A 54,676-nucleotide genomic window follows, 5' to 3' on the forward strand; every position below is an offset into this window, starting at 1 on the left:
CATTGTCAGCCTGCCAGCTCTGGCTGCCTGACCCGAACCCGATCCCGATCCTGCCGTGGATTGACGGTTCCTACACCACCTCCTGGGACACGACCGCCACGAAGCGACCATCTCCCGTCCTTGCGAGCGCAGCGAAGCAATGACGATGTCGGACCTTGACGACTGACGACCAACTGCGGCGGTAAAATCCTCCCCTGCAAGGGGAGGGGGACCACGAAGTGGTGGAGGGGTGTCGCCCTATCGAGAGGGGGGGACACCCCTCCGTCTGGCCTTCGGCCAGCCACCTCCCCTTACAGGGGAGGATGGCCTAGAACGACCAGAAATTGCCCATTACCCCAGCAATTGATTTGCCAAAAAGCGGACCTTGCATGGCCTTTCGAACGTCGGCATTTAATTGGCAATGCAAAAGGTCTCATTTCAAGCCACACCAGAAGACTTGCTCGGAGCCTATAGGCTCAATTTCCGAGTGACACTCAAGTCAAAACGGGTGATCCGAGCCTATGTTGGTGGGGGTGCAACACTTGCCGCGATGGCGATGGCAGCTGCTTGGCAATGGGATATTGTTTCCGTTCCAATTGCCGCCGCAATTGGTCTTGGATACTGGATTGCGTTCCTTTCATTGATATTTTTTTCGGCCTATCTGCGGCTTCCTTGCCAAGTCAGACGCATCTTCGATCAACAGAAGTCCTTGCACGACAATACTACTGTAGAATGGTCGGAAAGTGGCGTCTCGTTTACTTCATCCCGTGGCCATTCTCAGTTCTCATGGTCAGATTTCGTGAAAATCGTGAAGGGGCAGGACACCATTATCCTTCGTCAAAGCGATGCCCTCATGAATTTTATCCCCAGCCGGGCGCTGTCACAGGAGCAATTAGATTCGTTTCCGGTGACGGTGTGAACCGCCTACTGCTCAGATAGCATCCAAGCTCAGGTCCGCTTTCTTGTATTGGTTGCCTGAAAGCAGACGATCCGCAATCCACCCAACTCCGTCATCCCAGCGAAATCGAAGCAAGGCACTTGCCTTGCTTCGAGGATCTCACTTCATTCTGGGCTCTGAAAAGAACAGAGAGATGTCGGCAAAAAAAGCGGGCCTGCGCTTACTATCCTAATCCCCTGCCAACGCATCCCTGACGGCAGCGTCGTAGAGATCGCGATTGTCTTCGTCGAAGCAGACGAAGAGGATATGGTCGAAGGCGTCGGGGTCGCGGCGCAGCGCTTCCGCCACGGCGCGGGCGGCGACCTTGGCGGCTTGCCCCTTGGGATAGCCATAGACGCCGGTCGAGATCGCCGGGAAGGCGATCGCGCGCAGGCAGTGGTGGCGGGCGAGCGACAGGCTGTGGCTGTAGCAGCTGGCGAGCAGGCCGCGCTCGCCTTGATTGCCGCCCTGCCAGATCGGGCCGACGGTGTGGATGACGTAGCGGGCCGGCAGCCGATAGCCGCGCGTGATCCGCGCCTCCCCGGTCGGGCAGCCGCCGATGCCCCGGCATTCCGCCAGCAGGTCCGGCCCGGCGGCGCGATGGATCGCGCCATCGACCCCGCCGCCGCCGAGCAGGCTGTTATTGGCGGCGATGACGATCGCGTCGACCGCGCAACGGGTGATGTCGCCCGTCACCACGTCCCAGCGCGTCGTCCCGACCATCATCGCATCAGTTCTTCGGCGGACCGCTGATCGACCAGACATGGCCGAAGGGGTCGATCAGTTGGCCATAGCGACTGCCCCAGAACTGATTGGCGATCGGAACGCGTATCTCGGCCCCGGCCGCGACGGCGCGCGCCCACCACGAATCGGCATCATCGGTTTCCAGATGCAGCGTCACCGATGCCGGCTTTTCCACCGGGGCGCCGCCGCACATTTCGGGGAAATGATCGTTCAGCATCAGCCCGCCATCATTGACCGTCAGATGGGCGTGCATGATCCGCGTGCCATCTTCGCCCAGATGACGGCTCTGCTCGGTCGCACCGAAAGCAGTCGTGTAGAAGGCGATGGCGTCGGCGGCCTTGCCATCGGCAATGGTCAGATGGGGCGTGACCCCCGGCAGGACGAACGGCGTGTCGCTCATGATCCTCTCCTTCGCGCCGACCCCCTGATCGAGTCGGCAGAGCCGCAGGATAGGCCCGGCGCACGCCGTTCAGAAGATGCCGAGGAACTTCTTGTCCTGCGTCTTCTTCTCGGCCTTGTTGCCCTTGCCCGCTTCATCCTTTGCGGTGGTGCCGCGGCCGACATCGTCGCGCGGCTTCCCGCCACGGGTGCGTTGGGCGACGGCATCGGCACCGGCCAGCACCGGGCCACAGGCGGCTGCCTTCGCATCGCCGACATCGACAAAGGCCAGTGTCGCGGCGATCGGCGTCGCGACGATGCCCAGCGCCACCGCCGCGCCGCCGCGCGCGATCAGGTCCGGGCTGATGACATTGATCGACGGCCGGGCGAAATAGCCGCCGATGCCGACCGGGGACTGGCCGGAAAACAGGCTGATCTTCTTGCCATCGGCGCGGAAGGCCAGGTCGAGGCTCTCATTCCTGAACGAGAATCCACCCCGCCCGGTCATGACATTCTTGCGCGTGTCGATGAGGATCGGGTCGGCCGCGGCCACGCCATTGCGCACGGTGAAGGCAATGAGGCCGCAATTGATCTGCACCGGATCCTTCAGCTTCTTCTCGAACATCTTGGTGACGAAGGTGCCGACATCGATTTCGGAGAGTTGGACATTGCGCGCCCACATGCTGCCCGCCGGCAGGATGACGGCAATGCGGCCATTGGCGGTGGCAAGCGAGTTATGGACGGTATCACCGAGGCCCGTCATCTGCATTCGCCCCTTCACCATGCCGGTCGTGCCCGATTGCTCGACGCCCCAGCGGGCAAGCAGCGTGCCCATCGGCGTGGGTGCCAGGCGGACGTCATACGTCGTGCGCACCGGCTGGTTGCGGGCGTCGATCTCAATGTCCGAGGCGACATGGCCGCCCGCCATGTCGAAGGTCAGTGGCGAGAGGGCCAGCAGGCTATGGTCGAGCTTCAGCGTCACCGCCGCATTGGCAATCGGCACATTGGGTGCGCGGATGGTCTTCACGCTGTAGCGGACATTGGCGTCGAAATTGCGGATCGCCTCGATCCGCAGCGGCGCGTCGGGCAGCAGCCGGGGCGTTCCCTGCACGGTCGTGATGGCGCCCGCCCCACCCTGTGCGTCCAGCCTTTGCGGATCATAGCCGATGAAGGGGCCGACATCGATGATGTCGAGCCGCTGCGTCGCCAGATCCGCGTCGAGCAACAGACGGTTGTTCGGCAACGACACGGTAAAGCGCCCGGCAAGATCGGAATCGCCGAAACGGCCCTTGAGATGCGTGAAGCGCCATTCCTCGCCCGCCTTGGTCAGCGCGGCGGTGAAGCGATACTGGCGGGTGCCGGGAATGGCGACGCCCAGGAAATCGAACAAATGGCCAAGATTAGGCCCTTGCGCGACCATGCGAAGGTCGCTGCCTTCCAACTCGGTCGCGCCCGGCAGCGTGCCCGTCACCTCCAGCACCGTCGCGCCGGCCTGCGCGCGCAGGGCCAGGCTGTTCTTGCCGCCCGTGACGGTGGCGTTGGGCGACAGCAGCCCGCCCTTCAGGGAGAAGGGCTTGCCGCGCATCGTCCCCGTGCCGGACAGGCGCACGTCGCTGGCGAAGCGGGTATCCTGCGCCTGCACGGTCTCGAAGCCGATATCGGTCGACAGCATCAGCACCGGATCGCGATAGCGCATCGTCGTGCCGGCGAGCAGCGCACGGCGGATGAGCGGCAGGGTGATCGGCTCGCCCTTCCGGTCGGGGTCGCCCAGCGTCCATGTATTATGCTGCCGGTCGCGCGACCATTCCAGGTCGGCGGCGGCACCCCGCAGTTCCAGCCAGGGGACGCGATATTGCTTGCCGAAGATCAGGCTCAGTGGTGCGATCCGCGCGTCGATCAGGTCGGCGCGGAACAGGTCGGGCCGGCTGGCCCAGGGCAGGTTGGCGATGCGCAGCCCCTCCGCCCGGAACTTGATCGCGATCGGCGCGAAATAAAGCTGGAAGTCTCCGCCGACCTCCACCTGCCGCTCCAGCCGGGCGGACAGGATGCGCTCGAAAGAGCCTTTGAGGAAGCGTCCCTTGGTGACGAAGAGGATCAGCCACAGGGCAAGGATGATGCCGACGATCCACAGCAGGATGCGTGCCGGCAGCGGCAGGCGGCGCCAGCGGTCGCGCGCGCGGCGCAAATGCACAGCCGCACCGCCGGGTTGAGCGGTCAAGGGGGCGCCATGCGGCTTGGGTTCGACATCGGCCATGGCGGGGTCAACGCGGGCGCGTCGCCTTTGGGTCCGAATCGCTTGCTTTTGCGGGCGCGGCCGACTATGGGCCGCCCTTCGCGATATTCAGTGAGACCGCCCGGCTAACTAGGGCTGCCGTGGCTGTCTGTAATCGTCGCGCCAAACAAGGAGACGAAAATGCCCAAGCTCAAGACCAAGAGCGGTGTGAAGAAGCGCTTCAAGTTCACCGCTTCCGGCAAGGTCAAGCACGGCGTCGCTGGCAAGCGTCACCGCCTGATCTCGCACAACGCCAAGTATATTCGCCAGAACCGTGGCACTTCCGTGCTGTCCGACGCCGACGTGGCTCACGTCCGCCTCTGGGCACCCTACGGCCTGAAGTAAGGAGTAGAGGACAATGGCACGCGTAAAACGTGGTGTAACCACCAAGGCGAAGCATAAGAGGATTTTGGATCAGGCGAAGGGCTATTATGGCCGTCGCAAGAACACGATCCGCGTCGCTCGCCAGGCTGTCGAAAAGGCCGGCCAGTACGCTTATCGCGACCGCAAGGTCAAGAAGCGCACCTTCCGTGGCCTGTGGATCCAGCGCATCAACGCGGGTGTCCGCGCTGAAGGCCTGACCTATTCGCAGTTCATGCACGGTCTGAAGCTGGCCGGCGTCGAGCTGGACCGCAAGGTCCTGGCCGACATCGCGATGCACGAAGGCGAGGCGTTCAGCGCCATCATCGCCCAGGCCAAGGCTGCGCTGCCCGCAGCCTGAAGCTGATCGATCGCAAGATCGTAAAAAGGGGCGCCGGGGCAGATGCCTTCGGCGCCCTTTTTGTTTTTCCGGTTTTATCCCGTTCGTCCTGAGCGAAGTCGAAGTGCCTTCGCTGCGCTCTGGCGGGGGCTTCGACAGGCTCAGCCCGAACGGATTTCAGGGGGCAGCCTGACATTTGAGGAACCATCCCATGTCGCTGCATCTCTGGTGGTTATATGTCACGGCGGTCTTCCTGATCTCGGCCACGCCCGGCCCCAACATGCTGCATGTGATGACGCAGAGCATCGCCCATGGGCCACGCAAGGCGCTGGTGACGATGGCGGGGCTGATGAGCGCCGTGCTGCTGTGCCTGATCGCGTCGGCACTGGGTCTTGGCGCGCTGCTCAAGGCGTCGCCGCGCCTGTTCGATGTGCTGCGCTATGCCGGCGTCGCCTATCTCATCTGGCTGGGGATCAAGGGCTGGCGCGCGCCGGTCGGCAATGCGGACGGCGGCGATGGCGGCCCGGTCCGCTCCGCCCGTGCGCTTTATGCGACCGGCCTGCTGACGGGCCTGTCGAACCCCAAGCTCATCATCTTCGCCGCCGCGCTCTTCCCCCAGTTCATTGACCTTGCCCGCCCCTTCTGGCTGCAGCTGGCGATCCTGATCGTCAGCTTCGTGGTGATCGAAAGCTTCTGGTACTCGGTCTATGCGCTGGGCGGCCTGCGCCTGGCCCGCTGGCTGGCGCCGGCCAACCGGCAGAAGCTGTTCAACCGCGGCACCGGCCTGATGTTCATCGGCTTTGGCGGCGCGTTGCTGGGGGCGCGCGCCTAACCCCACCTTCGTCATTCCCGCGAAAGCGGGAACCCACCACCCGAGGCATCGATGACGCGCGAGATAAGCCCGACGGTCTACATGCTCGCCAGCCGCCGCAACGGCACATTATATGTCGGCGTAACTTCTGATCTCATAAAGCGCCTCTACGAGCATCGAAACGGCTTGATCGAAGGCTTCACGAAAGACTACGGCGTCAAGCGCCTGGTCTGGTTCGAACCGCATGACAGCATGGACAGCGCCATCCTGCGGGAAAAGCGGATCAAGAAATGGAACAGGCAGTGGAAGATTGAGCTGATCGAAGCCGGCAATCCCGATTGGGACGATCTGGCGCTGGGGTTTGGCTTTGCGCCGTTACCCCGCGACTGATCGAAAGGTCGGGAGATGGGTTCCCGCTTTCGCGGGAATGACGATGAGATTGATGGATAGAGATTCATGACCGAAATTAGCGCACTGAAAGCCGGCCTGATTGCCGACATCGAGGCTGCCGACACGCTGGACGCGCTGGAAGGGCTGCGCGTGGGCGCGCTGGGCAAGAATGGGGTCGTCACCGGCCTGCTCAAGACGCTGGGCGGCATGTCGCCCGAGGAGCGTCTGGAAAAAGGCCCGCCGATCCAGGATTTGCGCGAAAGCGTGACCGCCGCGATCGCCGAGCGGAAGGCCGCGCTGGAACAGGCCGCGCTCGACGCCCGCCTCGCCTCGGAAAAGGTCGACATGACCCTGCCCGCCGATCTGGGTCCGCAAGGGTCGGTCCATGCCGTCAGCCAGGTGATGGACGAACTGGCGGAAATCTTCGCCGACCTGGGCTTTTCGGTCGCGACCGGTCCGGAGATCGAGGACGACTGGCATAATTTCACCGCGCTCAACATTCCCGAGACGCACCCGGCGCGCGCGATGCACGACACCTTCTACTTCCCCGACGAAGAGGGACAGAAGAAGATGCTGCTGCGCACCCATACCTCGCCAGTGCAGATCCGCACCATGGAGTCTTTTGTTGCGTCTGGGCAGGAGCCGCCGATCCGCATCATCGCGCCCGGCCGCGTCTATCGCAGCGACTCAGATGCGACCCACACGCCGATGTTCCACCAGATCGAGGGTCTGGTGATCGACAAGGGCATCACGCTCGGGCACCTCAAATGGACGCTGGAAACCTTCCTCAAGGCCTTCTTCGAGCGTGAGGACATCGTCCTGCGCCTGCGCCCGAGCTATTTCCCCTTCACCGAACCCTCGGTCGAGGTCGATGTCGGCTACACGCTGACCAATGGCCAGCGCGTCATCGGCGGCGACGGCGATGCGCCGGGCGGCGGCTGGCTGGAAGTGCTGGGCAGCGGCATGGTCAACCGCCGCGTGATCGAGGCCTGCGGGCTTGATCCCGACGAATGGCAGGGCTTTGCCTTCGGCACCGGCGTCGACCGTCTCGCCATGCTGAAATATGGCATGAACGACCTGCGCGCCTTCTTCGACGGCGATCTGCGCTGGCTGAAACATTATGGATTCTCGGCACTCGACGTGCCCACGCTGTCGGGAGGAGTCGGCGCATGAAGTTCACCCTGAGCTGGCTCAAGACGCACCTCAAGACCGACGCGGACCTGGCCACCATCCTCAAGACGCTGAACGCCATCGGGCTGGAAGTCGAGGATGTGGAAAACCCGGCGGAGAAGCTGGGCGCGTTCAAGATCGCCAAGGTGCTGACCGCCGAGCGTCACCCGCAGGCCGACAAGCTGCAGGTGCTGAGCGTCGACCATGGCGACGGCACGCCTTTGCAGGTCGTGTGCGGCGCGCCCAATGCCCGCGCCGGCCTGATCGGCGTGTTCGGGGTCGAGGGCGCAGTCGTGCCGGTCAACGGCATGGTGCTCAAGAAGACCGCCATTCGCGGCGTCGAATCCAACGGCATGATGTGCTCCACCCGCGAACTGGAACTGGGCGACGATCATGACGGCATCATCGAACTGGCCGCCGACGCGCCGGTGGGTGAGGTCTATGCGAACTGGGCCGGCCTCAACGATCCGGTCATCGACGTGTCGATCACGCCGAACCGCCAGGATTGCATGGGCGTGCGCGGCATCGCCCGCGATCTGGCGGCGGCGGGCCTTGGCACGCTCAACGCCATCATCGTGCCGGAGATTGCCGGCGTGGGTCCGGGTCCGGACGTGCGCACCGACGATGTCGACGGCTGCCCCGCCTTCTTCGCCCGTTCGGTCAAGGGCGTGACCAACGGCGCCTCGCCCGAATGGATGGCGCGCAGGCTCAAGGCAATCGGCCAGAAGCCGATCAGCGCGCTGGTGGACATCACCAACTACATCATGATCGACCTGGGCCGGCCGCTGCATGTCTATGACATGGCGACGCTCAAGGGCGGGCTGGTCGCGAGGCTGGGCAAGGCCGGCGAACAGGTGCTGGCGCTCAATGGCAAGACCTATGCCATCGACGAGACGATGACCGTCATCGCCGACGACGAAGCCGTGCATGACATTGGCGGCATCATGGGCGGCGAACATTCGGGCGCGCAGGACGGCACGACCGATGTGCTGATCGAATGCGCCTATTTCACGCCCGAGCGGATCGCGGTGACCGGCCAGAAGCTGGCCCTGACCAGCGACGCGCGCGGCCGGTTCGAGCGTGGCGTCGATCCCGCCTTCCTGGACGATGGCCTGTCGATCGCGACCAGCCTGGTCATGACCCTGTGCGGCGGCACCGCGTCGGAAGCGACCCGCGCCGGCACCCCGCCCGCCACGCCCAGGACGGTTTCCTATGCGCCCGACCAGTGCCTGGCGCTGGCCGGCGTCGATGTGCCGCAGGATGTGCAGAAGCGCATCCTGGAAAGCCTGGGCTTCGGCGTCAGCGGCGACGCCGGCGGCATCGAATATCAGGATGGCGTGCCGGTAAGCGTGCCGGGCCACTGGACGATCAGCGTGCCGACCTGGCGCCGCGACGTCGATGGCTGGCCCGATATTGTCGAGGAAGTGGTGCGCATCGTCGGCCTGGACCATGTGCCGTCCACCCCGCTGCCGCGTGTGCCGGGCGTCGCCCGCCCGACCGCCACGGCCGAGCAGCTGGTCGAGCGCCGCGTGCGCCGCACCGCCGCCGCGCGGGGCCTCGCTGAAGCGATCAACTGGTCCTTCATTTCCGAGAAGGAAGCCGCGAGCGTTGGCGGTGGCGACTGGACGCTGGCCAATCCGATCTCCGAAGACCTCAAGGTCATGCGGCCTTCACTGCTGCCCGGCCTGCTGTCGGCGACCAAGCGCAATGTCGATCGCAGCGCGACGTCGATCCGGCTGTTTGAACTCGGCCGGCGCTATTTCAAGCAGGGCGAGCGGGCCACCGTCGGCTTCGTGCTGGCCGGCGAGAAGACTCCGCGCGGCTGGCAGAGCGGCAAGGCCCAGCCCTTCGACGCGTTCGACGCCAAGGGCGAAGTGATCGCGCTGCTGGCGGCGGCCGGCGCGCCGGTCGGCAATCTGCAAAGCATGGGCGAAGCATCGGCTGCCTATCATCCGGGCCAGTCGGGCACGCTGCGCCTCGGCCCCAAGGTGGTGCTGGCCGAATATGGCGTGCTGCATCCCAGCCTTGCCAAGCAGTTCGGCCTGTCCGGCACGGTGGTTGCGGGCGAGATCTTCCTCGATGCGATTCCGGCCAAGCGCAAGAGCGGCTTCATGCGCGCGCCTTATGCGCCGCCGGCCTTGCAGGCGGTGAAGCGCGACTTCGCCTTCCTGGTGCCCGAAGCGGTCGAGGCCGATGCGCTGGTGCGCGCGGTCAAGGGCGCGGACAAGAAGGCGATCGTCGACGCGCGCCTGTTCGACGTCTTCACCGGCCCCGGCGTCGATGAAGGGCACAAGTCGCTGGCGGTAGAGATCACGCTGCAGCCGGGCGAAAAGAGCTTCGCCCAGGAAGAGCTGGACGCGATCAGCGCCGCCGTGGTCAAGGCCGCCCAGAAGCTGGGCGCGAGCCTGCGCGGCTAAAGCAGGAAAGGCCGGCGATGGACGGGAAGGCTGAACGATTTCAGGCCCGCCTCGCCGGCCTCTTCTACATCGGCACCATTGGCTGCGGCATGTTTGCCGAGGCGGTGGTGCGCGCGGCCCTGATCGTGCCGGGCAACGGGCGCGAGACGATGCGCAACATCGCCGACTATCCCTGGCTCTATCGGGCCGGTGGGGTCAGCGATGTCGCCATGCTCTGCTGCTATCTGGCGGTCACGGCCCTGCTCTATGGCCTGTTCGCGCCGACCGGGCGGGTGCTGGCGCGCACCGCCGCCCTGTTCAGCCTGACCGGCATTGCCGTGCTGGCAGGCAACAGCCTGCTCCATCTGCTGCCGCTTGCGCTGATCGATGGTGCGCCGCATCCCGGCATCCCGATGGCGGAGGTGCAGTCGCTGGTGCGGATCAGCCTCAGCCTCCACAATGACCTCTATGGCATCAGCCTCATCTTCTTCGGCATCTATTGCCTGCTGACCGGCTGGCTGGCGATCCGATCGCGCCGATTGCCGGTGGCGGTCGGCGCGCTGCTGATGGCGGGGGGCGCGGTCCATCTGGTCGCGCGCAGCCTGGCACTGCTGTCGCCGGCGATCGGCGAGGCAATCCCCGGCCAGCTCGATTTCGTGCCGCTGCTGGGCGAAGGCGCCTTCGCCATCTGGCTGCTGCTGTTTGGGGCGCCGCGCCCGGCGCCGCCGGAGATCAGCCCGTAATCTTGCAGCCCTTGGCCGATGCCATGCCGCGCAGATAGCCGCGCCGGGCAAGACCAGCGGCGATGGCGGCGCGCAGGCGACGTTCGGCCGGGGCGGCGCCGCTGATTTCCCGCACCACGCCGCGGAACGGGATCAGCGAATTGACCAGCGACTTGCCCACACCCTCGGCGATCTTGCTGGTGCGATCCTCATTGGCTTCGCGGCCGATGGTGAAATCGGGGCCAAGCACCTTGTTGAGCGCCGCCATGTCGCCGTTCAGCGCCTTGCAGGTCTTGCCCGATGGCGCGGCATAGGGATTTTCCTCCGCCGCAACGAGGATCGGCGGCACCTGCGTCTTTTCGATGCCGACATCGCGGGCCGGCTGGGATGCGATTTCGCCCGCCTTGTCGAGCGTGTCGTCCCTCTTCTTGCCCTGTTCCTGGGCGAGCGCCGACGTGCCGAGCAGCAGCAGGATCGTGGCGGTCGATACGGCAATTTTCATCATTGGTCCTCCCGCTGGCTCAACCCGCCAGCCCCCATGTCGGTTCCGCAACGTAACGATTGCGCGGCGGGCGAGACAGTCGCGATTTGCCGCACCGGACCTTGGAATAGAGCCTGTTTCACGTCATCTGTGGAAGCCCAAGGCGCTTCCACAGATGACGATCCGGCTCTATGGCGCTGGTCAAACAGGAGTGTTTCGCCATGAACGACCGCATCGCCATCGCCTCCGACAATCTGTCCGCCAGCATATCGCCGCTGGGCGCCGAACTCTGGTCGCTGACCGATGCGCGAGGGCGCGAACTGATGACGGATGCCGACCCGCAATGGTGGACCGGCCATGCGCCCCTGCTCTTCCCGTTCGTCGGCCGATCGCGCGGCGATATCTATCGGCTGAACGATGTCGACTATCCGATCGGCCAGCATGGCTTTGCCCGGACCAGCCCCTTCACCCTGGTCCATCGCAACGAGGAAGCCGCCCTGTTCCGGCTGGAGGCGGATCGGGAGACGCGCACCGTCTATCCGTTCGACTTCCGGCTCGACATGGGCTTCGTGCTGGAGGGGCCGAGCCTGCGCATGACCGCCACCGTCATGAACCGGGGCGAGACGGCGATGCCCTTCTGCTTTGGCTATCACCCCGCCTTCGCCTGGCCTTTGCCCTATGGCGGCAGCGTCGAGGACCATCGCATCCGCTTCGAGCAGGCCGAACCCGCGCCGATCCGCAAGGTCGGCAGTGAGCCGGGGCTGATCGCGCTGGACAGCGTGCCCTCCCCGGTCGAGGGGAAGGAACTGGCGCCGACCCATGCCATGTTCGCCGGCGATGCGCTGATCTGGGACGATCTCAACAGCCGATCGCTGAGCTGGGGCGTGCCCGGCAAGCCGCACCTGAAGATCGATTTCCCCGATACGCCCTGGCTCGGCCTGTGGCAGAAGCCGGGCGCCCATTATCTGTGCGTCGAACCCTGGGCCGGCATGGCCGACCCGGTCGGCTTCACCGGCGATGTCTGGGACAAGCAGGGTGTCATGACCCTGCTGCCGGGCGATGCGCGCAGCTTCCGCATGGACGTGACGCTGGTGGACGTGTAACGGGCGTTCCCAAGTTCCGTTCAGCCCTTCGACAAGCTCAGGAGAGCGAAGTCGAAGCCCTCCACTGAGCGCAGCGAAGTGTCTCGCCTCCGCTCGGCAAGGCCCTTCGACTTCGCTCAGGGCGAACGGGTTATTTTACTCGGACCCCAGAAAACAGCATCATGAGCATCCCATCCCGCCGCACCTTCGCGATCATTTCCCACCCGGACGCCGGTAAGACCACGCTGACCGAAAAGCTGCTGCTGGAAGGCGGCGCGATTCACCTGGCCGGCGAGGTCAAGGCGCGCGGCGCGAACCGGCGCGCGCGGTCGGACTGGATGAAGATCGAACAGCAGCGCGGCATCTCCGTCACGTCCTCGGTCATGACGTTCGAGCGGACGCGCGATGGCGAGACCATCACCTTCAACCTGCTCGACACGCCGGGCCACGAGGATTTCAGCGAAGATACCTATCGCACCCTGACCGCGGTGGACTCGGCGGTGATGGTGATCGACGCGGCCAAGGGCATCGAGCCGCAGACACGCAAGCTGTTCGAGGTCTGCCGCCTACGCAACGTGCCGATCATCACCTTCGTCAACAAGGTCGACCGCGAGGGCCGCGAACTGTTCGGCCTGCTGGACGAGGTGGCGGACCAGTTGCAGCTCGACGTCTGCCCGATGAGCTGGCCGGTCGGCATGGGCGGCGAGTTCGAGGGTATCTACGACTTCGCCACCAACCGGCTGATGCAGCCCACTGGCCCGTCCAAGGAATTTGACGGCACCCGCCACCAGTTCAGCGGCCTGGATGATCCCAAGCTGGCCGATTATCTGTCCGAGCGGGGCCTGGCAAAGCTGCGCGAGGAGGCCGAGCTGGCCCAGGGCGGCTATGCCGAGTTCGACCTGGAACGCTATCGCCATGGCGACCTGACCCCGGTCTATTTCGGGTCGGCGCTCAAGCTGTTCGGCGTGACCGAGCTGATCGACGCGCTGTCGGCGCATGCGCCGCCGCCGCGCGCCCAGCCGGCCGAGCCGGCCCCGGTCGAGCCCGAGGGCAGCGAAGTCACCGGCTTCATCTTCAAGGTGCAGGCCAACATGGACCCGATGCACCGCGACCGCATCGCCTTCATGCGGCTGGTGTCTGGCAAGTTCCGCCGCGGCATGAAGCTGACTCCGTCGGGCAGCGGCAAGGCGCTGGCCGTCCACTCGCCGATCCTGTTCTTCGCGCAGGACCGCGAACTGGCGGACGAGGCCTTCCCCGGCGACATCATCGGCATTCCCAATCATGGCGCGCTGCGCGTGGGCGACACGCTGAGCGAGAAGCCGGGCCTGCGCTTCACCGGCCTGCCCAATTTCGCGCCGGAAATCCTGCGCCGCGTTGCGCTGAAAGACCCGACCAAGACAAAGCAGCTGCGCAAGGCGCTGGACGACCTGTCCGAAGAAGGCGTCATCCAGGTCTTCTATCCCGAGATCGGCAGCAACTGGATCGTCGGCGTGGTCGGCCAGCTGCAGCTGGAAGTGCTGATCAGCCGGCTGGAGGCGGAATATAAGGTCGCGGCGGGGCTGGAGCAGTCGCCGTTCGACACCGCCCGCTGGATCAGCGGCGACGATCAGGCGATCAAGGATCTGGTCGCCTATAATGGCGCCAACATGGCCAAGGACCGCGACGGCAATCTGGTGTTCATGGCGCGCAGCGCCTGGGACATCGGCTATCAGCAGGAACGCCATCCCAAGGTGAAGTTCAGCGCCACCAAGGAGCGCTAAGCCGACAGCGAAGGTGACAGGGCAACGCCCTGTCACTTCAAGCGTCAGGCCGTCACCCAATCCTTGCGCAGCGCCTTGCCGGCGAGTGCCATGAACAGGCCGGCGAGCAGGTAGAAGCCGAGCGCAGCGACGATGGCGTAGCGTAGCGCCTCATTGCCATAGGTCGGCGTCAGCGCGTCGGACAAAGCGCCGACGCTCCAGCTGCCAAGGCCCAAGCCGACAAGATTGTTGATCAGCAGGAAGGTCGCCGAGGCGCTGGCGCGCATATGCGGCGGCACCAGATGCTGCACGGCGGTCAGCACCGGCCCCAGCCAGACATAGACCAAAGCCTGCGGGATCAGGAACAAAGCGAAGGCAAAGCCGACGCTGGACGAGAGCACCCCGACCACGAACAAAGGCATGCCGATCACATAGCTGATCGCCGGCACCCAGGCGAACCAGGCCTTGTCGCGATTGCCCATGGCGTCGCCCAGGAAGCCGCCCAGCAACACGCCCGCGACCCCGCCCAGCAACAGCAGACCACCGAGGAACTGGCCGGCGCCCAGCAGGTCGAGGCCGAAGCTGCGCATCAACAGGCTGGGCAGCCAGAAGGCGACACCATAGCCGCACATCGAGCTGCTCGCGGCGCCCAGCGCCAGGAACCAGAAGCTGCGCTTGGCCGCGAGGATGCCGAACACCGCGCTGACCGGCACGGGCGTGCCCGACTGGACCGGTCCGGCGGGTTCGCGCACCACCAGGCGGAAGAGCGGCGCGATGAGGATGCCCATGATGCCGACCGCGATGAAGGCGGTGCGCCACTCGACGGTCTGGGCGATATAGCCGCCCAGCAGCACACCGCCGGCCGAGCCGAGCGGAATGCCGAGCGAATAGATGGAGAGTGCGCGCGCGCGCTGATGCGCCGGGAAATAGTCGGAGATGACGGCATAGGAGGGGGCGACGCCGCCCGCCTCCCCCACGCCGACGCCGATGCGGAACAGGAACATCTGCATGAAATTGCCGGCCATGCCGCAGAGCGCAGTGAAGCCGCTCCACACCGCCAGACTGACGGTGATGACCCAGGTACGGCTGGTCCGGTCAGCCAGCAGCGCCAGCGGGATCGCCAGGGTCGAATATAGCAGCGCGAAGGCGATGCCGCCGAGCGCGCCGAGCTGGGTATCGGTCAGCCCCAGCTCCGCCTTGATCGGCCCGGCGAGGATGCCCAGGATCTGCCGGTCGAGGAAGTTGAAGGTATAGACCAGCAGCAGCATCGCCAGCACGACACCGCGATAGGCGGGAGAGGTTTCCGTTTTCATAGGCACGTCCTAACCGTCCGTTCGTTTCGAGCGAAGTCGAGAAACGCTTCTCGACACGCTCGAAGCGAACGGGCCTTGGGCGCTATAGGGATCAGAACTTGACCGAACCGGTCACGAACACCTGGCGCGGATTGCCGTAGAAGGCGGTCAGCGTGCCTTCCTTGCCCAGCGAGGGGGTGGGATAGCCGGCCGCATTGTTGATGATCGCGCCGGTCACCGGATTGGCCGCGACGAAGGTGTAGCCCGAGGTCTTATATTCCTTGTCGAGCAGGTTCTTGCCATGAACGCCGATGCTCCAGCGATCGCTGGGCGCGGTATAGACCAGGCTCGCATCCCACAGCGCATAGCCCTTCTGGTCGATATAGGGGTTGGGGATTTCGAACTGATAGGTCTTGGAGCGCCAGGAGACGGTGCTGCCGAAGTAGAGGCTGCCATCCCCCACCGGGACATTATAGCTGAGCGTGCCGCTGGCGGTCCATTTCGGCGTGTTCTGCACCCGGCGATAATCGGCGACATCGGTCGGCACGCTGGCGATATTGGCGATATATTCGCGATAATCGGCATCGATGAAGCCGATCGCGGTCTGCAGGTTCAGACGATCCCCGCCGCTGAAGATATCGCGGCCGAGACGGGCATTGCTTTCGAACTCCAGCCCCTTGAAGCGGGCCTTGCCGGCGTTCGACACGACGCCGCAGAAGGAGGGCGTCGCCACGCCACCGACATTGACGGTGCAGGCAACCGAGCCGGGGATCTGCACATCCTTATAGTCGGCATAGAAGCCGGCGACCGCGACATAGAGGGCGCCATCCATCAGATTGCCCTTGTAGCCGACTTCATAGCTGTCGACCTGTTCGGGCGCGAAGCTGAGGAAGGAGGCGATCTCGCTGTCCTGGCGGATGCCGTCGCCATTGAGATCGGGCGCATTGGTGCCGACCCCGCGCGGGTCAAAGCCGCCGCCCTTGAAGCCCTTGGAATAGCTGGCGTAGATATTGTGATCGACGGTCGGCTTGTAGCTGATCGAGAAGCGCGGCGTGAATTTCTTGAACTCGCGCTCGCCGCGGAAATTGGTGCTGGGCGCACCGAAGGGAATGCCCGCCCCGTCGAACACCGGCGATCCCCCGCCCAGATAGCTTTGCCGCAATATGGTGGCCCGCCGCGTGTCCCAGGTGTAGCGGCCACCGGCCGACAGGCTGAGCTGGTCGGTCAGGTCGAAGCTCATGTCGCCGAAGACTGCATAGGTCTCAGTATCGACATTGGCCTGGGTGAAGGCGGTCAGCCCTGCCACGGTGGTGAAGATGCGGGTGTCGAACTGGGTGTCGGCGCTGGCATCGAGATAATAGAAGCCGACCATGCCGTGCAGACGACCCTGGTCGTAGAGCAGTTGGAATTCCTGGCTGAGCTGTTCATTCTTGTAATAGGCCGGCACGTCGACATCGACGGCGGGCAGCGCGTCGAAATCGATCGGCGAGGCGCTGTCATCCTTGCGCCAGGCGCTGATCGAGCGCAGCGTCACCGCGTCGCTCAGCTCCGCCGTCAGGTTCATCGACAGGCCGTAGGACTTCACGGATTGCTTGGGATCGACCAGCCCGCCGCGGGTGTCGAACACATCGTCCAGCACCGGCGCGCCCGATGCCTGACCCGGAATCAGGCGATGGCCGCCACGTGGGTTGCTCTTGTCCTTGGTATAGTCGCCGGTGATGCGCATCAGCACCGGGGCGCCATAGCCGCCCATTTCGAAGGTGGCGCGGCCGGCCCAGATGTCCTTGTTGTAATTGTCCTGCCCGGTGGTCAGATTCTTGCCGAAGCCGCCGCGCGACAGGCGGGCAAAGGCACCACCGACCCGCATCAGGTCGCCGATCGGCGCCGATACGCTGATGATGCCATCGGCCTGGTCATAGCTGCCATAGCTGCCCTTGAGCTTCAGCGAGAAGTCCTGCGGCAGCATCCTGGTCACATATTTGACCGCGCCGCCGATCGTGTTGCGGCCATAGAGCGTGCCCTGTGGCCCGCGCAGCACCTCGATCCGTTCGACGTCGTAGATGTCGAGCAGCGCGCCCTGCGGCCGGTTGAGATAGACATCGTCGAGATAGATGCCGACGCCCTGTTCGAAGCCGGAGACCGGATCCTGCTGGCCGACGCCGCGGATGAAGGCGGTCAGCGTCGAATTGGTGCCGCGCGATGCCTCCAGCGTGGTGTTGGGGGTCACATTGGCGAGATCGCTGATATCGATCGCCCCGCCCCGTTCCAGCGCCTCGCCGGAGAAGGCGCTGACCGCAATCGGCACCGACACCAGCGTTTCCTCGCGCCGGCGGGCAGTGACGATGATGCCCGCCTCTTCGGTGTCGGCAACGGGTGCCGACGTCTCCTGCGCGAAGGTGGGGAATGCCATCGCGCCGGTCCAGGCGGCGGATGCGAGGGCAAGGGCACGAATGCTGTGATGGGCCTTCATCGGCGTTTCCTCTCCTGAAGCGGCCCCCGGTCATCCGGGTAGCCAATCTGCTTGCCCTTTGAATAATGAAAGTTGAACCAGCTTTCAACTTCAAATATGAGGGACGGCGAACAAGGCCGCCAGACGTCCACAAAGCGTTGAAAAGGCGCATATTGGCAGGCAGAGGGAGAGAGCATGACCGATCCGGCATCCCCACGGGAGGATAAAGTGCCGCGTACCGCGCGCGGTGAGCGCACGCTTCGCGCGCTGCTGTCGGCGGCGGCCGAGGAATTTGGCGAAAAGGGCTTTCACGACGGATCGATCAGCGGCATCACCCGCCGGGCGGGTTGTGCGCTGGGCAGTTTCTACACCTATTTCGACAGCAAGGACGACATTTTCCGCGCGCTGGTCAACGACATGTCGGGTCAGGTGCGCGACTATGTTTCCCCGCGGATTGCGCAGGCGGGCAACGGGATCGAGGCGGAACGGATCGGCCTGTTGAGCTTCCTGGAGTTCGCCCGCGCCCACAAGGAAATCTATCGCATCATCGACGAGGCCGAATTCGTCGACCAGGCCGCCTATCGCGCCCATTATGAGAACACCGCCACCCGCATGGCCGCGCGCCTGAAGAAAGCCGCGCAGCAGGGCGACGTGCGCGCGGATGTGGAAGAGGTTCATGCCTGGGCGATCATGGGGATGAATGTGTTCCTGGGGCTGCGCTATGGCGTGTGGGACGACAGCCGCCCGGCGCAGGAGATTGCCGACATCGCCAACGCGTTGATCGAGAAGGGGATCGGCAAGCCCGCTTGAGGGACAAGCCGCCGCCACCTATCGGGAGAAGCACCGATGGTCGCGCCCTGCCCCTGCTGATAGGGCCGGGCGTCAGGCCCCAAAGCAAAAGGCGGACAGGCGATGCGCACACTCCATAAACAGACGGTCCTTCTGGCATCGATCCTGCTGGTCAGCGGCTGTGCGACCACCGCCACGCCGCCGTCAGCCAGTGCCCCGGTGCCGCCGACCACGATCGAGGCGGTCGGACAGCTGACCAAGGCCATCCCCTTCCCGCGCGGCTATCTCGATCCCGCCACCCTGCCCAACAGCCTGACCCTGCTGCCGCCCCCGCCCGCCCCCGGCACCGCCGCCAAGGCCGCCGACGAGGAAGCCTATCGCGCGGCGCTGGTGGCGCCGGCCGATCGCCAGGCGCTGGCGGCATCGGACGCGGACCTGGGCTGGCCGCACATGGTCCAGTCGTTCGAGCCGATCGCCGGGCTGTCGCTGTCGGACGGCAGCCACCCGCACCTCACCATGCTGTTGCGCCGCGCCGCGGCCGACGCCGCATTCTCCACCTCGCGTGCCAAGGGCCATTATCAGCGAGTCCGCCCGTTCGTGGAGCATGACGGCAATACCTGCCGCCCGCAGGACGAACCGATGCTGCGCAAGGATGGCTCCTATCCGTCGGGCCATACCGCGATCGGCTGGATGCTGGCGCTGGTCCTGACTGACCTGATCCCTGACAAGCAGGATGGCCTGCTCAAGCGCGGCTATGAATTTGGCGAGAGCCGGGTCATCTGTCGCGCCCATTGGCTGAGCGACACGCTGGCCGGCCGGGTCGTGGCATCGGCCACCTATGCGCGGTTGCAGTCCGATCCGGTGTTCCGCGCCCAGCGCGAACTGGCGCGGCAGGAATTGGCGGCGTCCCGCTGATCCAGCCGCTTTGCCTTTGGCGCGGAAGCCGCTAAAGCCGCGCTCCATGAGCGACGCTGCAGCAAAACCCGCCCCCAAGGACTGGATTCTCGGCATTCATGCCTATGTGCCGGGCAAGTCCGCCGCCGATGACGGCCGCCCGCTGATCAAGCTGTCCGCCAACGAGAACCCGCTCGGCACCGGTGCGGCCGCCCGCGCGGCGCTTGTGGCGGCGACGGCGGACCTGGCCACCTATCCCGATCCGGGCGCGGCCAAGCTGCGCGAGGCGATCGGCGCGGTCCATGGTCTTGACCCGGCGCGCATCATCTATGGCACCGGGTCGGACGAATTGCTGCATATCGCCGCCAGCGCCTATGCCGGGCCGGGCGACGAGGTGCTTTATGTGCGCTACGGCTTTTCGGTCTATGACATCGCCGCCCGCCGCGTCGGCGCGACGCCGATCGAGGCGCCCGACGCCGATTATGCCACCGATGTCGATGCGCTGCTGGCCTGCGTGACGGAGAAGACCAAGGTCGTCTTCCTCGCCAATCCCAACAATCCCACCGGCACCATGACCAGCCGGGAAGAGATTGCCCGCCTGCACGCCGGGCTGCGTCCCGATATCCTGTTCGTGCTCGACCAGGCCTATGCCGAATATCTGGACGCGGACGAGGATGATGGCGGGCTGGAACTGGCCAGGAACGCCCCCAACGTACTCGTCACCCGGACCTTTTCCAAAATCTATGGCCTGGCCGCCGAACGAATCGGCTGGGGCTATGCCAGCCAGGATGTCATCGACATCCTCCATCGCATCCGCGCGCCGTTCAACGTGACCACCGCCGGCCAAGCCGCCGCCGTCGCCGCGATCAACGACAGCGCGTGGGTCGAATCGAGCCGGACGCACAATGCCCGCTGGCGCGACTGGCTGGCCGGCGAGATCAACGCCCTGTCCAACCATGGACTGCGCGTGGTGCCCAGCAAGACCAATTTCCTGCTGATCCTGTTCGACGGCAAGCTGACCGCCGAAGCGGCGATGAAGGGATTGTGGGACGAAGGCTATGCCACCCGCTGGCTGCCGGGCCAGGGCCTGCCCAACGGCCTGCGCATCACCATCGGCACCAAGGCACAGACCCGCGCCGTCGCGAACAAGCTGCGCGCCATGGCGGAATCGGTCTGACGCCATGCTGCCCTTTTCGCGTGTTACCATCATCGGCCTTGGCCTGATCGGATCCTCGCTGGCGCGGGCGATCCGGGAATATATGCCCACCGTCCGCGTCACCGGCCATGATGCCGACCCGGCGGTGCGCGAGACCGCCCGCCGCATCGACCTGTGCGACGACATCACCGATACGGCGGGAGCCTCCGTCACCGATGCCGAACTGGTGATATTGTGCGTGCCGGTGCGTGCGATGGGCGCGGCGGCGGCGGAGGTTGCCGACGAACTGCCGGTCGACGCGATCATCAGCGATGTGGGATCGTGCAAGGCGGACGTGCTGGCACAACTCAATGCCGCCCTGCCCGGTCGTATCATCATCCCGGCGCATCCGGTGGCCGGCACCGAAAATAGCGGGCCGGAAGCGGGCTTCGCGACCCTGTTCAAGGGTCGCTGGTCGATCGTTACGCCGCCCGCCGATGCCGATCCGGCCGCGGTCGAGCGCGTGTCGGAACTGTGGCGCCGGGTCGGCGCCGATGTCGAGACGATGGACCCGGCGCATCATGACCTGGTGCTGGCGGTGACCAGCCATTTGCCGCATCTGATCGCCTATACCATCGTCGGCACCGCCAGCGACCTGGAGAATGTCACCCAGAGCGAGGTGATCAAATATTCGGCCGGCGGCTTCCGCGACTTTACCCGCATCGCGGCGTCGGACCCGACCATGTGGCGCGACGTGTTCCTGGCCAACAAGGACGCGGTGCTGGAAATGCTCCAGCGTTTCTCGGAAGATCTATCCGCGTTGCAGCGGGCGATCCGCTGGAATGACGGTGACGCCCTGTTCAACCTGTTCACCCGCACCCGCGCGATCCGCCGGTCTATCATCGAACAGGGACAGGACGACGCCAAGCCCGACTTCGGCCGGTCTCACTGACCGAACAGGGCTGAAGCCGGGTTAAGCGCGTTGATCGCGGCGTGGACGCGCACCTCGGCTTCCTTGCGGTCGAGGCCGGTCGGGACGATTTCGCCCACCTTGTAGGTGATGGTGCCGGGGTGCTTGAGGAACTTGCCGCGCGGCGAGACAACGCCGCTGTCGATCGCGATCGGCACCACCGGCAGGCCGAGCAGGCTGTAGAGGCCGGCAAAGCCCGACTTGAGCGGCGGTGCTTCGCCATGGGGCACGCGCGTCCCTTCCGGAAACAGGCAGACCGCCCGACCCTGTGCCACGGCTTCCTTGGCTGAAGCGCGCAGGGTTCGCAGCGCGCTGGCACCGGCGGTCCGCTCGATCGGGATCAGGCCATAGCGCCGGGCGATGCCGCCCCAGAAAGGAATATCGAGCAGCTCGCGCTTCGCCCCGATCGCAGGCCTGTCGAACAGGCAAAGCAGGTCGATCGTCTCGAACATCGATTCATGTTTGACGATATAGAGATAGGGACCGTGGGGCAGATCGCCTTCCACCACCACCTTCTGCCCCAGCAACCAGCGCGCACTGACGCGGTGAAAGCGGCTCCAGCCGGTCGCCACCGTTTGCACATGGGCCGGCTTGAACAGGCCACCGATCACGGCGCCCAGCACGAAAAGGGCCGTGCCGAAATAGAAGACCAGCATGAAGGCGAGCGAACGGAGGGCAGTAAACAGGATCATGGATCAGATACCAAAAAGCGCGGCAACACGGCGCGCGAGATATTTATTATATTCCCGCACCAAGATGGTGAGGCTGGGGCGACTGGGCACCGCGTCGTAGACCAAAGTGACGCGGCCCGGTAGCGCCTGACGCAGTTCCAGCGCGGAGCGCCGCATATGCCAGTCGGTGGTAATCAGGCGGACGCTCTTATAATCGCGCCGTTCCAGCCAGCGCGCCGTCTCGATCGCGTTGGAACGGGTATCGATCGCCTCACGCCCCAGGGTGATGCAGCAGGTGAAGAGCGACAGGCGGGTCTTATATTCGGCCGCCAACTCGACCGGACGGACCGAACGGTCGACGCCCGAAATCAGCATCCGCTTGGCCGCGCCTTCCTCCAGCAGGGCCAGCCCCCGATCGATCCGGCCAGCACCGCCGGTCAGCACGACGATCGCATCGGTCCGTCGCCCATCGAGCGGCTGCGGCAGGAACATCGCGAACCAGGCAAAGCCCAGCATCCAGCCGAGCAACGTCACGGCCACCAGACGGACGATCATAGCGAGCGCCTCAATGCACGCAGCACGGTCCAGCGACCGGTGAGCGTCGAAAGAAGGATGCCAGCGATCGGCAAGGCCGCAAGCAGCACCCAACTGGCCCAGGGCAAGGCAACCGCGCCCATCAACTGCGATCCGGTCGCCGACAGACGCACGCCGATCACCAGGATCACCAGCGTCGCGAAGGAAAAGCCCAAAGCGCCGCCCATGGTCGCGTCAAGTGCAATGCGACGCTGGAACAAGCGAGCGATCTGGACATCGGTCGCTCCCATCAGGTGCAGCACCTCGATCGTGACGCGATGGCTGTCGTGCGCGCCGCGGGCGGCCAGCACGACGACGGCCCCGGTGGCGAGGCCCATCAGCAGCACCAATCCGCCCGATAGCCAGCCCATTGCGGTCAGCAGGCCGGCGAGCGGCGCGAGGAAGGCGGCATGGGGTTCGACCCGCAGGCTGGGCGACAGGCCGGCAAGGGCACGGCGCAACCGGTCCACCTTGGCCTTCGCATCGCCCGGCGTCAGGCTGACATCGATCAGTGCCGGAATCGGCAGGTCGCCACTGGCGACATCCTGCCCCAGCCAGGGGCGCAGTTGTTCGGCGAGGGTTGCAGCGGGAACCGGCGTCACCTGGCGCACGTCGCGATTGCCGCGCAGCGCCTGTTGCACCCGGACGACGAGACGGTCGCGTTGCTGCGTATCGGCCTCCACCACCTGAACCGTGGCACGGCCGGCGAGGTCCGCGCTCATCGCGCGAACGGCGGTGCCCAGGCCCAGGCCCGCGGCGGCGGCCAGCACGGTCAGGAACATCATGATCGCGATGATCCAGGGCATCGGTCCAGCGACCCGGCCGGCCGGCAGCAGGCGATGGCGCGCGGCGGCGGCGGTGCGACGATTACCCCTGGCCATCAGGCACCGCCCTGCGGTCGGGGCGGATAACGCAGCGCGCCGGTCGGATCGGCCAGACGCCCCTTGTCCAGCCGCATCATCTGCGCGCTCGCCACCTGTGCCATCAACGGCAGGTCGTGGGTCGCGACGACGATGGTGGTGCCGAGGCGATTGAGCGCTTCGAACAGGGTCATCAGGCGGCGGGCCATATCCGCATCGACGTTACCGGTCGGTTCGTCGGCCACCAGGATTTCCGGCCGGCCGATCACCGCGCGGGCGATGGCAACGCGCTGCTGCTCCCCGCCCGACAGGGTCGCGGGTCGCGCCTGGCCGCGATCGCCCAGCCCCACCCAGTTCAGCATTTCGCTGACCGGCGCGTCGATTTCGCCTTCATCCATGCCGGCGACCCGCAGCGGCAGGGCGATATTGTCATAGGCGGAGAGATGCGGAACGAGGCGAAAATCCTGGAACACGACGCCGATGCGACGGCGGAAGCCGGGCAGGCGCTTGCGGGGGAGCGTCACCACATCCTCACCGAACATGCGGATGACGCCGCGACTGGGCCGCTGGGCCAGATAGAGCAATTTCAGCAGTGAGGTCTTGCCCGCACCCGAACTGCCGGTGAGGAAGTAAAAGTCGCCGCTGTTGAGCGAGAAGCTGACGTCGGACAGGGTCTCGCTATCCAGACCATAGCGCAGACCGACATTTTCGAACTGGACGATGGCCGACATGATGATGGTGTGGCGCCAATGCGCTCCCTGCTTCCCCGAAGCCCTGCCATGGCACAGGCGGCGGGGACGCGTAAAGGGCGGGCCGACAAACTATCCCGCACAATGCCGCGAGTCGCTGCGATCCGTCGCGCAGCATTTCAGACTCTTGCCCTAGAGTCCCTGCCATGCCTATGAAGCAGAATGATCCTGGTGTGCCCCAATTGCGCGACGCGCTACATCGTGCCCGACACCGCCGTCGGCCCGGACGGACGCCAGGTCAGGTGTGCAGCCTGCAAGCATAGCTGGTTCCAGGAAGGCCCCGCCCCCGCGCCGCGCGAAGAGACGCCGCAGCCGGTGTATGCGGCGCCAGTGGCACCGCCCCCGCCCGCTCCGCCGCCGCCGCCGCCGCCGCCGCCGGTGGAAGAGATACCTGTAGAAGCGCCGATGCGATTTACACCCGAGCCGGAACCGGTCGCGCCGGCGCAGCCCGAAGTCGCGCCGCCGCCGCCCGAACCCGCCGCCGAGCCGGTGTCGGCGATTCCGGCCGATTACCGTTTCGACGATATCTATGCCGGCGTGTCGCAGCCCGCCGAAGAGGTGCCACCGCCGCCGTCGCTGCCGGCCAAGCGTCGGCGCAATGGCGCCAAGCTGCTGACCTGGGCGGCCGTCTTCTTCTTCCTGCTGGTCGCCGCTGCCGGGGCTGCGCTCCATTATTTCGGGCCACCGGCCTGGGCGGTGAATATGGGACTGGTCGCCGAAGAGGGCGATCCGGACCTGCTCTTCTATCTGTCCAAGCCCGCCGAGCGGCGCAAGCTGCCGACCGGCGAGGAATATTTCGCCTTTGGCGCGCGGATCGTGAACAGCGGCAAGCAGGCGCTGCCGGTGCCGCCGGTGCTGGTGCAACTGCGCGACCGGCAGAACCGGCTGGTGTTCAGCTGGACCACCAAGGCGGACAAGGCCCGGCTGAAGCCCGGCGAGGAAGCGTCGATCAACGAAAGCCGGATCGACATTCCCAAAAATGCCGAAAATCTGTCGCTGACCTTCGTGGAATAAACCTGACCGTCAGGGGTAGCTGACGGTCTTGGGCCGGCCCTGCGGAATCGGGATAAACTCCTGATCGTCGCCCGGAATGAGCGGGAAGCGCATCGCGTCCCAATCCTCGCGCGCCTGCGTCAACCGATCGGGGCGCGAGGACACGAAATTCCACCAGACATGCCGCGGGGTCGCGAACGCCTCACCACCGCACAGCACGAGATTGGCGCCCTGATCGCTGTGCAGCGTCGCCGGCACGCCGGGGCGCAGCACATAGAGAGTCTGGGGCAGCAGTTCGACGCCGTCGAGCGTGGCCGATCCCTGCCACAGATAGAGCGCCCGTTCCTCCGCGACGGTATCGACGGGGATGGAACCGCCGGGACGGAGCTGGATATCGGCATAGATGGTGTCGGCATAGGTCGAGACCTGCGCCGTCTCGCCCCAGAGCGTGCCCATGATGACCCGCGCCCAGGAGGCATGATCCTCCAGCACCGGCAGGCCGCCGCCCTCGACATGCTCGAAGGCCGGATCGCGCTCTTCATCGCGTTCGGGGAGCGCCAGCCAGGTCTGGATCGCCAGCAATTTCTTGTCATGGCCGCGATCGGCTATCGGCGTGCGTTCCGAATGCACGATGCCCTTGCCCGCGGTCATCAGATTGACCGCGCCGGGGCCGATCAACTGCTCGGTGCCCAGCGAATCGCGATGAAGGAACGTCCCCTCCAGCATATAGGTGACGGTAGCGAGATTGATGTGCGGATGGGGGCGAACGTCCACCCCCTGCCCGGCCGGCAGCGCGGCAGGGCCAGCCTGGTCGAAGAAGATGAAGGGGCCGACCATGGTCCGCTCCTTCGCCGGGAGCGCACGATGCACCTTGAAATCGCCCAGATCATGGGTGGTGGGCGTGATCGTTTGCAACAGCATAGTATCGCTCGACATGGGACGGCTCCTGTCGTTGGGGTCAGGCTTCTCCGGGCGCGCGCGCCTTGATGGCGAGGGCGTGGACCTTGTCACGCAGCAACTCGGCGAGCGCGGCGTTGACGAGGCGCTGGCGGGCGACGCGGTTCTGGCCGGTGAAGCGGTCGGCCACGACCTCCACCGTGAAATGGCTTTCGCCCGAGCCATCATGGCCGGCATGGCCGCGATGCTTTTCGCTGTCGTCGATGACGGCAAGATGCACGGGCGTCAGGGCGGCGCGCAGACGCGCCTCGATCTCGGTGGCGACAGGGCCTTTTGAAACATCGGTCATGGCGACTATATAGCCCCTTTGCCCGGCATTTCATCAGGACAATCTTGAGTAGCGATCCCTTCTCGACCCGTCGTTTCAACCGTTTCCACGGCCGCGTGGAAAGCGAACGCCCGTGCGCGGTGCCGGGCTGTCCGGAGCCGGGCGAATTCCGCGCGCCATCGCAGGATGGCAGCCGGTCACACCAGGAAGGGCCGCGCTGGCGCTGGCTGTGCCTGGACCATGTCCGCGCCTTCAACCAGGGCTATAATTTCTTCACCGGCATGAGCCCGGAGGAGATTGCTGCGGCCCAGCGCCCCTATGCCGGCTGGGAGCGGGAGACCCGCGCCTTTTCCAGCAATGCCGCGAGCCCGCCGCCCAAATGGTCGGACTTCCAGGATCCGCTCGATGCGATCGGCGCCAGGTTCAAGGAACGGGTCGCCAAGGCACGGGCCGATGCGCAGATGCGGCAGGACGGCCAGTATCTGTCGGCCGAGGACCGCAAGGCGCTGTCGGTTATGGGCCTGCCGATCGATGCCGACCGCAAGGCGCTGCGCACCCGCTACACTGAATTGCTGCGCCGCTATCATCCCGACCATAATGGCGGCGACCGCACCAAGGAAGGGCAGTTGCAGGACGTGATCGAGGCCTATGGCCATCTGCGCAAGGCACCGGTGTTCACGTAGGCAAGCCCAGCGCTAGAACAGGAACCAGCCGATCAGGGCGCCGACCTGAACTACGGCGATGACCATCAACTGGGTGGAGAAGGGTTCCTTGCGCGTCTTGTGACGGAACAGATGGCGGGCAGCAAAGGCGCCGGGCGTGCCGCCAATGAAGGCCAGCATCAGAAGGTTAGCCTCCGGCACGCGCCGTTCGCCGGCGATCGCCTGCATCTTGTCCAGCTTGAACATCAGCATGGTCCATCCGTTGATCGCCAGGAAGAGGATGGTGAGGATGACAATAAGCATCGAGCATCCATGGCCCGGTCGATTTAACAAGCGGTTTCCACCCAATTGCCGATGCAAAACATAGGAACCAATTTCGCTTAACTTCGCACATTTCCCGCACATTTTGACATTTAAATTCCTAGGTCTGTAATTTCATTACAAGAAATACGCGCAGATCGACGATGGGAAAGAGCCGTTTGCAACATAGCATCCTAGCCCGCCTGTAGGACAGTAACTGGCCCCACATCGGCCGCAGCCGCGACAAGGAAGCATTTTGCTCGCTATTGCAGCAAGGCTATAGCCCTGCCATAGGCGCCGCCCCCTTCCCCCGGAGACATATATGCACACCCCGCCCCGCGCCCTGGGCCTTGATTTCGGCACGACCAACAGCGTCGCCGCCATCGCCGATGCCGGCCAGTCGGAGCTGGTCGAATTTGCCGGCGCGCAGGCGACCGGCGCGGTGTTCCGATCGGCGCTATGCTTCTGGCATGACAGCCATGTGAAGGGCGGCATGGCGCATGAGGCCGGCCCCTGGGCGATCAGTGAATATCTGGAATTTCCCGAAGACAGCCGGTTCCTGCAATCGTTCAAGTCGGTGGCGGCCAGCCCGATCTTCGAAAGCGCCAGCATCTTTGAGAAACGCTATCGCTTCGAGGAACTGGGGCAGATGTTCCTGGGGCGCATGATCGGCCATGCCAGCGGCACGCTGGACAAAAGACCCGAGCGGATCGTGGTCGGCCGGCCGGTCGAATATGCCGGCGCGCGGCCCGACGAGGCGCTGGCGCGGCAGCGCTATGATGCGATGTTCGCCGGCTTCGGCAGCGAGATCCATTATGTCTATGAACCGCTGGGCGCGGCATTCAGCTATGCCAGCCGGCTCGACAGCGCGGCGACCATCCTGGTCGCGGATTTCGGCGGCGGCACCAGCGATTTTTCGCTGGTGCGGGTCGAGGCGCCGGGCGCGGCGCGGCGCTGCGTGCCGCTGGGATCGGCGGGCATTGGCCTGGCCGGCGACCGGTTCGATTATCGCATCATGGACCAGTTGGTGCTGCCGATGCTGGGCAAGGGCAGCGCCTACACCTCCTTCGGCAAGGAGCTGGAGATACCGCGCAGCTATTTCGCCGATTTCGCCGACTGGTCGCGCCTCGCCCTGATGCGCAACCGGCGGACGATGGACGAACTGGGTAAATTGCAGAAGGCGGCGCGCGACCCGGCCGCGATCGGCCGGATGATCACGGTGATCGAGAAGGAACTGGGCTATCCGCTCAATGATGCGGTCGGCGCGCTGAAACGAGCCTTGTCGGACGCGGACAGCGCGACCTTTCGCTTCGCGGGTGGCGGCATCGAAATCGAGACCGAGGTCGCGCGCGCCGATTTCGAGCGCTGGATCGCGGCCGACATCGCCGCGATCGAGGCGACCGTCGACAAGGCGCTGGCCAAGGCCAATGTGACCCCGGAAAGCATCGACCGGGTGTTCCTGACCGGCGGATCGTCGCTGATCCCGGCGATCCGCGATATCTTCTTCCGCCGTTTCGGCCATGACCGGATCGCCACCGGCGGCGAGCTGACATCGATCGCCCATGGGCTGGCGCTGGTCGGACAGGAGGCCAATCTGACCGAATGGGCCGCTTGATCCCGCGCGATCCAGCCTCCACTGTCTCGACACACCCTTGCCCGATCGTTTAGGGCGAGAGTGACTCGCAGGAAGATGATGACGACATGACCGACATTTCCAACATCCAGCCCGATGCCCGTACCGAGACGCTGATGGAGGCGCCCGACCGGGAGGTCGATGTGCGCGAGATGTTCGGCATCGACATCGACATGAAGGTTCCGGCCTTTTCCCAGGCCGACGAGCGCGTGCCCGACCTTGACCCCGCCTATGTGTTCGATCCGGACACCACGCTGGCGATCCTGGCCGGTTTTGCCTTCAACCGTCGCGTCATGGTGCAGGGCTATCATGGCACCGGCAAGTCGAGCCATATCGAGCAGATCGCCGCGCGCCTGAAATGGCCGTGCATCCGCATCAACCTGGACGCGCATATCAGCCGCATCGACCTGGTCGGGCGCGACGCGATCGTGCTGAAGGACGGCCAGCAGGTCACCGAGTTCAAGGAAGGCCTGTTGCCCTGGTCGCTACAGCGCCCGGTCGCCCTGGTGTTCGACGAATATGATGCCGGCCGCCCGGACGTGATGTTCGTGATCCAGCGCGTGCTGGAAACCGACGGCAAGATGACCCTGCTCGACCAGAATCGCGTGATCCGGCCGAACCCGCATTTCCGCCTGTTCGCGACCGCCAACACGGTCGGCCTGGGCGACACGACCGGCCTCTATCATGGCACGCAGCAGATCAACCAGGGCCAGATGGACCGCTGGAACCTGGTGGTGGCATTGAACTACCTGCCCGCCGCGACCGAGGCGCAGGTGGTGCTGGCCAAGTCCGGCGAGTACGACCATGAGGGTGGCCGCAAGGAGGTCGAGAGCATGATCAAGGTGGCGGAACTGACCCGCCAGGGCTTCATCAACGGTGATATCTCGACCGTGATGTCGCCCCGTACCGTGATCAGCTGGGCGCAGAATGCGCTGATCTTCAAGGATGTCGGCTTCGCCTTCCGCCTCTCCTTCCTCAACAAGTGCGATGAGGCGGAACGGCCGCTGGTGGCCGAATATTATCAGCGCGTCTTTGGCAAGGATCTGCCCGAGAGCGTGGCGCGCCGCGCGAACTGACCGTTCGCTCGGCCCCTTGAACGAAAGGGCAGACCCATGATCGTCGTCGAACGGATCGACCCCAATGGCGGCAGTGCGCACCGGATCAGCATCCGGGGCCATGAGATCGTCGCCGACATGTCGGCACCCGACGGCGATGACGCCGGGCCGGACCCGCATGACCTGTATGATTCGGCGCTGGGTGCGTGCAAGGCGATGACCATGCTGTGGTATGCGCAGCGCAACGGCATTCCGGTGGAGAATATCCATGTCGGCGTGGTGCGTGATGCGAGCCAGGAACGGGCCGGCATCTACAAGCTGACCACCCGCATCGCCGTGACCGGGCCGATGAGCGACGAGCAGCATGAAAAGCTGATCGCGGTCGCGGCCAAATGCCCTGTCCACAAGCTGATGAGCGAGGTCGAGACCCAGATCGAGACCATTGCCGTGCCGCGCGTGAGCGATCCGGAGGGCCGGTGAGCGAACGGTCCCCTCTCGACGCCTTCAAGGATGTGCTGGCCGGCACCGCGCGGGCGATGACGCGCGACGCGGAGGTGGAGGTGAGCTTCACCGCCGACACGCCGCACATGGTGGGCAAGGCGATCAAGGTGCCGACGCCCAGCCGCGCTTTGCCCGCCGATCAGGTGGCGCTGGCGCGTGGCTTTGCCGACGCCAATGCGCTGAAGCTGCGCCACCATAATGCCAGGCTGCACAATGCGATGGCGCCGGGCGAAGCGGTGGCGCGCGCCGTGTTCGACGCGGTCGAGCAGGCGCGGGTCGAGGCGATCGGATCGCGGGCGCTGGACGGCGTGCGCGCGAACCTGAACGAGGCGCTGGCGATGCGCCTGAAGTCCGATCCGATCCGCCGGGCGCGGGCGGCGGACGAGGTGCCGCTGTCGACCGCGCTGGCGCTCAAGGTGCGCGAGCGGCTGACCGGCCAGGCGGTGCCCGAGGAATTGCGGCCGGCGATGAAGCTGGTCGACCAGTGGATCGAGGACAAGGCCGGCACCGATCTCGACGCGCTGGGCCTCGCCATCGACGACCAGCGCGCCTTCCAGAAGCTGACCCAGGCGATGCTGGAGCATCTGCAACTGGTCGATGCCGACGTGCCGCCCGAAACCGACGATCCCGATCCCGAGGATGAGGGCGAGGACAAGGAGGAAGAGCAGGAAGAAGGCGATTCCGGTCAGGAGGAATCGGGCGACAGCGACATGAACGCCGAGGCCCGGTCCGAGGATCAGGGCGGCGAGACCGAAGAGGGCGACACCGACTATAGCGAGGAGTTCGACGCCGACGCAGAAGACGGCGCCGACGATATGGGCGAGGAAGGCATGATGCCGGTGCGGCCCAATCGGCCGACATCCGACCTGCCCCCCGGTTTCGACTATAAATCCTATACCCAGAAGCATGACGAGGTCGTCACCGCCGACGACCTGTGCGACGAGGATGAGCTGAACCGTCTGCGTGGCTTCCTGGACCAGCAACTGGTCAGCTTGCAGGGCGCAGTGACCAAGCTCGCCAACCGGTTGCAGCGCCGGTTGATGGCGCAGCAGCTTCGCTCGTGGGATTTCGACCAGGAGGAAGGGATTCTCGACGCGGCGCGGCTGGCGCGGATCGTAATCGATCCGACCCGGTCGCTGACCTACAAGATCGAGCGCGACACCGAGTTCCGCGACACCGTAGTCACCCTGTTGATCGACAATTCAGGCTCGATGCGCGGCCGGCCGATCAGCATTGCCGCGATCAGTGCCGACATCATGGCCCGCACGCTGGAGCGCTGCGGCGTGAAGACCGAGATCCTCGGCTTCACCACGCGCGCCTGGAAGGGCGGGCAGAGCCGCGAGGACTGGCTGGCGGCCGGGCGTCCACCGATGCCGGGGCGGCTCAACGACCTGCGCCACATCATCTACAAGAAGGCCGACGAACCCTGGCGCCGGGCGCGCAAAAATCTGGGCCTGATGATGCGCGAAGGGCTGCTGAAGGAAAATATCGACGGCGAGGCGCTGCTATGGGCGCATGCGCGGTTGATCGCGCGGCCCGAGGAGCGGCGCATCCTGATGGTGATTTCCGACGGTGCGCCGGTCGACGACAGCACCCTGTCGGTCAATAGCGGCACCTATCTGGAACGGCATCTGCGCCAGGTGATCGACTGGATCGAAAACCGGTCGCCGGTGCAGTTGGTGGCGATCGGCATCGGCCATGACGTCACCCGCTATTATCGCCGCGCCGTGACCATCATGGACGCCGAACAATTGGGCGGCACGATGGTTGAACAGCTTGCAGGACTGTTCGACGAGGATTGACCGGCCGGTTCGGCCCATCGTCCCGTAAAAAAGTCTATTTCAGGAGAGTGTGATGAGTGTCGCCTTTCGTCGCGAGAGCGACGATGAGCATATGGAGCCCAAGTTCGAGCTGCCGATCCCGCCCGGCCCCAATTGGGTCACGGCGCGCGGATTGCGGCTGACGCAGGAACAGGTCGCGGCGCTGGAAGCGATCGACACCGCTGCGATGGACGAGGAAGCCGCCAAGAAGCACAAGCGGGTGCTGCGCTACTGGCGCACGCGGCTGGCGACGGCGGAACTGCGCCCGGCGGCCGATGGCGAAGCGGTCGCGTTCGGCACGCGGGTAACCTATCGGCTGAACGGCCAGGAAAAGACCGTGGCGATCGTCGGCGATGACGAGGCCGATCCGCATGAGGGGCGGATCAGCTTTTCCGCGCCGCTGGCCCGCGCGATGATGGATGCCGAGATCGGCGAGGCGGTCGATTTTGCCGGCAAGGACGGTGCGATCGAAATCGTGGCGATCGGGGTGGTGGACGAGGCGTAGCGTTTCGCCCTTCCCGAAGGGCTGGAAGCGAACGGACCTTGGATCGAAAAAGGGCCTCCCGGTGACTTGCCGGGAGGCCCTTTTCAGATTCAGGCGCCGCGGGCGGCTTCGAACAGGAACCAGGCGCGCTGTTCGGCCTGGTCGGTCCAGTCGTCGACAATGCCTTCGGTCGCATTGTCGCCTGCCTCGGTCGCGGCGGCCTTCACCGCGCGGAAGGTTTCGACCAGCGCCAGATTGTCGTCGCGCAGTTCCTTGAGCATGTCGGCGGGGCTGACGAAATCGGCGTCATTGTCCTTCACGCTCTGATGACGGGCGACGTCGCCGATAGAGCGCAGCGTGGTGTTGCCGGTCTTGCGCACGCGCTCGGCGATCAGGTCGGTCACGCCCAGAATCTCGGTCGCCTGCTCGTCGAACATCAGATGATAGTCGCGGAAATGCGGGCCGGAGACGTGCCAGTGGAAATTCTTGGTCTTGAGATAGAGGGCAAAGCTGTCGGCCAGGGCGCCGTTCAGCGCCTCGGCGACCGACTTGGTGGCGTTGCTCTTGAGGTCGGTGGGCGTCTTGAGATCGGGGGCGGTCATGCATTGTCCTCCTGTTGGGGCGGAATTGATTTCGGACATATAATGATTGTCCGTCAATAAGGTGCCCCCGCAAGTCGGAAATCTTTGGGCAATTTATCGGTCAGGCTGATGGAGGGAATCGATCAGAGCCGGCCGATCGCGCTCATCGCCATGCCCGCGCCCGCCAATATGGCGATGCCGCCGGCGACCAGCCGAATCGCCCTGACCGGCAGCACGGACAGGAATCGGTCGCGCATCAGGATCACCGGCACGCTGGCGGCGATCACGCCGATCGCGCCGCCGATCGCCGCCAGCGCCGGGTCGGCGGTGCGGGTGGCGATGCCAAGGATCAGGAATTGCGGCCCGTCACCAAAGCCCAGAATGAAGACGCCCAGCGCAGTGGTGAGGAACGGCCCGATGCGCCAGTCGTCGAGCGTGTCGGGCATCTTCACCGGCCAGAGCAGGCCGACGCCCAGGAACAGCACCGACAGCGCCATGAACAGGAGCCGTGCATCATGGCCGAGCATCGGCCCGATCCAGGCGCCCGCTGCCGCGGAAAGGGCGGCATTGGCGATGGCGGCAACGGCGACGCCGGCGATGATCGCCCCGTCACGCTGGTAACGATGGGCGAGCGCCAGCACGAGCAACTGCCCCTTGTCGCCAATTTCCCCGAACAGGCAGCCCAGCAGGGCGATCAGCAAGGCGTCCATTCCAAATCCCGTCAGGCGTGCAGGCGATGCACGATAGCGGGCGCGGCGGCCGGCGGCAAAATATTGTCGAGCGGCGGCAGTTCGTCGGCGATCGCGTCGCGCATCCGGTCGAGATAGGAGAGGACGACCGAATCGAGCCCGTCGAGCGAGAGGACCGACTGGAGCGTGGCGGCCAGGTCGCCGACGCTATCGACGCGGAAGGCGCGTGCGATATGGCGGATCTGGTCGACCTCGTCATGCAGGCGCGGCACCGACACATGGCCGCGCTGGGCGGCGAGTCCGTCGACCCGCCGCAGCAGGTCGGCGAGAATCGCCAGTTTCGGATCATGTCGCATGGAGTCATCTCCCTTCATCCGCGCCCCGCCTGGCAGCATGCGCGCATAGGGTTAAAGGGCCGTAAAGCCTGTTGCGCAGCCTCCATTGGGCGCGCGAGCCTTGACATCGGGGCGAATCTGTCCCAAGGGGCACCGCTGAAACGGGGCGGTCCGACAGGGCCGCTTTTCTTTTTACGCTATTTCAAGACCAGGGACCAAGCCATGGCCAAGCCGGCAACTGTCAAGATCCGCCTCGTCAGCACGGCTGACACTGGCTTCTTCTACGTCACCAAGAAGAACCCGCGCACCACGACCGAAAAGCTGAGCTTCAGCAAGTATGACCCGGTCGTGCGCAAGCATGTCGAGTTCAAGGAAGCCAAGATCAAGTAAGCCGCTACGGGCTTCGCGCCCGCGCGCCTGATCTTTCGGCACCGAAAAAGGCCCGTCCCTGTTGGGAGCGGGCCTTTTCCTGTTGGCATTCGAGCCGGCTAGGCCCCCGATCCGAAGATCGGGAGCCCGATGTCGTCAGTTGCCGACCGGCTGGCCGTCGGTACGACGCACCACGATGGTCGAGGAGCGCGGCAGCTGCCCCGCCACCGGCCAGTTTCCGGTCGGATGCTGGATGTTGATGAAGAAGTTCTTGAGGTCCGGCGTATAGGCGATGCCGGTGATCTCGCAGCCCGCCGGGCCAACCAGGAAGCGCTTCGACTGCTTGCTGGTCTGGTCGATATAATACATCGAGTTGTTGCCGAAGGCGCCGGTCATGTTGGTGGCGGCGCCGTTCAGCGTGCCCGCATTGCCGGTGAGATTATGGTCGGTCTGGACCCACAGGCGACCCTGGGGATCGATGCGGATGCCGTCGGGGCTGGAGAAATAGTCGCCGCTGATATTGCCCTTGAGATTATCCTCCGCGAGCGAGGGATTGCCCGCCAGCAGGAAGATTTCCCAGGTGAAGGCGCTCGCCAGCGGCGAGTCGCCATTTTCGCGGAACTTGAGGATGTGGCCGTGCAGGTTGGTCACGCGCGGATCGGCAGCGTCGGTGACGCGGCGGCCGCTATTGTTGGTCAGGGTGACGAAGATCGCCTGCTTGTTGGGCGCAACCGTGATCCATTCCGGACGGTCCATGATGGTACCACCAGCGACGCGGGCGGCCGACTGGGTATTGACCAGGACATCGGCCTGGTTGGTGAAATTGACCGTCGTGGGGGTCGGCGGCGTGGTCGACTGGCTGACATTGCCCGGATCCTGAGCACCCACGACCAGGCCGTGCTGGCCCTGGACCAGCGGACGCCATTCGCCCGTGCCGTCGGCATTGAAGCGCGCGACATAGAGGGTGCCATAATCGAGCAGGTCGGTGTTGGCGGCACGGTTGCTGCTGCTGAAGGCGCGGTCCGGCACGAACTTGTAGACGCAGCCCGGCGTCGAATCGTCACCCATGTAGAAGGCGACGCGGTTGTTGGCGTCTGTCATGTGGGCGACATTTTCATGGCTGAAACGGCCGAGCGCGGTGCGCTTGGTCGCGGGCGCCAGTTCCTGGAACGGGTCAATCTCGACCACCCAGCCATAGCTGGTGTTGGGCTGGGTCGGGTCGAGATAGTTGTTCGTCGTTTCCTCGCAAGTGAGATAGGTGCCCCAGGGGGTGCGGCCCGACGAGCAGTTATTGAGCATGCCGCGGATCGTGCCGGGCAAGACGCCGGCAGCAGGACCGCCGACGCGATAGTCGGTGTTGCCGCTGTAACGCTTGTTATATTTCGAACCGGCCTTGACCGCGAACTTGCCGTCCGTGCCCTTAGTCACTTCGACCACGGCGATGCCGACGGCCGAGAGCGCGATCGCCTTCTGATCGGCGGTAGCGGTCGACGCGTTATAGCTGCCGCTGGAGAAGAGGATGTTATAGTCGGGCAGTTCGAAGTTGATCGCGAGCAGGCCGCCGCTGTTGGCGTCGGTGCCGGTCAGTTCGAAATATTCCATGCCGTCATGATTGCCGCCGGCCCAGGCCGCGGTCTGGCTGACGCTGGTCGGGAAGGTGCCGTTGGCAAAGGCGGTGCCGGCTTCGACCAGATCGCCGGCCTTCAGCAGCACGTCGACGGTATAGCCCGACGGCACGGTCACGGTGTCGTTGGTGTTGATCGCGACCGAGGTGAAGTTGATGCCATAGCTGGGCGTCGGAGTCGGCGTGGGGGTGGGTGTCGGGGCCGGCGTGGGCGCCGGCGTGCTGTCGTCGTCGTCATCGTCGCAGGCGGCGAGCGCGCCCAGCATCGGCAGGACGGACAGGCCCAGCAGGCCGTTCTTCAGGACGGAACGGCGGCCCGGATTGGCCGCGACGATGGCTTCCAGGCTGTCTTCGCCCGAAACAATCTTGGGCTGCGCATCGCGGAAGGCCGCGCGCGCCTCGTCGGTCAGATGAGACATGATAATATACCCCTGTGCATCCGAGCGTCGGCATGACCGCCGCGCCCCTGGCGCGCATGAGGTGACAGAGGAGGATGACGCGCGAACTGCGCTATGATGTCAGGACGAAGACAGAAGCATGACGCATCGGTGACGCCGTTTCCGGTGGGTTACAGCAGTGCGTTCACCTGTTCGACGAAACGCAGCACCGAAATCGGCTTGGACACATAGGCGTCGGCGCCGGCCGCGCGGATGCGATCCTCATCCCCCTTCCCGGCATAGGCGGTGACCGCCATGATCGGCACCGCCGACAGGCTGTCATCGCCCTTGAGCGAAACGATCAGGTCATAGCCGCTGACATGGGGCAGATGGATGTCGGTGATGACCAGGTCCGGCCCGAACTCCCGCGCCTGGGCCAGCACATCGCGGCCGTCGCGCAGCGGCAGCACGTCGTGCCCGTGCGCGCGCAGCAGGTCGCAAAAAAGTTTCAGATTGAGTTCGTTGTCCTCGACAACGAGCACGCGCTTTGCCACGAGTCACCCGCGTTCCAGAGAAGCCCCTTGGTGCGCCCCTATAGCCGCCCATTCCGCGAGAGCCAATCATGCGACCCGAGACCCCGAATGGCAAGCCGGATAGCGCCGCCGATGCCGAAATTTTGGCATTGATGGCAATGGGATGGACGCTGAGCGATGGTCGCCGGGCCGATCGGCTGCTGGCGCTGACCGGTCTGGATGCCGATGCGTTGCGCGCCGGCGTCGGCAATCGCGCGATTTTGGCCGCGGTGCTGGGCTTCCTGGCCGACCATGAACCCGATCTGGTTGCCTGTGCCGAGGCGATCGACAGCAGCCCGGCGGCCCTGATCGCCGCAAAGGAGAATCTGAGCCGATGAGCCGTCCGCTGATCATCACCGACTGCGACGAGGTATTGCTGCACATGGTCGTGCCGTTCCGCCACTGGCTGGACGAGACGCAGGACGTGCATTTCGACATGCGCGAACAGGGTTTTGCCGAGGCGCTGCGCCACAAGGACAGCGGCATCCCGCTGGAACGCGAACTGGTGTGGGAGTTGCTGATCGCCTTTTTCGATACCGAAATGGCGCGCCAGACCCCGATCAGCGGCGCGGTCGAGGCGCTGCACCGGCTGGCACAGATCGCCGACATCGAGGTGCTGACCAATATCGGCGAGCGCCACCACCAGCTGCGCATCGAGCAGTTGGCGAGCCATGGTCTGCACCTGCCGGTCCACTGGAACCATGGCGGCAAGGGGCGCAAGCTGGCCAATATCCTGGCCGAGCGCCAGCCGAGCTGCGCCCTGTTCATCGACGATCTGGGCGAGCATCATGCCTCGGTCGCGCGTCATGCGCCCAGCGTATGGCGGCTGCACATGGTCGGCGAGCCCGAGATCGCCGGCGACATCCCGGTCGCGGACAAGGCCCATGCCCGGATCGACGATTGGGCCAGCGCCGAAAAATGGATCATCGCCCGCCTGGCCGAAGGGCCAGCCCCCGCTATTTCAACGCCCCTGAATGGAGCCATCGCATGAGCATCGACGCCCGCCTTGCCGAACTCGGCATCACCCTGCCCGCCGCCGCCGCGCCGGTCGCCGCCTATGTGCCGGCGGTCGAGGTCAATGGCCTGCTGCATATTTCCGGCCAGATCGCGCTGAAGGACGGACAGTTGATGACCGGCCGCCTGGGCGAGGACCGCGACCTCGATTATGGCGTCGAGGCGGCGCGTGCCTGTGGCCTGAACCTCATCGCCCAGATGAAGGCGGCGCTGGGCGGCGATCTCGACCGGGTCGAGCGGATCGTCAAGCTGGGCGCCTTCATCGCCAGCGCGCCCGGCTTCACCGACCAGCCCAAGGTCGCCAATGGCGCGTCGGAACTGATGGTCGCGGTGTTCGGCGAGGCCGGCAAGCATGCCCGCAGCGCCGTCGGCGTGCCGGTGCTGCCGCTCGGCGCCGCAGTAGAGATCGACGCGATCGTGCAGGTTCGCCCCGCTGCATAAGCGGCCCGACTGGCTGACCGCCCGCCCCTTCGCCCATCGCGGGCTGCATCGGGCGGGCATCAGCGAAAATGGCATGGCGGCGTTCGATGCCGCCATCGCCGAGGGGCTGGGCATCGAATGCGATGTCCGGCTGAGCCGCGACGGCCTGCCCTTCGTCTTTCATGACGCCAGCCTGATGCGGATGACCGGACAGCCGGGCGCCGTGGCGGATCGCGATTCCGCAGAACTGGACGCGCTGCACCTGCCCGATGGCGGCGCGATCCCGCGCCTTGCCGCGCTGCTGGACGCCTGTATCACGACGCCGCTGCTGATCGAGATAAAGGTGGAGGGACGCGATATCGCGCCGATCTGCGCCGCGGTGGCAAGGGCGCTCGACGGACGCGACCAGCCGGTGGCGCTGATGTCGTTCAACCCGCTGGCGATGCGCTGGCTTGCGCGGCAGCGACCGGACATGGTCCGCGGGCTGGTGAGCAGCAGCCAGAACAAGGGGCGGCTGCGCGCGCTGTTCGACCGCACCCTTGCACTTTGGCTGGCCAATCCCGATTTTCTGGCCTGTGATATCCGTGACTTGCCCTTCCGCTTTGCCGATGCCGCCCGCCGCCGGGGGCTGCCGGTGTTGAGCTGGACGGTGCGCAGCGCGGCGCAGCGGGCGATCGCTGCGGCCCATGTCGACCAGATCATCTTCGAGGAGATGGCATGAACGAATTTGTCGCGCGCATCGCCGGTGGCGTCGCCGACCTGCCCAGGGCGCAATGGGATGCCTGTGCCGGCAGCGCCAATCCGTTCATCAGCTGGGATTTCCTGACCGCGCTGGAACGGTCCGAAAGCGTCGGGCCGGGCACCGGATGGCAACCCTTGCCGATCGTGATCGACGGGCCGGACGGGACGATCGCGGCCGCCGCGCCGCTCTATGCCAAGACCCACAGCCAGGGCGAATATGTGTTCGACCATGGCTGGGCCGACGCCTGGGAACGGGCAGGCGGCCAATATTATCCGAAAATACAGATCGCCGCGCCCTTCTCCCCCGTGCCCGGCCCCCGATTGCTGCTGCGTGATTCGACGCTGGGGCCGGCGCTGATCGCGGGAATCGAGACTTTGGTCGAACGCAACGAGCTGTCGTCGGCGCATGCGACTTTCGTCGATCCCGATCAGATCGCGCTGTTCGAGGCGGCGGGCTGGCTGATTCGCGAGGACAGCCAGTTTCACTGGCATAATAAGGGCTATGCCGGGTTCGAGGATTTCCTGGCCGAGCTTTCGAGCGAGAAGCGCAAGAATATCCGCAAGGAAAGGCGGCGCGCGGTCGAGGGGCTGGAGATCGTCCACCTCAACGGACGCGACCTGACCGAGGCGCATTGGGACATATTCTGGGATTTCTATCAGGATACCGGCGCACGCAAATGGGGCAGGCCCTATCTGACCCGATCCTTCTTCTCGATCCTGGGCGAGACGATGGCGGACAAGATATTGCTGATGCTGGCGCTGCGCGAGGGACAGGCCATTGCAGGCGCACTGAACCTGATTGGCGAAGACACGCTTTATGGCCGCTATTGGGGATGCCGCGAGGACGTGCCCAACCTGCATTTCGAGCTATGCTATTATCAGGCGATCGATGCGGCGATCGCGCGCGGGCTCGACCGGGTCGAGGCGGGTGCGCAGGGCGGGCACAAGCTGGCGCGCGGCTATGCGCCGCAGCCCACCTATTCGGCGCATCATATTCCCAATGCGAGCTTTCGCCGGGCGGTGGCGGGATTCCTCGACGCCGAGCGGGAGGAAGTGCAGCGCGACCGTCTGTGGCTCAACGAAAGAACGCCCTTCCGCAAGGAAGGCTGATCAGGCGGCGCGGACTTCGGTCGCGACGATCCAGGCACGGGCCTGGCGCTGGGCCTCGGCAATCTCGCGCGCGGTCATTTCCTCGGCGATTTCGGCGCGCATGCTCTGGCCCGCTTCGCTGCCGCCACGGGCCGCAAGGTTGAACCATTTATGGGCCTCTACCAGGTCGATCGGCATGCCCCCGGTGCCGCAGCTATAGGCGACGCCCAGTTCGAAACAGGCCTCTGCCGAGCCGTGGGCCGCACCGGCCAGACGACTATCCATCAAAAACTGCGCACTTTTGAGACTATTTGCCATGATCTTCCCCTGTATCCCTAACCCAATGTTCCAGCCTTTGGTTTGCGAGTGGGGCCAGAATGCCCGGCAGGCCGTAAAAAATGGTTAACGTGAAAATCGGCATATTTGCGCAGTTTGCCCGTCGACACGGCGTGCGGCAGGGTTAACGCCTCAGCCGCGATGTGATTCGGAAATGCGCGCCTTAGGGCTGGCGTCGCCGGGCGATTGTCCGCATAGGCCGGACATGGCCGAAAATTCCCCCATGGGCGCGCAGCCTGCCGCAAAGGATATTCATTTCCGCGAGTTCGTGCTGCTGTGCGCGTGCCTGATGGCGATGAATGCGCTGTCGATCGACCCGATGCTGCCGGCCCTGCCCGATATCGGCCGCGACCTCCACATCGCCAATCCCAATGACCGGCAGCTGATCATCAGCTTCTATTTCATGGGCCTGGGCGTGGGATCGCTGCTGTTCGGGGTGCTGTCCGACCAGTTCGGGCGCAAGAAGGTGCTGGGCGGGGCGATGATATTGTTCATCCTGTCCTCGATCGCCTGTGCCGGGGCGCACAGCTTCACCATGTTGCTGGTCGCGCGCACCAGCGCCGGCTTTTTTGCCGGGGCCAGCCGCGTCATCACCGTCGGCATCATCCGCGACCGGTTCAAGGGCGACGCGATGGCGCGGGTCATGTCGCTGATCTTCGCGGTGTTCATGCTGATCCCGGTGATGGCGCCCAGTTTCGGCCAGGCGATCCTGTGGATCGCGCCGTGGCGCTGGATCTTCTGGGTGCTGGCGATCCTGGCCACCGCGATCCTGGGCTGGATGGCGATCCGCCTGCCCGAGACGCTGCATCCCGACAACCGGATGCGGATCAGCATCAAGGCGATCGGCCATACGGTCGGCACGATCTTCCGCACGCGCAGCTCGATCGGCTATATGCTGGCGAGCGGCGTGGTGATGAGCGGCCTCATCGGCTTCATCCTGTCGGTGCAGCAAATCTTCTTCGACGTGTTCAAGGCGCAGGCGATCTTCCCGCTCGCCTTTGCGACGATCGCCGGCAGCATGGGGATCGGCAGCCTGGTCAACAGCCGGCTGGTCTCGCGCTTCGGCGCGCGACGGCTGAGCCAGAGCGCGCTGATCGCCTTCATCCTGATCGCGGCGGTGCATCTGGCGGTGATCCTGAGCGGGCGGGAGACGATCGTCACCTTCATGATCCTGCAGGCGCTGACGATGATGACGGTCGCCTTCACCGCGTCCAATTTCAGCGCGATCTCGATGGAGCCCTTTTCCAAGGGGGCGGGCGTCGCTTCCTCCTTCCAGGCATTCCTGACGACCGCAGTGTCGAGCGCGCTGGGCAGCCTGGTCGGCCGCGCCTTCGACGGAACCACCCTGCCCTTCACCCTGGGGCTGCTGGTCTTCGGATCGGGATCATTGCTGATCGTCTTCTGGGCCGAGCGGGGCAAGCTGTTCACGCGGCCGCACCTCAACGCCCTGCGCGAGGAATATGAGGCGATGCACTGACTTTCTGTTTGGAAAGTCCGCACCGGCCCACACCCCCACCCGACCTTCACAGAGTGTATCCTGATAAGGGGCCGGGCGCGCCGATCAGGCACGCCCGGCCGGTTCGTCAAAAGCGGGTGCTGAGGCCCAGATTGATCGAGCGGCCCATGCCCGGCACCGGGCGCAGCACGCCGGTCGCGCCATAATCGCCCAGCGACATGCCGCCGAGCGGCAGATCATAGCCGGCGTCGAAGAGATTCTTCGCCTCGACCGTCAGCTTCAGCCCCTTGGCCCAGAGCGGCAGCGTGTAGCCAGCGCGCAGGTCGACCAGCGCATAGCCGCGCGTGCGGGGTTCGTTGCGGGTGGCATCGACGCGATTCTTGTCCGCGACAAATCCGACATCAGCGCCCAGTTCCAGCGCGTCGATGCGGTGGGCGAGGCCCATTTTCAGGTCCAGCGGCATCTGGCGGTAGAGCGGGCCGCCATCCGACAGATTCTGGCCATGGAGCCAGGATGCGCTGGCGGTGAAGCTGGTTTCGACATGGGCGCTGCGCCGGAGCGGCACGCTGGCGCTGACATCGACGCCGTAAAATTCGGCATCCTGATTGGCGAATTGCAGCTGCACGAAGCCGCTGGGCATGCCCATCATGTCGGTCAGATCCTGAAGATGGACCGCGTCGATATAGTCGTTCACGCGGGTGTAGTAGGGTGAGATTTTCAGCGTCGCCCCGCCCTTCGCAGTTAGACGCAGCGCGGCGCTGACCGTGTCGGCCTGTTCCGACTTGAGATCGAGATTGCCGACATAGCCATTGCCGTCACCATACCAGCCGATCATCTGGCTGGCCATCGCGCCCCGGCCCCAGGCATAGCGTTCGTAGAGATTGGGGGCGCGGCTCTTGTGCGCATAGCCGAGTTCAAAGGCGATCAGGTCGGACGCCTGCCAGCTCGCCAGCGCGGTCGCGCTCCAGTTGTTGTCGGTGCGGCGATGGCTGCGCGCGTTGAAGGCTTCGGCCGCCATGGCGTCGGCCATGTTCATCATGCCGGTGCCATAGGGCTGGACGTCACCGGTGTTCATCCGCACCCGATCGAAGCGCGCGCCGATGGAGGTGGAGAGCCGGTCGGTCCAGTGCGATTCCCATTCGCCGAACAGGCCCAGCCGGTCGCGCCGGCCATTGTTGATGTTGATATAGGGATTTGGCCCCATCATCATCGATCCGGCAACCGGCGGCCACCAGTCATCCATGCCCTGATGCTGATAGTCACCGCCGACGCGCAGCGTATCGTGCGGGCCAACCGGCAGGGTCAGTTTCATCGCCGAGGTGAAGCTGTGGATTTGCGTGTTCATCGGCATGGAGCCGGGCTGCTTGTCGGCGAGGAAGTCCATCCGGTGCGCGGTGTCGCGATAACCGATGCTGGCATCGACATCGCCCCAGGCGAAGGTGCCGCGATAGCGACCGTTGAGAAACCAGGACTTGTTCGAGGTCATGTCCATATATTGGTTCGGGAAGCCCTCATAAGGCGAGACATGATAGCCGCCCTTCAGCTCGAATAGGCCCAGGCGCGTCTGGGCGGCGAGCGCCAGTTGATGGTCGGTCTTGGCATATTCGGTCGAGCGCACCACACCCCGATTGCCGCCGCCGTCATAATTGTCTGACTGGGTGTAGGAGCCGCTATAGGTGGCGCTGATCCGCTTGCCTGCGACCGTCAGCGTGACGCCACCGCCAAAGGCGTCGCCATTGCTGCGATAGAAGCTGGACGCCTCCCCCGTGACCAAGGTGCCGCCGTCGACGGCGAAGCGTGGCATCGCGCTTTCGACGGCGATGATGCCAGCGATATTGTCACCACCCATGCTGACCGGCGAGACGCCCGGCACCACCGCGATGCTGCCGACCGTCTGCGGATCGGTATAGGAAAGCGGCGTGTTCATGTCGTTGGGGCAGGCGATGTCGACAGGGATGCCGTCGAGCGTGATGCGGACCCGCTGTTCGGTGAGGCCGCGCAGCGCCGGCATGGAAGAAAAGCCGCCGCCGCCATTGGCCGCGACGCCGGGCAGGCTGGCGAGGAGGCCGGCGGTGTCGCTGCTCGACACGGCGCGACGGCGCAATGTGCCGCTGCCGAGCCGGGCACCGTTGAGCGGCGCGCTGCCGATATCGAGCGCCGCCCCGTCGAAGCGGGTCTGGAGCGGCGGGGCCGCATCATCGGCGATGGGAGTATCGGCCGACAGGCTGTCCTGCGCGGCGACATGGGTGGGGAGCAATGCCAGCGATGCGGCGATTGCGACGAGAGATGTCTTCATCGGAAACCCTGTTTGCGCGCGCCTGCCTTCCCGACAGGGGCGCTTGATCTGGAAAGAAGGCCGCGCGGCTGCACGGCCATGGTCAGATCAGGCGGGTGGTCCGCGCAAAGGGGGACGCAGATGGCCGATGCGCACAAGCGCAGGCGGCCGCACCGGCGCAAAGCCGAGCAGCAGCGCGAAGGCGAGCGCCAGCACCAGGATCAGCGGATCGGCGCCGCCGAGCGAGGCCATGGAGAGCGCGCCATAGGGGCAGGAACGCTTGGCGGCATCGGCCGGCTGATGATCGGGATCAGCCTGCAAGGGCACGATCACCTGCGAGGCGGTGCTGCCGATCGCGGCGTCATGGCAGAACTGGATCACCAGTGTGCGCTGCTGCTCAGCGAGCATGAAGCCGCCGGGCAGCAAGGCCTTCATGCACAGCGCCAGCAGGACAAGCGCCAGCGCTTGCCCCCGATGCTGCTGAAGATAGGCGCGCAGGCTCCCCATGGGGACGGCCTAGCCCGGCCCATGGGCGCTGTCATCAAGACAAAAGGTCGCAGGGGTCGAGCCGGCGGCATGACCCAAGAAAAAAGGGGCGGTCGCCCACCCCTTCCTTCAACCAATCGTCAGGCCGATCAGGCGTCCTGGCCGCCCGGCGTATGCGCGCCCGGCAGCGGCGGCACCGGCTGGGGCGGAATGCCCGCGCCATCCTCCGCCACATCGACCACGCCCCGGCCGACATGGCTGCGGCTGCGGCTATAGGCGAAATAGACGATCAGGCCGATGGTCGCCCAGCCCACGAACATCAGCTTGGTTTCGACGCCCAGGCTCCAGAAGAGATAGGCGCAGCCCAGGATCGCGATCGGCGCGGTGACGTAGATGGCCGGGGTGCGGAACGGACGCTTGCGGTCCGCATCGGTCTTGCGCAGGCGCATCACCGCGATCGACACGGCGGCGAAGGCGAAGAGCGTGCCCGAGTTGGAGATGTCCGCCAGGATGCCGACCGGGAAGAAGGCGGCAAACAGCGCCACGAAGATGCCGGTCAGGATGGTGATGACGTGCGGCGTCTTGTAGGTCGGATGCACCTTCGAGAAGAGTTCGGGCAGCAGGCCATCGCGGCTCATGACGAAGAAGATGCGGGTCTGGCCGAACATCATCATCAGGATGACCGAAGGCAAAGCCAGGCCGGCGGCGAGGCCGAGCAGGTTACCGATCTGGGGCCAGCCGATTTCACGCAGCGTCCAGGCCAGCGCTTCCTTCGAGCAGGTGACGGCTTCGGTGCCGGCAGCGGCCAGCGCGGCGCACTGCTGCGACAGGGCGGTCGAACCGGGGGCGAGCACTTCGCCGGCCGGGCCGGCAACCGGCTGCGCACCCACGGTGCCGATCACGCCAGCGGCAACCAGCATGTAGAAGACGGTGCAGATGGCCAGCGAGCCGATCAGGCCGATCGGCATGTTGCGCTGGGGATTCTTGGTTTCCTCCGCTGCGGTCGAAACCGCATCGAAGCCGACATAGGCGAAGAAGATCGAGGCCGCAGCGGCCGACACGCCCGAGAAGCCGAGCGGCATGAACGGCGTGAAGCCGTCCATGTTCATGACCGGCACCGACAGGACGATGAACAGGGTCAGCGCCGACACCTTGATCAGCACCAGCACCGCGTTGACGGTGGCGCTTTCCTTGGTACCGATGACCAGCAGCCAGGTGACGAGCGACGCGATCAGCATAGCCGGCAGGTTGACCATGCCGCCGTCGAACGGCCCGCGCGTCAGCAGATCGGGTATGTCGAGATGGAATGTATGTTCGATCAGGCCGACCACATAGCCGGACCAGCCCACCGACACGGCGCCCGCGGCGACCGCATATTCGAGGATCAGCGCCCAGCCGACCATCCAGGCGATCAGTTCGCCCATCACCGCATAGCTATAGGTGTAGGCCGAACCCGAGACCGGGACCATGGCGGCCATTTCGGCATAGCAGAGCGCGGCGACCGCGCAGACGAAGCCGGCAATGACGAAGGAGAGCATCATGCCCGGCCCCGCCTTTTGCGCGGCTTCGGCCGTCAACACGAAAATGCCGGTGCCGATAACGGCGCCGATGCCCAGCATGGTGAGTTGGAATGCGCCCAGTGAGCGATGCAGTGATTTTTTCTCTGCCGTCGCCAATATGGCGTCGAGAGGCTTAACGCGCCCGAAAATCATCAATGAAACCCTTTATTGGAGTCTTCTGCCCGGGCGACGCGTTAGCCGCCCCCCCTTTTCTGTGGGACGGGAGACTATCGCCTAATCCGCCATGCGCAAGTATGTTGCGCTTCTGAGACATGCTTCTTCACTGAACGCGCGAAGGAAATTTTATGATCGAGTTGCTGCGGGCGCCCGCGCTGGGCGATGTCCCGCATGGCTTTGCCGGACGACAGGGGGGCGTATCGACCGGGGTGTGCGCCGGTTTGAATGTCGGGCTGGGGTCTGAGGATGACCGGCTGGCAATCCTGCGCAACCGCGATCTGGCGCGTGACGCGCTGCTGCCCGGCGCGACGCTGGTGACGGTGCGACAGGTCCATTCGCCCGATGTGGTGACCGTGACCGCGCCGATCGCCGAGGCTGAGCGGCCCGAGGCGGATGCGATGGTCACCCGCACGCCAGGGCTGATTCTGGGCATATTGACCGCCGACTGCGTGCCGGTGCTGTTTGCCGACAGGGAAGCCGGCGTGATCGGCGCGGCCCATGCCGGCTGGAAGGGCGCGATCAGCGGCGTCACCGACCGGACGATCGCGGCGATGGAGATGCTGGGCGCGACGCGCGCGGGCATTGCCTGCGCCATCGGCCCCTGCATCGGGCGTGCTTCCTACGAGGTGACTTTGGACTTTGCCGAGCGGTTCGAGCGGGACGACGCGGACAATGCGCGATTCTTCAGCGCCGGGCGGGCCGGCCACTGCCAGTTCGACATTGCCGCCTATGTCGCGTCGCGGCTGCAGGCGGCGGGGATCGGGCGGATCAGTCTGCTGGACGAGGACACCTATAGCCAGGCCGATCGCTTCTTCAGCTATCGCCGGTCCTGCCATGCGCAGGAAAGCGATTATGGCCGGCAGATATCGATGATCGCCTTACCCAGCTGAACCCGGCTGAGGGGCTTCAAAAGCGGGACGGAGTAGCGCATGAGAGGGGCTGACATGACCAGTTCTTCCCAGACCCTGCCGGACGTCGGCGATGGCAGCCGCCTTTATCAGCAACTCGCCCGGCGGTTGCTCGCGGACCTGGCGGGCGGCCGCTATGCCGTGGGCGACCGACTGCCGCCCGAGCGCGAGCTGGCGATCGAGCATGATGTCAGCCGGCCGACCGTGCGCGAGGCGATCATCGCGCTGGAAGTGCAGGGGCTGGTCGAGGTGCGGGTCGGATCGGGCGCCTATGTGGTACGCATTCCCGGCGCCGATCGCCAGACGGCCGAGGCGCCCCGGTTCAGCATCACCGCCTTCGAACTGATGGAGGCACGGCTGGCGATCGAGGGCGAGGCGGCGGCGCTGGCGGCGCTGCATGCCCGGCCGGACGAACTGGACGAGCTGGACCGGCTGGTCGCGCAGATCGCCAGCGAGAATCTGCGCGATGGCGACGCCTATGCCGTCGACCAGCAGTTTCACATGCTGATCGCGCAGGCGACCCGCAACGCGGCACTGGTCGACAGTGTCGCGCGGCTGTGGGAGATGCGGGCGAGCGCGCCGGAATCCCGGCTGCTGCTCGCCAAGGCCCGTGCCGCCAAGGTGACGCCGGTGGTCGAGGAGCATCGCGTCATCGCCCAGGCGATCCGGGCGCGCGATCCGGCGGCGGCGCGCGCGGCGATGCGCGGCCATCTGGCGGCGGTGATCGACCATCTGCTGTTCGCGACCGAAGAGGCAGCCGTCGAGGAAGCGCGCAAGGCGGCGCAATCGACCCGCGCCCGCTTCGCCCCCGGCGCGGACTGATCCCGACAGGGCAATATTGACAGCGATGATGACAGCACCGGGGCGATGCCCGCGGGCGATGATCTGCGCCTGCTTGACCGGCTGACCGACAAAAACTAAACACCTGTTCAGTCAAACAGGCATCGCGGCAAGCGGGCAGGACGGGAGAGAGCGGATGCGGGGGACGCGCGGGCTGTTTCTGGTGCGGACGGTGGCGGGACTGGCGCTGGCGGCGTCTGCCGCGGGGCTGGTGGCGCAGCAGGCGGTGCAGACCGGCACAGGAGCCGACTGGCCCGGTGTCGGCGGCAGCGCCGACGAGAGCGGCTATAGCCAGCTGAGCGCGATCAACACCGCCAATATCCGCAAGCTGGGCCTGGCCTGGTCGCTCGACCTGGAGGGCGAGGTATCGCTGGAGGCGACCCCGCTGGCGGTGAACGGCATCCTCTATTTCAGCGGCAGCTATGGCGCGGTCTATGCCGTCGACGGGGCGAGCGGCAGGCTGATCTGGAAATATGATCCGGAAATCTGGAAGGTCAATCCGACCCGGCAGGCGATGGGCATGGGGGTCAATCGCGGCGTCGCTTACGACAATGGCCACATCTTCATCGGCGTGCTCGACGGCCGGCTGATCGCGCTGGATGCCAGGACCGGCGCGGTCGCCTGGAGCGTCAACACCCTGCCGCCCGGCACCATGCACAGCCTGACCGGCGCGCCGCGCACCTTCAACGGCAAGGTCATCATCGGCAATGGCGGCGCCGACATCGGCCAGCGCGGCTTCGTCACCGCCTATGACCAGAAGACCGGGGCGCAGGTCTGGCGTTTCTGGACGGTGCCGGGCAGTCCGGAGCAGAATGCCGGCGATCCGGTGATGGAAATGGCGGCCAAGAGCTGGAACGGTTCCTACTGGAAGACCGGCACCGGCGGCACGGTGTGGAACGGTATGACCTTCGACCCGGACCTCAACCGCATCTATCTGGGCGTCGGCAATGCCGGCCCCTATGATCCGGAGAAGCGCAGTCCGGGCGGCGGCGACAATCTGTTCGTCGCCTCGATCGTCGCGCTGGATGCCGATAGCGGCAAATATATCTGGCATTATCAGCAGAACCCCCGCGAAAGCTGGGATTACAAGGCGACGGCCAACATGATCGCCGCGACGGTGACGATCGACGGGAAGCCCCGACGGGTGCTGATGCAGCAGCCGACCAACGGCTTCTTCTATGTGCTGGACCGCGAGAGCGGAAAACTCATCTCTGCCGAGAAGGTCGGCAAGGTGAACTGGGCCAGCCATATCGACATGGCCACGGGACGCCCGGTGGAAACCGCCAATGCCCATTATCAAGAGGGGCCGGTCGACATCTATCCCAGCACATTGGGCAGCCATAACTGGCAGGCGATGAGCTACAGCCCGCAGACGGGGCTGGCCTATATCCCCTATATGCAGGCCGGCGCCCGCTACGCGAAGGCGGACAAGGGCTTCCTGGCCAGCATCACCGGGGCCAGCGCCAGCTTCATCACGGAAAAGCGCGACAAGGACGACCTGACCGGCGCGCTGCTGGCGTGGGATCCGGTGGCGCAGAAGGCGCGCTGGCGCATGACGCGGCCCCATCTGTGGAATGGCGGGACGCTGGCGACGGCGGGCGGGCTGGTGTTCCAGGGCACGGCCGACGGCTATGTCCGCGCGCATGACGCGGCGAGCGGCAAGGAAGTGTGGCGCTTCAATGCGGGGCTGGGGATCATCGGCGCGCCGATGAGCTATGCCATCGGCGACACCCAATATGTGTCGCTACTGGTCGGCTGGGGCGGCACCACGGCGGCGGCCAGCGAGATATTGAATGTCGGCTGGAAATATGGCGCCCAGCCCCGCCGGCTGCTGAGTTTCGCGATCGGCGGCAAGGCGCGGCTCGCCCCCTCCCCGCCGCGCGACATGGCCGTCCATGCGCTCGACGATCCTGCAATCGTGCTGGACGAAAAGGCGGTGGCGGCCGGCAAGGAGATGGGTTTCATCTGCGGCGCCTGCCACGGCATGGCGTTCAAGGGGGCCGGCGCACCGGGACCGGACCTGCGCGAATCCGCCCTGTCGCTGTCGGAGGAGAATTTCTACCAGGTGGTGCAGGAAGGCGCGCTGGCCGAGCGGGGCATGCCGCGCTTCCCGCTGGGCAAGGCGCAGATCCACAATATCTGGTCCTATCTGCGCGCCACCGCGCGCGAGGCGCTGGGCACGCGCAAGCCCGATACCGACACGCCGACGGCGGCGCGCTTCTGATGCGGATGACCGGCGAGGAGCGGATCGCCGCACCGCGCGACGCGGTATGGCAGGCGCTCAATGATCCGGCGGTGTTGCGCCAGTGCATTCCCGGCTGCCAGTCGCTGGAGCGCGACGGCGAAGACCGGTTGCGGGCCGAGATCGCCGTCAAGATCGGGCCGATCGGCGCGCGCTTTGCCGGCACCGTCACCCTGTCGGAGATCGACGCCCCCAATGGCTATCGCATCAGCGGCGAGGGCCAGGGCGGCACGGTGGGCCATGCCAGGGGCGGCGCCAAGGTGACGCTGGCCGCCGATGGCCGAACGACCCGACTGTCCTATGCGGTGGAGGCCGAGGTCGGCGGCCGGCTGGCGCAACTGGGCGGGCCGATCATCGACGCCACGGCGAAGCAGTTGGCGGGGCAATTCTTCCGCAACTTCAACGCGGTGGTCAGCGGCGGTGGCGCGCCGGCGGAGGATGCTCCGGTCGCGGCGGTGACAGCTCCGGTGCTGGCCGCTCCATCGGCAGGCGGCCAGCCCTGGGGCTGGATCATCGCCCTATTGCTGGCGCTGGCGACCGGGGTGCTGCTGGAGCGCAGCGGCGTGGCGAGCACCGGCATGGTGGCGATCGGCCTGTTGCTGGCGGTGACGGCGCTGGCCGGGTTCGAGGCCGGGCGCAGGGGGCGGCGATGAAGCCGGCGCCGTTCGACTATATCCGCGCCACCAGCATCGACCATGCCTGCGCCCTGCTGGCGGAGGCGGGCGGTGGCGCGCAGTTACTGGCGGGCGGCCAGACGCTGATGCCGTTGCTGGCGCTGCGCATGAGCCAGCCCTTCATCCTGATCGATATCGGCCATCTGCCCGAATTGCAGGGCATCGCCCCCCATGGCGGCGGCCTGCGGATCGGCGCGGCGACGCGGCAGGCCGATGCGCTGGTCAATCCCCTGCTGGCACAGGCCTTGCCGGTCTTCGTCACCGCGCTGGCCCATGTCGGCCATCACCAGACCCGCAATCGCGGGACGATCGGCGGGTCGATCGCGCTCGGCGAACCGGCGGCCGAAATGCCGGCGACGGCGGTGGCGCTGGGTGCGTCCATGACCCTGCGGTCGACGCGCGGCGCGCGGACCATTGCCGCCGACGACCTCTATCTTGGCCCCTATGCGACCGCGATCGCGCCGGACGAGCTGCTGGTGGCGATCGACTATCCGGCCTGGCCGGCGGATGCGGTGCCGCTGTTCCGTGAAGTGGCGCGGCGGCCCGGCGATTTCGCGCTGGTCGGGCTGGTCGGCGCGCTGGCGATCGCGGACGGACGGATCGAGCGGGCCGGCATCGCCTGGTTCGGCATGGGGCCGACGCCGATACGCGCGCGTCAGGCGGAGCAGGCGCTGGTCGGCCAGGCGATCGACCGGATCGATGTGCAGGCCATTGCCGACCTGGCGATCGCCGACAGCGCACCGTTCGACGATGGCCATGCCAGCGCCGCCTATCGACGCAGCGTCGGTAGGCGCATCTTTGCCAACGGCCTGATGCAGGCGCTCGACCGGAGGCTGGCGGCATGAGCGAACATCGCATATCGATGACAGTAAACGGCCAGCAGCATCGCGGGCTGGTCGACGGGCGGCTGATGCTGAGCGACTGGCTGCGCGAGGCGGCGGGCTATACCGGCGTGCATGTCGGCTGCGAACAGGGGGTGTGCGGCGCCTGCACCGTGATCGTCGACGGGCGCGCGGTGCGATCCTGCCTGATGCTGGCGGTGCAGGCCGATGGATGCAGCCTGACCACGGTCGAGGGGCTAGCGGCGGCCGACGGCACGCTCCATCCGGTGCAGCAGGCGCTGAAGGATAACCACGGCCTGCAATGCGGTTTCTGCACGCCCGGCATCGTCATGACCCTGGCCGCGCTGCGGGCCGATGGTGCCCGCCCCGATGAAGCGGCGATGACCGAAGCGATGTCGGGGCATCTGTGCCGCTGCACCGGCTATCAGGGGATACGCCGCGCGATCCGGCAGCTTGCGGCGGAGGATGGCACGCCATGAGTGCGCCGCCGATTTCCGCGCAACGCTTCATCGGCCAGCGGGTGCCGCGCAAGGAGGATGGCCGGCTGCTGACCGGGCGCGGCAGCTTCGTCGATGATATCATCCTGCCCGGCATGCTGCACGCCGCCTTCGTCCGCAGCCCGATCGCGCGCGGCACGATCCGGTCGATCGACACCGATGTCGCGCGCGCGCAGCCCGGCGTCCATGCGGTGCTGACCCAGGCCGATCTGGCGCCGTTCGGCGTCACCATGCTGAGCTTCTTCCTTGGTCCGGTGGAGGTGGCGATGACACCGCTGGCGGATGGGCGGGTCGCCTATGTCGGCCATCCGGTCGCGCTGGTGATCGCCGACGATCGCTATCTGGCCGAGGATGCCGCCAGCCTGGTGGTGGTCGATTATGCCGAGGAAGCGGCCGTCGTCACGCTGGACGATGCGCGCCTTGGCCCACGGGTCCATCCCGACACCGACGACAATGTCGCCGCGCTGATGGGCGAGGAGGAAGCCGATGCCGCGCTGGAGGCGCTGCTGGCGGGCGCGCCGCATCTGGTCAGCCAGTCGATCCGCCATCAGCGCATCGCCCAGTCGCCGATGGAGACGCGCGGCGTGGTGGCGAGCCTGCAGGGCGAGAGCGAATTGCTGGTCCATATCACCTGCGCCGGGCCGCAACTGGTGGCGCGCTGGCTGACCCTGGCGCTCGACCGGCCGGGGCTGAGCGTGCGGGTGGTGGCCAAGGATGTCGGCGGCTCCTTCGGCCTCAAGAACCATCCCTGGATGGAGGAGGTGTCCGCCATCCTTGCTGCCATGCTGCTGCGCCGGCCGGTCAAGTGGATCGAGGACCGGATCGAGAATCTGACCGCCGCCAACCAGGCGCGCGAGCAGGAAATGACATTGCGCGCCGCCTTCGACACGAACGGGCGGCTGATCGCCAGCCATGCCGATTATGCGCTCAACAATGGCGCCTATCCGATGGGGGCGGACGCCAATATCGCGGTCCATATGTTCCTGTGGGCGGCCTATAATATACCCGCCTACAGCTTCGTGTCGCGCGGCTGGTACAGCAACACGCCGGGGCTGGCCGCCTATCGTGGCCCCTGGGCGATCGAGACGCTGGCGCGCGAGACATTGCTCGACCGGGCGGCACGGCAGATCGGCATCGATCCGGTGGAGATTCGCCGGCGCAATCTCTGCACCGCCGCCGACCAGCCGTCGGTCACGCCGCTCGGCATCCCGCGCGAGGACATCACGCCGGCGCAATGTCTGGAAAAGCTGCTGGAGGTGGTGGACGTGCCCGCCTTCCGCGCGGAGCAGGCAGCGGCGCGGGCGCAGGGGCGCTATCTGGGCCTGGGCCTCGCCGCCTATATCGAGCCGACCGGGGCGGCGGGCAGCATCGCCGTGATGACCGGCGAGCTGGCGCAGCTGCGGATCGAACCGACCGGACGGGTCGTCGCGGTGATGAGCGTCCATTCGCAGGGCCATGGCACCCAGACGACGATGGCGCAGTGTATCGCCGACCAGTTGGGCGTGCCAATCGAGGACGTCACCATATTCGACGGCGACAGTTCGCGCGGCGGGTTCGGCCCCGGCGCGGGCGGCAGCCGGCAGGGGGTGATCGGCGGCGGCGCGGCGATCCGGGCCGGGCGGCTTCTGGCCGACAAGGTCAAGGCCGTGGCCGCCCATCTGCTCAACGCCAGTCCGGAGGCGATTAGCCTGTCCGACGGGATGGTCCATGTTGCCGG

The 54,676-nt window shown here is 65.8% G+C and carries 57 protein-coding genes (1 of these 57 cut by a window edge); 35 read left to right on the top strand and 22 right to left on the bottom strand.

The genetic code is table 11. The features are described 5' to 3' along the window. Positions 1 to 400: 400 nt before the first annotated feature. The gene (locus GGQ90_RS15845) at positions 401 to 898 is read left to right on the top strand and encodes a YcxB family protein (RefSeq protein ID WP_223178290.1); all 498 of its coding nucleotides are present in this window, start codon (positions 401 to 403) and stop codon (positions 896 to 898) included. 207 nt (positions 899 to 1,105) lie between these two features. Here the strand turns inward: GGQ90_RS15845 and GGQ90_RS15850 are convergent, their stop codons facing one another. The 3 genes from GGQ90_RS15850 to GGQ90_RS15860 all read right to left on the bottom strand — a co-directional run bounded on the left by GGQ90_RS15850 (position 1,106) and on the right by GGQ90_RS15860 (position 4,292). Continuing rightward, positions 1,106 to 1,642 carry an O-acetyl-ADP-ribose deacetylase gene (locus GGQ90_RS15850; RefSeq protein ID WP_188083057.1) on the bottom strand — a complete coding sequence of 179 codons (537 nt, stop codon included), beginning with the start codon at positions 1,640 to 1,642 and terminating at the stop codon, positions 1,106 to 1,108. Between the two features lie 4 nt (positions 1,643 to 1,646). Next, positions 1,647 to 2,060 carry a VOC family protein gene (locus GGQ90_RS15855; RefSeq protein ID WP_188083058.1) on the bottom strand — a complete coding sequence of 138 codons (414 nt, stop codon included), beginning with the start codon at positions 2,058 to 2,060 and terminating at the stop codon, positions 1,647 to 1,649. 69 nt (positions 2,061 to 2,129) lie between these two features. Then, complete coding sequence (locus GGQ90_RS15860; protein ID WP_188083059.1) at positions 2,130 to 4,292, bottom strand: AsmA family protein; 2,163 nt, start codon at positions 4,290 to 4,292, stop codon at positions 2,130 to 2,132. Positions 4,293 to 4,451: 159 nt separating this feature from the next. On the opposite strand from GGQ90_RS15860, the gene rpmI reads away from it, so the two are divergent. The 7 genes from rpmI (at position 4,452) to GGQ90_RS15895 (ending at position 10,520) form a co-directional block, all read left to right on the top strand. Beyond that, entirely contained in the window at positions 4,452 to 4,655 is a 204-nt protein-coding gene (gene rpmI, locus GGQ90_RS15865; protein ID WP_004208916.1) for a 50S ribosomal protein L35, read from the top strand. A 13-nt stretch (positions 4,656 to 4,668) separates the two neighbouring features. Then, positions 4,669 to 5,031 (top strand): 50S ribosomal protein L20, encoded by a 363-nt coding sequence (gene rplT, locus GGQ90_RS15870; protein WP_056690489.1) that lies wholly within the window; start codon positions 4,669 to 4,671, stop codon positions 5,029 to 5,031. A 190-nt stretch (positions 5,032 to 5,221) separates the two neighbouring features. Continuing rightward, positions 5,222 to 5,842 carry a LysE family translocator gene (locus tag GGQ90_RS15875; RefSeq protein ID WP_188083060.1) on the top strand — a complete coding sequence of 207 codons (621 nt, stop codon included), beginning with the start codon at positions 5,222 to 5,224 and terminating at the stop codon, positions 5,840 to 5,842. 51 nt (positions 5,843 to 5,893) lie between these two features. Next, complete coding sequence (locus GGQ90_RS15880) at positions 5,894 to 6,211, top strand: GIY-YIG nuclease family protein (RefSeq protein WP_004208919.1); 318 nt, start codon at positions 5,894 to 5,896, stop codon at positions 6,209 to 6,211. Positions 6,212 to 6,277: 66 nt separating this feature from the next. Next, complete coding sequence (pheS, locus tag GGQ90_RS15885; protein ID WP_188083061.1) at positions 6,278 to 7,384, top strand: phenylalanine--tRNA ligase subunit alpha; 1,107 nt, start codon at positions 6,278 to 6,280, stop codon at positions 7,382 to 7,384. After that, positions 7,381 to 9,798, top strand: a complete 2,418-nt coding sequence (gene pheT / locus GGQ90_RS15890; protein ID WP_188083062.1) for a phenylalanine--tRNA ligase subunit beta — start codon at positions 7,381 to 7,383, stop codon at positions 9,796 to 9,798. Before pheS ends, pheT begins: the two co-directional genes overlap by 4 nt. 17 nt (positions 9,799 to 9,815) lie before the next feature. Further along, a complete protein-coding gene (locus GGQ90_RS15895) occupies positions 9,816 to 10,520 on the top strand; it encodes a DUF4386 domain-containing protein (protein ID WP_188083063.1) in 705 nt (234 codons plus the stop codon). Here the strand turns inward: GGQ90_RS15895 and GGQ90_RS15900 are convergent. Further along, complete coding sequence (locus tag GGQ90_RS15900; protein WP_004208924.1) at positions 10,510 to 11,004, bottom strand: hypothetical protein; 495 nt, start codon at positions 11,002 to 11,004, stop codon at positions 10,510 to 10,512. The genes GGQ90_RS15895 and GGQ90_RS15900 overlap by 11 nt on opposite strands. Positions 11,005 to 11,201: 197 nt before the next feature. Between GGQ90_RS15900 and GGQ90_RS15905 the strand changes: the two genes are divergently transcribed. Together GGQ90_RS15905 and GGQ90_RS15910 are read left to right on the top strand one after the other, a co-directional pair. Beyond that, a complete protein-coding gene (locus tag GGQ90_RS15905) occupies positions 11,202 to 12,083 on the top strand; it encodes an aldose 1-epimerase family protein (protein WP_188083064.1) in 882 nt (293 codons plus the stop codon). Positions 12,084 to 12,244: 161 nt separating this feature from the next. Further along, complete coding sequence (locus GGQ90_RS15910; protein WP_188083065.1) at positions 12,245 to 13,822, top strand: peptide chain release factor 3; 1,578 nt, start codon at positions 12,245 to 12,247, stop codon at positions 13,820 to 13,822. A 44-nt stretch (positions 13,823 to 13,866) separates the two neighbouring features. Here GGQ90_RS15910 and GGQ90_RS15915 read toward each other — a convergent pair whose 3' ends face one another. Both GGQ90_RS15915 and GGQ90_RS15920 read right to left on the bottom strand, forming a co-directional pair. Continuing rightward, positions 13,867 to 15,114, bottom strand: coding sequence for a spinster family MFS transporter (locus tag GGQ90_RS15915; RefSeq protein WP_188083066.1), 1,248 nt, complete (start codon positions 15,112 to 15,114; stop codon positions 13,867 to 13,869). A 91-nt stretch (positions 15,115 to 15,205) separates the two neighbouring features. Further along, positions 15,206 to 17,563: a TonB-dependent receptor gene (locus GGQ90_RS15920; protein ID WP_188083067.1), complete on the bottom strand. Its 2,358-nt coding sequence runs from the start codon at positions 17,561 to 17,563 to the stop codon at positions 15,206 to 15,208. Between the two features lie 174 nt (positions 17,564 to 17,737). Between GGQ90_RS15920 and GGQ90_RS15925 the strand changes: the two genes are divergently transcribed. The 4 genes from GGQ90_RS15925 to GGQ90_RS15940 all read left to right on the top strand — a co-directional run bounded on the left by GGQ90_RS15925 (position 17,738) and on the right by GGQ90_RS15940 (position 21,312). Continuing rightward, positions 17,738 to 18,352, top strand: a complete 615-nt coding sequence (locus tag GGQ90_RS15925; RefSeq protein WP_188083068.1) for a TetR/AcrR family transcriptional regulator — start codon at positions 17,738 to 17,740, stop codon at positions 18,350 to 18,352. Positions 18,353 to 18,454: 102 nt separating this feature from the next. Continuing rightward, entirely contained in the window at positions 18,455 to 19,246 is a 792-nt protein-coding gene (locus GGQ90_RS15930; protein ID WP_188083069.1) for an acid phosphatase, read from the top strand. A 46-nt stretch (positions 19,247 to 19,292) separates the two neighbouring features. Then, positions 19,293 to 20,402, top strand: a complete 1,110-nt coding sequence (hisC, locus tag GGQ90_RS15935; RefSeq protein ID WP_188083070.1) for a histidinol-phosphate transaminase — start codon at positions 19,293 to 19,295, stop codon at positions 20,400 to 20,402. 4 nt (positions 20,403 to 20,406) lie between these two features. Further along, complete coding sequence (locus GGQ90_RS15940; RefSeq protein WP_188083071.1) at positions 20,407 to 21,312, top strand: prephenate/arogenate dehydrogenase family protein; 906 nt, start codon at positions 20,407 to 20,409, stop codon at positions 21,310 to 21,312. Here GGQ90_RS15940 and GGQ90_RS15945 read toward each other — a convergent pair. The 4 genes from GGQ90_RS15945 to ftsE are packed head-to-tail and all read right to left on the bottom strand — an operon-like array spanning position 21,306 to position 24,165. Continuing rightward, a complete protein-coding gene (locus GGQ90_RS15945) occupies positions 21,306 to 22,022 on the bottom strand; it encodes a lysophospholipid acyltransferase family protein (protein WP_188083072.1) in 717 nt (238 codons plus the stop codon). The genes GGQ90_RS15940 and GGQ90_RS15945 overlap by 7 nt on opposite strands. A 3-nt stretch (positions 22,023 to 22,025) precedes the next feature. Further along, positions 22,026 to 22,556, bottom strand: a complete 531-nt coding sequence (locus GGQ90_RS15950) for a YdcF family protein (RefSeq protein ID WP_188083073.1) — start codon at positions 22,554 to 22,556, stop codon at positions 22,026 to 22,028. Beyond that, entirely contained in the window at positions 22,553 to 23,455 is a 903-nt protein-coding gene (locus GGQ90_RS15955) for a cell division protein FtsX (protein ID WP_188083074.1), read from the bottom strand. The genes GGQ90_RS15950 and GGQ90_RS15955 overlap by 4 nt, the downstream gene beginning before the upstream one ends. Further along, positions 23,455 to 24,165, bottom strand: a complete 711-nt coding sequence (gene ftsE, locus GGQ90_RS15960) for a cell division ATP-binding protein FtsE (RefSeq protein WP_188083075.1) — start codon at positions 24,163 to 24,165, stop codon at positions 23,455 to 23,457. The genes GGQ90_RS15955 and ftsE overlap by 1 nt, the downstream gene beginning before the upstream one ends. A gap of 180 nt (positions 24,166 to 24,345) precedes the next feature. On the opposite strand from ftsE, the gene GGQ90_RS15965 reads away from it, so the two are divergent. Further along, a complete protein-coding gene (locus GGQ90_RS15965) occupies positions 24,346 to 25,197 on the top strand; it encodes an MJ0042-type zinc finger domain-containing protein (protein WP_188083076.1) in 852 nt (283 codons plus the stop codon). 9 nt (positions 25,198 to 25,206) lie between these two features. Here the strand turns inward: GGQ90_RS15965 and GGQ90_RS15970 are convergent, their stop codons facing one another. Next, positions 25,207 to 26,112 carry a pirin family protein gene (locus GGQ90_RS15970; RefSeq protein WP_188083077.1) on the bottom strand — a complete coding sequence of 302 codons (906 nt, stop codon included), beginning with the start codon at positions 26,110 to 26,112 and terminating at the stop codon, positions 25,207 to 25,209. 22 nt (positions 26,113 to 26,134) lie between these two features. Next, positions 26,135 to 26,422: a BolA family protein gene (locus GGQ90_RS15975; RefSeq protein WP_188083078.1), complete on the bottom strand. Its 288-nt coding sequence runs from the start codon at positions 26,420 to 26,422 to the stop codon at positions 26,135 to 26,137. Positions 26,423 to 26,466: 44 nt separating this feature from the next. Here GGQ90_RS15975 and GGQ90_RS15980 point away from each other — a divergent pair, with 44 nt between their 5' ends. Further along, positions 26,467 to 27,084 carry a J domain-containing protein gene (locus GGQ90_RS15980; RefSeq protein WP_188083079.1) on the top strand — a complete coding sequence of 206 codons (618 nt, stop codon included), beginning with the start codon at positions 26,467 to 26,469 and terminating at the stop codon, positions 27,082 to 27,084. A gap of 12 nt (positions 27,085 to 27,096) precedes the next feature. On the opposite strand, the gene GGQ90_RS15985 is transcribed toward GGQ90_RS15980, so the two are convergent. Further along, positions 27,097 to 27,366: a DUF1294 domain-containing protein gene (locus GGQ90_RS15985; RefSeq protein WP_188083080.1), complete on the bottom strand. Its 270-nt coding sequence runs from the start codon at positions 27,364 to 27,366 to the stop codon at positions 27,097 to 27,099. 319 nt (positions 27,367 to 27,685) lie between these two features. Between GGQ90_RS15985 and GGQ90_RS15990 the strand changes: the two genes are divergently transcribed. The 5 genes from GGQ90_RS15990 (at position 27,686) to GGQ90_RS16010 (ending at position 32,877) form a co-directional block, all read left to right on the top strand. Then, positions 27,686 to 28,978 carry an Hsp70 family protein gene (locus GGQ90_RS15990; RefSeq protein WP_188083081.1) on the top strand — a complete coding sequence of 431 codons (1,293 nt, stop codon included), beginning with the start codon at positions 27,686 to 27,688 and terminating at the stop codon, positions 28,976 to 28,978. A gap of 86 nt (positions 28,979 to 29,064) precedes the next feature. Further along, positions 29,065 to 30,072, top strand: coding sequence for a cobaltochelatase subunit CobS (cobS, locus tag GGQ90_RS15995; protein ID WP_007715348.1), 1,008 nt, complete (start codon positions 29,065 to 29,067; stop codon positions 30,070 to 30,072). Positions 30,073 to 30,108: 36 nt separating this feature from the next. Then, positions 30,109 to 30,531 carry an OsmC family protein gene (locus tag GGQ90_RS16000; RefSeq protein ID WP_188083082.1) on the top strand — a complete coding sequence of 141 codons (423 nt, stop codon included), beginning with the start codon at positions 30,109 to 30,111 and terminating at the stop codon, positions 30,529 to 30,531. Next, complete coding sequence (gene cobT, locus GGQ90_RS16005) at positions 30,528 to 32,354, top strand: cobaltochelatase subunit CobT (protein WP_188083083.1); 1,827 nt, start codon at positions 30,528 to 30,530, stop codon at positions 32,352 to 32,354. Before GGQ90_RS16000 ends, cobT begins: the two co-directional genes overlap by 4 nt. Positions 32,355 to 32,406: 52 nt before the next feature. Further along, on the top strand, positions 32,407 to 32,877 hold the full coding sequence (locus GGQ90_RS16010; protein ID WP_188083084.1) for a GreA/GreB family elongation factor: 471 nt from the start codon (positions 32,407 to 32,409) through the stop codon (positions 32,875 to 32,877). Between the two features lie 89 nt (positions 32,878 to 32,966). Here GGQ90_RS16010 and GGQ90_RS16015 read toward each other — a convergent pair whose 3' ends face one another. From GGQ90_RS16015 to GGQ90_RS16025, 3 genes are all read right to left on the bottom strand, one after another. Continuing rightward, positions 32,967 to 33,458 (bottom strand): Dps family protein, encoded by a 492-nt coding sequence (locus GGQ90_RS16015; RefSeq protein ID WP_004208950.1) that lies wholly within the window; start codon positions 33,456 to 33,458, stop codon positions 32,967 to 32,969. Between the two features lie 122 nt (positions 33,459 to 33,580). Next, a complete protein-coding gene (locus GGQ90_RS16020; RefSeq protein WP_188083085.1) occupies positions 33,581 to 34,147 on the bottom strand; it encodes a TMEM165/GDT1 family protein in 567 nt (188 codons plus the stop codon). 11 nt (positions 34,148 to 34,158) lie between these two features. Continuing rightward, positions 34,159 to 34,482: a hypothetical protein gene (locus GGQ90_RS16025; protein ID WP_188083086.1), complete on the bottom strand. Its 324-nt coding sequence runs from the start codon at positions 34,480 to 34,482 to the stop codon at positions 34,159 to 34,161. A 201-nt stretch (positions 34,483 to 34,683) separates the two neighbouring features. On the opposite strand from GGQ90_RS16025, the gene rpmG reads away from it, so the two are divergent. Then, positions 34,684 to 34,851, top strand: coding sequence for a 50S ribosomal protein L33 (gene rpmG, locus GGQ90_RS16030; RefSeq protein ID WP_004208953.1), 168 nt, complete (start codon positions 34,684 to 34,686; stop codon positions 34,849 to 34,851). A 135-nt stretch (positions 34,852 to 34,986) separates the two neighbouring features. Here rpmG and GGQ90_RS16035 read toward each other — a convergent pair whose 3' ends face one another. Together GGQ90_RS16035 and GGQ90_RS16040 are read right to left on the bottom strand one after the other, a co-directional pair. Next, positions 34,987 to 36,873, bottom strand: coding sequence for a PhoX family protein (locus GGQ90_RS16035; RefSeq protein WP_188083087.1), 1,887 nt, complete (start codon positions 36,871 to 36,873; stop codon positions 34,987 to 34,989). Between the two features lie 149 nt (positions 36,874 to 37,022). Then, positions 37,023 to 37,385: a response regulator gene (locus GGQ90_RS16040; protein WP_188083088.1), complete on the bottom strand. Its 363-nt coding sequence runs from the start codon at positions 37,383 to 37,385 to the stop codon at positions 37,023 to 37,025. A 68-nt stretch (positions 37,386 to 37,453) separates the two neighbouring features. Here GGQ90_RS16040 and GGQ90_RS16045 point away from each other — a divergent pair, with 68 nt between their 5' ends. The 5 genes from GGQ90_RS16045 (at position 37,454) to GGQ90_RS16065 (ending at position 40,688) form a co-directional block, all read left to right on the top strand. Next, a complete protein-coding gene (locus GGQ90_RS16045; RefSeq protein ID WP_188083089.1) occupies positions 37,454 to 37,741 on the top strand; it encodes a DUF3572 domain-containing protein in 288 nt (95 codons plus the stop codon). Beyond that, positions 37,738 to 38,394 carry an HAD family hydrolase gene (locus tag GGQ90_RS16050; protein ID WP_188083090.1) on the top strand — a complete coding sequence of 219 codons (657 nt, stop codon included), beginning with the start codon at positions 37,738 to 37,740 and terminating at the stop codon, positions 38,392 to 38,394. Before GGQ90_RS16045 ends, GGQ90_RS16050 begins: the two co-directional genes overlap by 4 nt. Further along, positions 38,391 to 38,858: a RidA family protein gene (locus tag GGQ90_RS16055; RefSeq protein ID WP_007715324.1), complete on the top strand. Its 468-nt coding sequence runs from the start codon at positions 38,391 to 38,393 to the stop codon at positions 38,856 to 38,858. Before GGQ90_RS16050 ends, GGQ90_RS16055 begins: the two co-directional genes overlap by 4 nt. 73 nt (positions 38,859 to 38,931) lie before the next feature. Continuing rightward, the gene (locus GGQ90_RS16060) at positions 38,932 to 39,558 is read left to right on the top strand and encodes a glycerophosphodiester phosphodiesterase family protein (protein ID WP_246428269.1); all 627 of its coding nucleotides are present in this window, start codon (positions 38,932 to 38,934) and stop codon (positions 39,556 to 39,558) included. Continuing rightward, positions 39,555 to 40,688: a GNAT family N-acetyltransferase gene (locus tag GGQ90_RS16065; RefSeq protein ID WP_188083091.1), complete on the top strand. Its 1,134-nt coding sequence runs from the start codon at positions 39,555 to 39,557 to the stop codon at positions 40,686 to 40,688. Before GGQ90_RS16060 ends, GGQ90_RS16065 begins: the two co-directional genes overlap by 4 nt. Here GGQ90_RS16065 and GGQ90_RS16070 read toward each other — a convergent pair whose 3' ends face one another. Then, on the bottom strand, positions 40,689 to 40,985 hold the full coding sequence (locus tag GGQ90_RS16070; protein WP_004208961.1) for an SEL1-like repeat protein: 297 nt from the start codon (positions 40,983 to 40,985) through the stop codon (positions 40,689 to 40,691). It lies immediately after the preceding gene. A gap of 223 nt (positions 40,986 to 41,208) precedes the next feature. Here GGQ90_RS16070 and GGQ90_RS16075 point away from each other — a divergent pair, with 223 nt between their 5' ends. Beyond that, a complete protein-coding gene (locus tag GGQ90_RS16075) occupies positions 41,209 to 42,480 on the top strand; it encodes a multidrug effflux MFS transporter (RefSeq protein ID WP_188083092.1) in 1,272 nt (423 codons plus the stop codon). 106 nt (positions 42,481 to 42,586) lie between these two features. Here the strand turns inward: GGQ90_RS16075 and GGQ90_RS16080 are convergent, their stop codons facing one another. From GGQ90_RS16080 to GGQ90_RS16090, 3 genes are all read right to left on the bottom strand, one after another. Continuing rightward, positions 42,587 to 44,755, bottom strand: coding sequence for a TonB-dependent receptor (locus GGQ90_RS16080; RefSeq protein WP_188083093.1), 2,169 nt, complete (start codon positions 44,753 to 44,755; stop codon positions 42,587 to 42,589). Between the two features lie 87 nt (positions 44,756 to 44,842). Next, positions 44,843 to 45,241 carry a DUF2946 family protein gene (locus GGQ90_RS16085; RefSeq protein ID WP_188083094.1) on the bottom strand — a complete coding sequence of 133 codons (399 nt, stop codon included), beginning with the start codon at positions 45,239 to 45,241 and terminating at the stop codon, positions 44,843 to 44,845. 128 nt (positions 45,242 to 45,369) lie between these two features. Then, positions 45,370 to 46,932: an amino acid permease gene (locus GGQ90_RS16090; protein ID WP_188083095.1), complete on the bottom strand. Its 1,563-nt coding sequence runs from the start codon at positions 46,930 to 46,932 to the stop codon at positions 45,370 to 45,372. A 152-nt stretch (positions 46,933 to 47,084) separates the two neighbouring features. On the opposite strand from GGQ90_RS16090, the gene pgeF reads away from it, so the two are divergent. The 7 genes from pgeF to GGQ90_RS16125 form a co-directional block, all read left to right on the top strand. After that, positions 47,085 to 47,846: a peptidoglycan editing factor PgeF gene (gene pgeF, locus GGQ90_RS16095; RefSeq protein WP_188083096.1), complete on the top strand. Its 762-nt coding sequence runs from the start codon at positions 47,085 to 47,087 to the stop codon at positions 47,844 to 47,846. Between the two features lie 54 nt (positions 47,847 to 47,900). Beyond that, positions 47,901 to 48,686 carry a FadR/GntR family transcriptional regulator gene (locus tag GGQ90_RS16100; RefSeq protein WP_188083097.1) on the top strand — a complete coding sequence of 262 codons (786 nt, stop codon included), beginning with the start codon at positions 47,901 to 47,903 and terminating at the stop codon, positions 48,684 to 48,686. A 154-nt stretch (positions 48,687 to 48,840) separates the two neighbouring features. Further along, positions 48,841 to 50,928: a PQQ-dependent dehydrogenase, methanol/ethanol family gene (locus tag GGQ90_RS16105; protein WP_188083098.1), complete on the top strand. Its 2,088-nt coding sequence runs from the start codon at positions 48,841 to 48,843 to the stop codon at positions 50,926 to 50,928. Further along, positions 50,928 to 51,599 (top strand): SRPBCC family protein, encoded by a 672-nt coding sequence (locus GGQ90_RS16110; protein WP_188083099.1) that lies wholly within the window; start codon positions 50,928 to 50,930, stop codon positions 51,597 to 51,599. Before GGQ90_RS16105 ends, GGQ90_RS16110 begins: the two co-directional genes overlap by 1 nt. After that, the gene (locus GGQ90_RS16115) at positions 51,596 to 52,465 is read left to right on the top strand and encodes an FAD binding domain-containing protein (protein WP_188083100.1); all 870 of its coding nucleotides are present in this window, start codon (positions 51,596 to 51,598) and stop codon (positions 52,463 to 52,465) included. The genes GGQ90_RS16110 and GGQ90_RS16115 overlap by 4 nt, the downstream gene beginning before the upstream one ends. Further along, positions 52,462 to 52,941: a (2Fe-2S)-binding protein gene (locus GGQ90_RS16120; protein ID WP_188083101.1), complete on the top strand. Its 480-nt coding sequence runs from the start codon at positions 52,462 to 52,464 to the stop codon at positions 52,939 to 52,941. Before GGQ90_RS16115 ends, GGQ90_RS16120 begins: the two co-directional genes overlap by 4 nt. After that, positions 52,938 to 54,676 carry the 5' portion of a xanthine dehydrogenase family protein molybdopterin-binding subunit gene (locus GGQ90_RS16125; RefSeq protein WP_188083102.1) on the top strand. Its footprint extends 976 nt past the window's final position, so the window shows 1,739 of its 2,715 coding nt (coding positions 1-1,739); its start codon is at positions 52,938 to 52,940; its stop codon lies beyond the right edge, outside the window. Before GGQ90_RS16120 ends, GGQ90_RS16125 begins: the two co-directional genes overlap by 4 nt.

Source organism: Sphingobium scionense, assembly GCF_014197035.1.
GTDB classification, from domain to species: Bacteria; Pseudomonadota; Alphaproteobacteria; order Sphingomonadales; family Sphingomonadaceae; genus Sphingobium; species Sphingobium scionense.

Bases quoted from the DNA above. Each gene is read 5' to 3' on its own strand.
- GGQ90_RS15900 (WP_004208924.1), bottom strand. From the start codon at position 11,004: ATGATGAAAATTGCCGTATCGACCGCCACGATCCTGCTGCTGCTCGGC.
- GGQ90_RS15925 (WP_188083068.1), top strand. From the start codon at position 17,738: ATGACCGATCCGGCATCCCCACGGGAGGATAAAGTGCCGCGTACCGCG.
- GGQ90_RS16105 (WP_188083098.1), top strand. From the start codon at position 48,841: ATGCGGGGGACGCGCGGGCTGTTTCTGGTGCGGACGGTGGCGGGACTG.
- hisC (WP_188083070.1), top strand. From the start codon at position 19,293: ATGAGCGACGCTGCAGCAAAACCCGCCCCCAAGGACTGGATTCTCGGC.
- rpmG (WP_004208953.1), top strand. From the start codon at position 34,684: ATGGCCAAGCCGGCAACTGTCAAGATCCGCCTCGTCAGCACGGCTGAC.
- GGQ90_RS15945 (WP_188083072.1), bottom strand. From the start codon at position 22,022: ATGATCCTGTTTACTGCCCTCCGTTCGCTCGCCTTCATGCTGGTCTTC.
- GGQ90_RS15860 (WP_188083059.1), bottom strand. From the start codon at position 4,292: ATGGCCGATGTCGAACCCAAGCCGCATGGCGCCCCCTTGACCGCTCAA.
- GGQ90_RS16065 (WP_188083091.1), top strand. From the start codon at position 39,555: ATGAACGAATTTGTCGCGCGCATCGCCGGTGGCGTCGCCGACCTGCCC.
- GGQ90_RS16090 (WP_188083095.1), bottom strand. From the start codon at position 46,932: ATGATTTTCGGGCGCGTTAAGCCTCTCGACGCCATATTGGCGACGGCA.
- rpmI (WP_004208916.1), top strand. From the start codon at position 4,452: ATGCCCAAGCTCAAGACCAAGAGCGGTGTGAAGAAGCGCTTCAAGTTC.
- GGQ90_RS16020 (WP_188083085.1), bottom strand. From the start codon at position 34,147: ATGGACGCCTTGCTGATCGCCCTGCTGGGCTGCCTGTTCGGGGAAATT.
- GGQ90_RS15965 (WP_188083076.1), top strand. From the start codon at position 24,346: ATGATCCTGGTGTGCCCCAATTGCGCGACGCGCTACATCGTGCCCGAC.
- GGQ90_RS16045 (WP_188083089.1), top strand. From the start codon at position 37,454: ATGCGACCCGAGACCCCGAATGGCAAGCCGGATAGCGCCGCCGATGCC.
- GGQ90_RS15875 (WP_188083060.1), top strand. From the start codon at position 5,222: ATGTCGCTGCATCTCTGGTGGTTATATGTCACGGCGGTCTTCCTGATC.
- GGQ90_RS16120 (WP_188083101.1), top strand. From the start codon at position 52,462: ATGAGCGAACATCGCATATCGATGACAGTAAACGGCCAGCAGCATCGC.
- GGQ90_RS16115 (WP_188083100.1), top strand. From the start codon at position 51,596: ATGAAGCCGGCGCCGTTCGACTATATCCGCGCCACCAGCATCGACCAT.
- GGQ90_RS16060 (WP_246428269.1), top strand. From the start codon at position 38,932: ATGGCGGCGTTCGATGCCGCCATCGCCGAGGGGCTGGGCATCGAATGC.
- GGQ90_RS15970 (WP_188083077.1), bottom strand. From the start codon at position 26,112: ATGTCGAGCGATACTATGCTGTTGCAAACGATCACGCCCACCACCCAT.
- GGQ90_RS16110 (WP_188083099.1), top strand. From the start codon at position 50,928: ATGCGGATGACCGGCGAGGAGCGGATCGCCGCACCGCGCGACGCGGTA.
- pheT (WP_188083062.1), top strand. From the start codon at position 7,381: ATGAAGTTCACCCTGAGCTGGCTCAAGACGCACCTCAAGACCGACGCG.
- GGQ90_RS15910 (WP_188083065.1), top strand. From the start codon at position 12,245: ATGAGCATCCCATCCCGCCGCACCTTCGCGATCATTTCCCACCCGGAC.
- GGQ90_RS16035 (WP_188083087.1), bottom strand. From the start codon at position 36,873: ATGTCTCATCTGACCGACGAGGCGCGCGCGGCCTTCCGCGATGCGCAG.
- GGQ90_RS15895 (WP_188083063.1), top strand. From the start codon at position 9,816: ATGGACGGGAAGGCTGAACGATTTCAGGCCCGCCTCGCCGGCCTCTTC.
- GGQ90_RS16025 (WP_188083086.1), bottom strand. From the start codon at position 34,482: ATGCGACATGATCCGAAACTGGCGATTCTCGCCGACCTGCTGCGGCGG.
- GGQ90_RS16010 (WP_188083084.1), top strand. From the start codon at position 32,407: ATGAGTGTCGCCTTTCGTCGCGAGAGCGACGATGAGCATATGGAGCCC.
- GGQ90_RS15850 (WP_188083057.1), bottom strand. From the start codon at position 1,642: ATGATGGTCGGGACGACGCGCTGGGACGTGGTGACGGGCGACATCACC.
- GGQ90_RS16050 (WP_188083090.1), top strand. From the start codon at position 37,738: ATGAGCCGTCCGCTGATCATCACCGACTGCGACGAGGTATTGCTGCAC.
- GGQ90_RS15985 (WP_188083080.1), bottom strand. From the start codon at position 27,366: ATGCTTATTGTCATCCTCACCATCCTCTTCCTGGCGATCAACGGATGG.
- GGQ90_RS15880 (WP_004208919.1), top strand. From the start codon at position 5,894: ATGACGCGCGAGATAAGCCCGACGGTCTACATGCTCGCCAGCCGCCGC.
- rplT (WP_056690489.1), top strand. From the start codon at position 4,669: ATGGCACGCGTAAAACGTGGTGTAACCACCAAGGCGAAGCATAAGAGG.
- ftsE (WP_188083075.1), bottom strand. From the start codon at position 24,165: ATGTCGGCCATCGTCCAGTTCGAAAATGTCGGTCTGCGCTATGGTCTG.
- GGQ90_RS15930 (WP_188083069.1), top strand. From the start codon at position 18,455: ATGCGCACACTCCATAAACAGACGGTCCTTCTGGCATCGATCCTGCTG.
- GGQ90_RS15950 (WP_188083073.1), bottom strand. From the start codon at position 22,556: ATGATCGTCCGTCTGGTGGCCGTGACGTTGCTCGGCTGGATGCTGGGC.
- cobS (WP_007715348.1), top strand. From the start codon at position 29,065: ATGACCGACATTTCCAACATCCAGCCCGATGCCCGTACCGAGACGCTG.
- GGQ90_RS15905 (WP_188083064.1), top strand. From the start codon at position 11,202: ATGAACGACCGCATCGCCATCGCCTCCGACAATCTGTCCGCCAGCATA.
- GGQ90_RS16000 (WP_188083082.1), top strand. From the start codon at position 30,109: ATGATCGTCGTCGAACGGATCGACCCCAATGGCGGCAGTGCGCACCGG.
- GGQ90_RS16055 (WP_007715324.1), top strand. From the start codon at position 38,391: ATGAGCATCGACGCCCGCCTTGCCGAACTCGGCATCACCCTGCCCGCC.
- GGQ90_RS16015 (WP_004208950.1), bottom strand. From the start codon at position 33,458: ATGACCGCCCCCGATCTCAAGACGCCCACCGACCTCAAGAGCAACGCC.
- GGQ90_RS15845 (WP_223178290.1), top strand. From the start codon at position 401: ATGCAAAAGGTCTCATTTCAAGCCACACCAGAAGACTTGCTCGGAGCC.
- GGQ90_RS15855 (WP_188083058.1), bottom strand. From the start codon at position 2,060: ATGAGCGACACGCCGTTCGTCCTGCCGGGGGTCACGCCCCATCTGACC.
- GGQ90_RS16070 (WP_004208961.1), bottom strand. From the start codon at position 40,985: ATGGCAAATAGTCTCAAAAGTGCGCAGTTTTTGATGGATAGTCGTCTG.
- GGQ90_RS16085 (WP_188083094.1), bottom strand. From the start codon at position 45,241: ATGGGGAGCCTGCGCGCCTATCTTCAGCAGCATCGGGGGCAAGCGCTG.
- GGQ90_RS16080 (WP_188083093.1), bottom strand. From the start codon at position 44,755: ATGAAGACATCTCTCGTCGCAATCGCCGCATCGCTGGCATTGCTCCCC.
- GGQ90_RS15920 (WP_188083067.1), bottom strand. From the start codon at position 17,563: ATGAAGGCCCATCACAGCATTCGTGCCCTTGCCCTCGCATCCGCCGCC.
- pheS (WP_188083061.1), top strand. From the start codon at position 6,278: ATGACCGAAATTAGCGCACTGAAAGCCGGCCTGATTGCCGACATCGAG.
- GGQ90_RS16100 (WP_188083097.1), top strand. From the start codon at position 47,901: ATGACCAGTTCTTCCCAGACCCTGCCGGACGTCGGCGATGGCAGCCGC.
- GGQ90_RS16075 (WP_188083092.1), top strand. From the start codon at position 41,209: ATGGCCGAAAATTCCCCCATGGGCGCGCAGCCTGCCGCAAAGGATATT.
- GGQ90_RS15975 (WP_188083078.1), bottom strand. From the start codon at position 26,422: ATGACCGATGTTTCAAAAGGCCCTGTCGCCACCGAGATCGAGGCGCGT.
- GGQ90_RS15940 (WP_188083071.1), top strand. From the start codon at position 20,407: ATGCTGCCCTTTTCGCGTGTTACCATCATCGGCCTTGGCCTGATCGGA.
- pgeF (WP_188083096.1), top strand. From the start codon at position 47,085: ATGATCGAGTTGCTGCGGGCGCCCGCGCTGGGCGATGTCCCGCATGGC.
- GGQ90_RS15915 (WP_188083066.1), bottom strand. From the start codon at position 15,114: ATGAAAACGGAAACCTCTCCCGCCTATCGCGGTGTCGTGCTGGCGATG.
- GGQ90_RS15990 (WP_188083081.1), top strand. From the start codon at position 27,686: ATGCACACCCCGCCCCGCGCCCTGGGCCTTGATTTCGGCACGACCAAC.
- GGQ90_RS15955 (WP_188083074.1), bottom strand. From the start codon at position 23,455: ATGGCCAGGGGTAATCGTCGCACCGCCGCCGCCGCGCGCCATCGCCTG.